General features: G+C 71.1%; 53 protein-coding genes (1 of these 53 only partly in view). 25 read left to right on the top strand and 28 right to left on the bottom strand.

Annotated elements, in window-relative coordinates; translation table 11 throughout:
- Positions 1-1,254, bottom strand: the 5' end (the start) of a protein-coding gene (locus JOE59_RS18045) for an efflux RND transporter permease subunit (protein WP_204463023.1). The gene continues 2,187 nt to the left of window position 1, outside the view; the window shows 1,254 of its 3,441 coding nt (coding positions 1-1,254); its start codon is at positions 1,252-1,254; the stop codon falls past the left edge of the window.
- Positions 1,255-1,426: 172 nt separating this feature from the next.
- Here JOE59_RS18045 and JOE59_RS18040 point away from each other — a divergent pair, with 172 nt between their 5' ends.
- Positions 1,427-2,506, top strand: a complete 1,080-nt coding sequence (locus tag JOE59_RS18040) for a hypothetical protein (protein ID WP_204463020.1) — start codon at positions 1,427-1,429, stop codon at positions 2,504-2,506.
- 92 nt (positions 2,507-2,598) lie between these two features.
- Positions 2,599-3,966: a hypothetical protein gene (locus tag JOE59_RS18035; RefSeq protein ID WP_204463018.1), complete on the top strand. Its 1,368-nt coding sequence runs from the start codon at positions 2,599-2,601 to the stop codon at positions 3,964-3,966.
- A gap of 214 nt (positions 3,967-4,180) precedes the next feature.
- Here JOE59_RS18035 and yczR read toward each other — a convergent pair whose 3' ends face one another.
- The gene (gene yczR / locus JOE59_RS18030; RefSeq protein WP_204463016.1) at positions 4,181-5,623 is read right to left on the bottom strand and encodes a MocR-like transcription factor YczR; all 1,443 of its coding nucleotides are present in this window, start codon (positions 5,621-5,623) and stop codon (positions 4,181-4,183) included.
- Positions 5,624-5,685: 62 nt separating this feature from the next.
- Here yczR and yczE point away from each other — a divergent pair, with 62 nt between their 5' ends.
- On the top strand, positions 5,686-6,405 hold the full coding sequence (yczE, locus tag JOE59_RS18025; protein ID WP_204463014.1) for a membrane protein YczE: 720 nt from the start codon (positions 5,686-5,688) through the stop codon (positions 6,403-6,405).
- Positions 6,406-6,484: 79 nt separating this feature from the next.
- Here yczE and JOE59_RS18020 read toward each other — a convergent pair whose 3' ends face one another.
- The gene (locus JOE59_RS18020; protein WP_204463012.1) at positions 6,485-7,243 is read right to left on the bottom strand and encodes a MerR family transcriptional regulator; all 759 of its coding nucleotides are present in this window, start codon (positions 7,241-7,243) and stop codon (positions 6,485-6,487) included.
- 354 nt (positions 7,244-7,597) lie between these two features.
- On the opposite strand from JOE59_RS18020, the gene JOE59_RS18015 reads away from it, so the two are divergent.
- The 3 genes from JOE59_RS18015 (at position 7,598) to JOE59_RS18005 (ending at position 9,785) form a co-directional block, all read left to right on the top strand.
- On the top strand, positions 7,598-8,488 hold the full coding sequence (locus JOE59_RS18015) for a DUF4097 family beta strand repeat-containing protein (protein ID WP_239560373.1): 891 nt from the start codon (positions 7,598-7,600) through the stop codon (positions 8,486-8,488).
- Positions 8,485-9,141, top strand: a complete 657-nt coding sequence (locus tag JOE59_RS18010) for a PadR family transcriptional regulator (protein WP_204463011.1) — start codon at positions 8,485-8,487, stop codon at positions 9,139-9,141. The genes JOE59_RS18015 and JOE59_RS18010 overlap by 4 nt, the downstream gene beginning before the upstream one ends.
- Positions 9,142-9,254: 113 nt before the next feature.
- Complete coding sequence (locus JOE59_RS18005; RefSeq protein ID WP_204463008.1) at positions 9,255-9,785, top strand: GNAT family N-acetyltransferase; 531 nt, start codon at positions 9,255-9,257, stop codon at positions 9,783-9,785.
- Positions 9,786-9,788: 3 nt separating this feature from the next.
- On the opposite strand, the gene JOE59_RS18000 is transcribed toward JOE59_RS18005, so the two are convergent.
- From JOE59_RS18000 to JOE59_RS17985, 4 genes are all read right to left on the bottom strand, one after another.
- Positions 9,789-11,048, bottom strand: a complete 1,260-nt coding sequence (locus JOE59_RS18000) for a Dyp-type peroxidase (protein ID WP_204463006.1) — start codon at positions 11,046-11,048, stop codon at positions 9,789-9,791.
- Positions 11,048-11,572: a copper chaperone PCu(A)C gene (locus tag JOE59_RS17995; protein WP_204463004.1), complete on the bottom strand. Its 525-nt coding sequence runs from the start codon at positions 11,570-11,572 to the stop codon at positions 11,048-11,050. The genes JOE59_RS18000 and JOE59_RS17995 overlap by 1 nt, the downstream gene beginning before the upstream one ends.
- A gap of 19 nt (positions 11,573-11,591) precedes the next feature.
- A complete protein-coding gene (locus JOE59_RS17990) occupies positions 11,592-12,299 on the bottom strand; it encodes a copper resistance CopC family protein (protein WP_204463002.1) in 708 nt (235 codons plus the stop codon).
- 102 nt (positions 12,300-12,401) lie between these two features.
- On the bottom strand, positions 12,402-13,031 hold the full coding sequence (locus tag JOE59_RS17985; RefSeq protein ID WP_204462999.1) for a hypothetical protein: 630 nt from the start codon (positions 13,029-13,031) through the stop codon (positions 12,402-12,404).
- Positions 13,032-13,135: 104 nt separating this feature from the next.
- Here JOE59_RS17985 and JOE59_RS17980 point away from each other — a divergent pair, with 104 nt between their 5' ends.
- A complete protein-coding gene (locus tag JOE59_RS17980) occupies positions 13,136-15,244 on the top strand; it encodes an APC family permease (protein WP_307837115.1) in 2,109 nt (702 codons plus the stop codon).
- 23 nt (positions 15,245-15,267) lie between these two features.
- On the top strand, positions 15,268-15,702 hold the full coding sequence (locus tag JOE59_RS17975) for a DUF1801 domain-containing protein (RefSeq protein ID WP_204462997.1): 435 nt from the start codon (positions 15,268-15,270) through the stop codon (positions 15,700-15,702).
- Between the two features lie 69 nt (positions 15,703-15,771).
- Here JOE59_RS17975 and JOE59_RS17970 read toward each other — a convergent pair whose 3' ends face one another.
- From JOE59_RS17970 to JOE59_RS17950, 5 genes are read right to left on the bottom strand one after another with little or no spacing between them, the layout of a single operon-like run.
- On the bottom strand, positions 15,772-16,752 hold the full coding sequence (locus JOE59_RS17970; RefSeq protein WP_204462995.1) for a BadF/BadG/BcrA/BcrD ATPase family protein: 981 nt from the start codon (positions 16,750-16,752) through the stop codon (positions 15,772-15,774).
- Entirely contained in the window at positions 16,749-17,669 is a 921-nt protein-coding gene (locus JOE59_RS17965; protein WP_084183781.1) for a carbohydrate ABC transporter permease, read from the bottom strand. Before JOE59_RS17965 ends, JOE59_RS17970 begins: the two co-directional genes overlap by 4 nt.
- Positions 17,669-18,622: a carbohydrate ABC transporter permease gene (locus JOE59_RS17960; RefSeq protein ID WP_204462993.1), complete on the bottom strand. Its 954-nt coding sequence runs from the start codon at positions 18,620-18,622 to the stop codon at positions 17,669-17,671. Before JOE59_RS17960 ends, JOE59_RS17965 begins: the two co-directional genes overlap by 1 nt.
- A gap of 42 nt (positions 18,623-18,664) precedes the next feature.
- A complete protein-coding gene (locus tag JOE59_RS17955; RefSeq protein WP_074259723.1) occupies positions 18,665-19,954 on the bottom strand; it encodes an ABC transporter substrate-binding protein in 1,290 nt (429 codons plus the stop codon).
- A 53-nt stretch (positions 19,955-20,007) separates the two neighbouring features.
- Complete coding sequence (locus JOE59_RS17950; RefSeq protein ID WP_204462991.1) at positions 20,008-20,940, bottom strand: N-acetylmuramic acid 6-phosphate etherase; 933 nt, start codon at positions 20,938-20,940, stop codon at positions 20,008-20,010.
- A gap of 94 nt (positions 20,941-21,034) precedes the next feature.
- On the opposite strand from JOE59_RS17950, the gene JOE59_RS17945 reads away from it, so the two are divergent.
- Both JOE59_RS17945 and JOE59_RS17940 read left to right on the top strand, forming a co-directional pair.
- A complete protein-coding gene (locus JOE59_RS17945; RefSeq protein ID WP_204462988.1) occupies positions 21,035-22,096 on the top strand; it encodes a serine hydrolase domain-containing protein in 1,062 nt (353 codons plus the stop codon).
- Positions 22,097-22,267: 171 nt separating this feature from the next.
- The gene (locus JOE59_RS17940) at positions 22,268-23,134 is read left to right on the top strand and encodes a MurR/RpiR family transcriptional regulator (RefSeq protein ID WP_204462986.1); all 867 of its coding nucleotides are present in this window, start codon (positions 22,268-22,270) and stop codon (positions 23,132-23,134) included.
- 24 nt (positions 23,135-23,158) lie between these two features.
- Here JOE59_RS17940 and JOE59_RS17935 read toward each other — a convergent pair whose 3' ends face one another.
- Positions 23,159-24,334, bottom strand: coding sequence for an NAD(P)-binding domain-containing protein (locus tag JOE59_RS17935; RefSeq protein WP_204462984.1), 1,176 nt, complete (start codon positions 24,332-24,334; stop codon positions 23,159-23,161).
- 202 nt (positions 24,335-24,536) lie between these two features.
- Between JOE59_RS17935 and JOE59_RS17930 the strand changes: the two genes are divergently transcribed.
- Entirely contained in the window at positions 24,537-24,743 is a 207-nt protein-coding gene (locus tag JOE59_RS17930) for a DUF3073 domain-containing protein (RefSeq protein WP_056011954.1), read from the top strand.
- A 130-nt stretch (positions 24,744-24,873) separates the two neighbouring features.
- Here JOE59_RS17930 and JOE59_RS17925 read toward each other — a convergent pair whose 3' ends face one another.
- Positions 24,874-25,635 (bottom strand): LLM class flavin-dependent oxidoreductase, encoded by a 762-nt coding sequence (locus JOE59_RS17925; protein ID WP_204462982.1) that lies wholly within the window; start codon positions 25,633-25,635, stop codon positions 24,874-24,876.
- 10 nt (positions 25,636-25,645) lie between these two features.
- On the bottom strand, positions 25,646-26,749 hold the full coding sequence (purM, locus tag JOE59_RS17920) for a phosphoribosylformylglycinamidine cyclo-ligase (RefSeq protein ID WP_307837114.1): 1,104 nt from the start codon (positions 26,747-26,749) through the stop codon (positions 25,646-25,648).
- An 80-nt stretch (positions 26,750-26,829) separates the two neighbouring features.
- Between purM and JOE59_RS17915 the strand changes: the two genes are divergently transcribed.
- From JOE59_RS17915 to purF, 3 genes are all read left to right on the top strand, one after another.
- On the top strand, positions 26,830-27,441 hold the full coding sequence (locus tag JOE59_RS17915) for a zinc-binding alcohol dehydrogenase (protein ID WP_204462977.1): 612 nt from the start codon (positions 26,830-26,832) through the stop codon (positions 27,439-27,441).
- Between the two features lie 31 nt (positions 27,442-27,472).
- Positions 27,473-27,904, top strand: a complete 432-nt coding sequence (locus JOE59_RS17910; protein WP_204462974.1) for a hotdog fold thioesterase — start codon at positions 27,473-27,475, stop codon at positions 27,902-27,904.
- Positions 27,905-28,028: 124 nt separating this feature from the next.
- Positions 28,029-29,486, top strand: coding sequence for an amidophosphoribosyltransferase (gene purF / locus JOE59_RS17905; protein WP_204462966.1), 1,458 nt, complete (start codon positions 28,029-28,031; stop codon positions 29,484-29,486).
- Between the two features lie 143 nt (positions 29,487-29,629).
- Here purF and JOE59_RS17900 read toward each other — a convergent pair whose 3' ends face one another.
- The 3 genes from JOE59_RS17900 to JOE59_RS17890 form a co-directional block, all read right to left on the bottom strand.
- Positions 29,630-29,989 (bottom strand): hypothetical protein, encoded by a 360-nt coding sequence (locus JOE59_RS17900; RefSeq protein WP_239560372.1) that lies wholly within the window; start codon positions 29,987-29,989, stop codon positions 29,630-29,632.
- Positions 29,990-30,068: 79 nt separating this feature from the next.
- A complete protein-coding gene (locus JOE59_RS17895; protein WP_204462957.1) occupies positions 30,069-30,452 on the bottom strand; it encodes a sterol carrier family protein in 384 nt (127 codons plus the stop codon).
- A 59-nt stretch (positions 30,453-30,511) separates the two neighbouring features.
- Complete coding sequence (locus tag JOE59_RS17890) at positions 30,512-31,081, bottom strand: signal peptidase II (RefSeq protein WP_307837113.1); 570 nt, start codon at positions 31,079-31,081, stop codon at positions 30,512-30,514.
- A gap of 103 nt (positions 31,082-31,184) precedes the next feature.
- Between JOE59_RS17890 and purD the strand changes: the two genes are divergently transcribed.
- Together purD and JOE59_RS17880 are read left to right on the top strand one after the other, a co-directional pair.
- Positions 31,185-32,522 (top strand): phosphoribosylamine--glycine ligase, encoded by a 1,338-nt coding sequence (gene purD, locus JOE59_RS17885; protein ID WP_204462952.1) that lies wholly within the window; start codon positions 31,185-31,187, stop codon positions 32,520-32,522.
- A gap of 8 nt (positions 32,523-32,530) precedes the next feature.
- Positions 32,531-33,478: a phosphoribosylaminoimidazolesuccinocarboxamide synthase gene (locus JOE59_RS17880; protein WP_204462949.1), complete on the top strand. Its 948-nt coding sequence runs from the start codon at positions 32,531-32,533 to the stop codon at positions 33,476-33,478.
- Positions 33,479-33,586: 108 nt separating this feature from the next.
- Here JOE59_RS17880 and JOE59_RS17875 read toward each other — a convergent pair whose 3' ends face one another.
- A complete protein-coding gene (locus JOE59_RS17875; RefSeq protein ID WP_239560371.1) occupies positions 33,587-34,108 on the bottom strand; it encodes a DUF1269 domain-containing protein in 522 nt (173 codons plus the stop codon).
- Positions 34,109-34,358: 250 nt separating this feature from the next.
- Between JOE59_RS17875 and JOE59_RS17870 the strand changes: the two genes are divergently transcribed.
- Positions 34,359-35,201 (top strand): VOC family protein, encoded by an 843-nt coding sequence (locus JOE59_RS17870; protein ID WP_204463477.1) that lies wholly within the window; start codon positions 34,359-34,361, stop codon positions 35,199-35,201.
- A 76-nt stretch (positions 35,202-35,277) separates the two neighbouring features.
- Here the strand turns inward: JOE59_RS17870 and JOE59_RS17865 are convergent, their stop codons facing one another.
- A complete protein-coding gene (locus tag JOE59_RS17865) occupies positions 35,278-35,928 on the bottom strand; it encodes a TetR/AcrR family transcriptional regulator (protein WP_204462945.1) in 651 nt (216 codons plus the stop codon).
- Between the two features lie 215 nt (positions 35,929-36,143).
- Here JOE59_RS17865 and kynA point away from each other — a divergent pair, with 215 nt between their 5' ends.
- Genes kynA through JOE59_RS17850 form a run of 3 tightly spaced genes read left to right on the top strand, consistent with a single transcriptional unit; the run spans position 36,144 to position 39,289 of the window.
- A complete protein-coding gene (gene kynA, locus JOE59_RS17860; RefSeq protein WP_204463476.1) occupies positions 36,144-37,001 on the top strand; it encodes a tryptophan 2,3-dioxygenase in 858 nt (285 codons plus the stop codon).
- Positions 37,002-37,003: 2 nt separating this feature from the next.
- Complete coding sequence (locus JOE59_RS17855; RefSeq protein WP_204462943.1) at positions 37,004-38,014, top strand: amidohydrolase family protein; 1,011 nt, start codon at positions 37,004-37,006, stop codon at positions 38,012-38,014.
- Between the two features lie 51 nt (positions 38,015-38,065).
- Positions 38,066-39,289: a kynureninase gene (locus JOE59_RS17850; RefSeq protein ID WP_204463475.1), complete on the top strand. Its 1,224-nt coding sequence runs from the start codon at positions 38,066-38,068 to the stop codon at positions 39,287-39,289.
- A gap of 31 nt (positions 39,290-39,320) precedes the next feature.
- Here the strand turns inward: JOE59_RS17850 and JOE59_RS17845 are convergent, their stop codons facing one another.
- The 3 genes from JOE59_RS17845 to JOE59_RS17835 form a co-directional block, all read right to left on the bottom strand.
- On the bottom strand, positions 39,321-39,737 hold the full coding sequence (locus tag JOE59_RS17845; protein ID WP_204462941.1) for a DUF1304 family protein: 417 nt from the start codon (positions 39,735-39,737) through the stop codon (positions 39,321-39,323).
- 86 nt (positions 39,738-39,823) lie between these two features.
- Complete coding sequence (locus tag JOE59_RS17840; protein WP_204462939.1) at positions 39,824-41,350, bottom strand: DHA2 family efflux MFS transporter permease subunit; 1,527 nt, start codon at positions 41,348-41,350, stop codon at positions 39,824-39,826.
- Between the two features lie 18 nt (positions 41,351-41,368).
- Entirely contained in the window at positions 41,369-41,956 is a 588-nt protein-coding gene (locus JOE59_RS17835; protein ID WP_204462929.1) for a PadR family transcriptional regulator, read from the bottom strand.
- 212 nt (positions 41,957-42,168) lie between these two features.
- Between JOE59_RS17835 and JOE59_RS17830 the strand changes: the two genes are divergently transcribed.
- The 3 genes from JOE59_RS17830 (at position 42,169) to purQ (ending at position 43,728) form a co-directional block, all read left to right on the top strand.
- Entirely contained in the window at positions 42,169-42,597 is a 429-nt protein-coding gene (locus tag JOE59_RS17830) for a hypothetical protein (RefSeq protein ID WP_204462927.1), read from the top strand.
- A gap of 88 nt (positions 42,598-42,685) precedes the next feature.
- Positions 42,686-43,018: a phosphoribosylformylglycinamidine synthase subunit PurS gene (purS, locus tag JOE59_RS17825; RefSeq protein ID WP_179551333.1), complete on the top strand. Its 333-nt coding sequence runs from the start codon at positions 42,686-42,688 to the stop codon at positions 43,016-43,018.
- A gap of 11 nt (positions 43,019-43,029) precedes the next feature.
- Positions 43,030-43,728: a phosphoribosylformylglycinamidine synthase subunit PurQ gene (gene purQ / locus JOE59_RS17820; protein WP_179551334.1), complete on the top strand. Its 699-nt coding sequence runs from the start codon at positions 43,030-43,032 to the stop codon at positions 43,726-43,728.
- A gap of 80 nt (positions 43,729-43,808) precedes the next feature.
- Here purQ and JOE59_RS17815 read toward each other — a convergent pair whose 3' ends face one another.
- From JOE59_RS17815 to JOE59_RS17800, 4 genes are read right to left on the bottom strand one after another with little or no spacing between them, the layout of a single operon-like run.
- The gene (locus tag JOE59_RS17815) at positions 43,809-44,528 is read right to left on the bottom strand and encodes a flavodoxin family protein (RefSeq protein ID WP_204462925.1); all 720 of its coding nucleotides are present in this window, start codon (positions 44,526-44,528) and stop codon (positions 43,809-43,811) included.
- 50 nt (positions 44,529-44,578) lie between these two features.
- Positions 44,579-46,225, bottom strand: a complete 1,647-nt coding sequence (locus JOE59_RS17810; RefSeq protein ID WP_204462923.1) for a GMC oxidoreductase — start codon at positions 46,223-46,225, stop codon at positions 44,579-44,581.
- Positions 46,222-47,199 (bottom strand): diacylglycerol kinase, encoded by a 978-nt coding sequence (locus tag JOE59_RS17805; RefSeq protein ID WP_204462921.1) that lies wholly within the window; start codon positions 47,197-47,199, stop codon positions 46,222-46,224. Before JOE59_RS17805 ends, JOE59_RS17810 begins: the two co-directional genes overlap by 4 nt.
- A gap of 1 nt (position 47,200) precedes the next feature.
- A complete protein-coding gene (locus JOE59_RS17800; protein WP_239560370.1) occupies positions 47,201-48,847 on the bottom strand; it encodes an FAD-binding oxidoreductase in 1,647 nt (548 codons plus the stop codon).
- A gap of 20 nt (positions 48,848-48,867) precedes the next feature.
- On the opposite strand from JOE59_RS17800, the gene JOE59_RS17795 reads away from it, so the two are divergent.
- Positions 48,868-49,464: a TetR/AcrR family transcriptional regulator gene (locus JOE59_RS17795; RefSeq protein ID WP_204462912.1), complete on the top strand. Its 597-nt coding sequence runs from the start codon at positions 48,868-48,870 to the stop codon at positions 49,462-49,464.
- Positions 49,431-51,071 carry a glycerol-3-phosphate dehydrogenase/oxidase gene (locus JOE59_RS17790; RefSeq protein WP_239560369.1) on the top strand — a complete coding sequence of 547 codons (1,641 nt, stop codon included), beginning with the start codon at positions 49,431-49,433 and terminating at the stop codon, positions 51,069-51,071. Before JOE59_RS17795 ends, JOE59_RS17790 begins: the two co-directional genes overlap by 34 nt.
- A 117-nt stretch (positions 51,072-51,188) precedes the next feature.
- Here the strand turns inward: JOE59_RS17790 and JOE59_RS17785 are convergent, their stop codons facing one another.
- Entirely contained in the window at positions 51,189-56,378 is a 5,190-nt protein-coding gene (locus JOE59_RS17785) for a family 78 glycoside hydrolase catalytic domain (protein ID WP_204462910.1), read from the bottom strand.
- Positions 56,379-56,403: the final 25 nt, after the last annotated feature.

Below are 56,403 nucleotides of genomic sequence, written 5' to 3'. Positions count from 1 at the left end.
CCCGATGAAGGTGATCAGCACCGACGTCGGGATCGAGATCGCGGTGACGAGGGTCGCGCGCACCGACATCAGGAACACGAGGATCACGATGACCGCGAACAGGAGGCCCAGCAGGCCCTCGGTGGCGAGCGACTCGATCGACTGCTCAATGTAGGGCGCCTGGTCGAAGACGACCGTGAACGTCGCGCCGGGGTTCGTCGTGTCGAGCGAGGACTCGAGGCCCGGCAGCAGCGCCGTGACGGCGTTCGACACCTCGACCGTGTTTGCGGCGGGCAGCTTCGTGACCGAGATGGTCAGGGCGGGCTCGCCGTTCACGCGCGAGATGCTCGAGACGGGGTTGTCGGTCAGTTCGACGGATGCCACGTCGGCGATCGTGATCGCCGCGGGCACGCTCGTCGTGGCGGCGGCGGCGGCACCCTCGGGCAGCTCGGCTCCGTCGGGCAGGGTCACTCCGTCGGGCAGCTCGGCTCCGTCGGTCGGAGTCTCCTCGGAGACATCCGGAACCTGTTCGGTGGCGCCGAGCACCGGAAGCTCGGCGATCTCGTCGACGCTCTGGATGCGCGTGCCCGTCTGCACGGCGAACGTCGAGTCGCCCTCGGTGATCGTGCCCGCGGGCACCAGCAGGCCGTTCTGCTGCAGCGCGTCGCGGATGGCCTGCTGGGTGATGCCGTACGCCGCGAGCTTGGCGGGGTCGGGCGTGATGGTGACGCGCTGGCCGATCTCGCCGACGAGGCTCGCCTCGCGCACGCCGTCGACGTCGGTGATCTCGGGCAGGGTCGTGCGCTCGATCTCGTCGGAGAGCGCGCTGATGTCGTCGGCGCCGGTCACGGCGATCTGCAGCACCGGGAAGTCGTCGAGGCTGAGGGCGATGACCTGCGGGTCGACGTCCTCGGGCAGCTGGCCGGCGATGCGGTTCACGGCCGAGAGCATCTTCTGCTCGGCGAAGGCGAGGTCGGTGCCGTAGGTGAAGCTCGCGGTGACGCGCGAGAGGCCCGTCGAGCTCGTCGTCGAGGTCGACTCGAGACCCGTGATGCCCTGGATCGCGGTCTCGATCGGGGTCGACACGTCGGTGTTGACGATGTCGGGCGACGCACCGGGGTAGCTCGTCACGATCGACAGCTGCGGGAACTCGATCGACGGCGCCAGCTCCTGCTTCAGGCTCGTCAGCGAGATGCCGCCGAAGATCGCGACGACGACGGTGATGAGCGCGATGAGGGCACGGTTCTTCATGCTGAGCGCAGCGAGCAGGTGCATTGCTCGATTCTCGCAGGCGCGATCGCCGGGGATATCACATGCCGGTGAAATTCACGCGACATCCGTGCCCGCCATGTCGGCGAAGTGGTCCCGATTGGCCCCCGTCCGGGGGGTATCGTCGCGAGAAGAACCCCCCATAGGGTGGCCAACAGGGGAACGAAGAGGGGTGGCGATGAGCTCCGCGGATGCTGCACGGCAGGTGCCGTGGCTCCGCTACGCCCTCCTCGCGGCCTCCCTCACCGCCGTGTGGCTCGTCATCTCGCTGTTCTCGAGCGCCCCGAGCGCCTCGGCCGATGAACGCGACTCGGGCAGCGGTCTGCTCGGCACCGTCGGCTCGCTGCTCGGTGGCGTGACCGAGGTCACGGGAGCCGTCGGCGGCGTCGTGGACGACGTCGTCGAGACGGTCGTCACGCCGGTCGACCGGGTCGTCGAACCCGTCGTCGAGGTGCTGCCCGAACCCGTCGCCGAACCCGTCGAAGCGGTCGTGCCCGAAGCGGTCGACACCGTCACCGAGACCGTCAACACCGTGATCGGCGGCGGCAACGCGGCCGTCGGCACCATCGTCAACGGCGTCACCGGCACCGTCTCGGACATCGCCGGAGGCGACACCGTCAGCGGCATCACGACCCCGGTCGCCGGACTGGTCGACGGCATCGTCGATGAGCTCCCGATCGTCGGAGCACTGCTCCCGAACGGAACGGTCGGCGGTGTGCTCGGCCCCGTGGCGGGCCTCGTCGACGACACGCTCGGCACCGTCGTCGGCACCTCGCCGCCGCTGCCCACCGACGGCAGCGGCGTGCTCCCCCAGCTCCCGTCGATCCCGCTGCTCCCGGGCGGAACCGACGGCACCGACCCTGGCGGCCAGGTACCCGGTGAACCCGCACCGCCCGGCCGCACCGGCGCTCCGCCCGGCACCGCCGCAGGCGGGCAGAACGCCGTGCTCTCGAGCACCTCCGGAAGCTCGGGTACCACGAACCTCGCACCGGCCATCGACTCCGAGATCGGCGGCATCACGTCGTCCGACGGCGGCTCGCCGGGTGGCGACGGCTCGCCCGCGCTCGGGGCACCGGCGCTCGGCGTCGGCGGTTCGGGCACCGGCGCTGCGGGCAGCGGCGGCGGTGCGGCATCCGGAACTTCAGACGCGGCGTACGCCGCCCTCGAACTCGACGCGCTCGCGTCGCGCGCACTCCACTCGGTCGACGACGCGCTGCCGTCGTCGCCGGTCTACGACACCGACTCCACCCCTGACTGACGGGGGCCGTTCCGCCTGCTCTTGAGGCGGAAGACGGTCATCGCTCCCTGCCCTGGGAGCGACCTCACCCATCAGTTCAGGAGGACTGGATCATGAAGAAACTGCTCTTGAGGGCGCTCTATGCGACCCTTTTCGCCGGGGGCCTCTCGCTCCTCGGCGCCGGAGTCGCCCACGCGTCGGAGACGACGGGCGACGACGGCATCCTGTCGGGCACCCAAGCCGGCATCTCGATCGACCTGCCGATCACGCTCGGCGGCAACGCGATCTCGCTCATCGGGGACTCGTCGTCGCAGGACGCGGGCACCGAGGTCACCGGCGGGGAGACGGCCGAACCGGTCGCCGTCACGTCGGGTGACGACGGGATCGGCTCCGGCAGCCAGGCGCTCATCGACGTGTCGGTGCCGGTGACGATCGGCGGCAACGCGATCTCCGTCGTCGGCGACTCGTCGACGGAGGACGCGACCACCGAGGTCGCTCCGGCACCCGCGCCCACTGCGGGCGAGGGCGCAACGGCGCCGGCAGCGGCCGAGACGAGCGGGGACGACTCCCTGCTCGGCGGCACGCAGGCACTCGTCGACGTGTCGATTCCCATCACCCTCGGCGGCAACGCCATCTCGCTCATCGGCGACAGCAGCAGCGCCGATGCCGGGACGGCGGTCGAGTCGGGAACCGGCACGGAGTCCGGCTCGGGCACGGACGCCGCAACCAGCGGCGACGACGGGGTCCTGGGCGGCACGCAGGCGATCATCGGCGCAGCGGTGCCGATCACGGTCGGCGGCAACGCCATCTCGCTCATCGGCGACTCGACGAGCGAGGGCGCGGCCACGAGCGTCGGTTCGGGCTCCGGCTCGAACGGCGGATCAGCCGAGACCAGCGGCGACGGCTCGATCCTCGGCGGCACGCAGCTGCTGCCGTCGATCGGCCTGCCGGTGACGGTCGGAGGCAACGCGATCTCGGGAGTGGGCGACAGCACGTCGACCGGTGCCGAGACGGTCGTGACGCCAGGAACCGGGGGCGGTTCGGCGACGACGGATGGGAACGGCGGGCTGCTCGGGGGAACACAGCTGCTGCCGAACCTGTCCCTGCCCGTGACGGCCGGCGGCAATGCCATCTCGGTGATCGGCGACAGCGAGACCGACGGGGCGACGACGATCGTCGACCCGGTGGACCCGGTGGACCCGGTGGACCCGGTGGACCCGGTGGACCCCGTCGATCCCGTCGATCCGGTGGATCCCACCGACCCGACGGATCCGACCGACCCCACGACGCCCACCACTCCGGGTGACGGCGGCGGCTCGACGGTCGCCTCGGGAAGCGGTTCGGGCGGAACCGGCGACGGCGCGGACGCGTCGACGCTCGCATCCACGGGCACCGACGCGTCGGGCCTCGGCCTCGCGGCACTCGCGATGCTCGCGGGTCTCGTGCTCGTCGGGTTCCGGCGGTTCGCGCTGAAGCGCTAGCGAACGGGATGGGCCCGGCGCCGCCCTACCGGCGCCGGGCTCGCACCCCCGGGCAGATCACTGCCCCACAGACTCCGTGCCGCAGACCCGTGCGGCACGGCAGGCCCGGTGTGCCCGCACCGCGGCCGGTCGGGGCGGCCCGACGAGCGCAGTCGTCGAGCCGCCCCGCACTCCGTTCCGCGCGGCCGGCCTCGCTGCTCAGGCGCTCGACGGCTCAGATCACCGAGGCGAGCAGGCTCTGGTCGGGCACGGGCGCCGCCCCAGACAGCGAGCGCCAGGCGCGAGAGAGCGCCTGCACCGCGGCATCCATCGTCTCGGCCGGATAGCAGATGGGCAGCCGCAGGAATCGCTCGAAGGCGCCGTCGATGCCGAACCTCGGCCCGGCGGCGATGATGAGTCCCTGCGAGCGCGCGGCGAGTGCGAGCTGGGAGCTCACCGCGGCCCCGAGACCGACCCACGTCACGATGCCGCCGTCGACGTGCGGCACCTGCCACTCGGGGAACGCGTGCGCGAGCAGCCCCTCGAGCCGGTCGCGCCCCGCGCGGAGCTGTTCGCGGCGGAGGTCGAGGATGTCGTCCATGTGCGGCAGGGCGCGAGTGACGAGCAGCTGCTCGATGATCGGCGTGCCGAGGTCGCCGGGCGACCGCACGGCGAGCAGACGACGGATGAGGGGTCGGTCGGCGCGGATCCAGCCCACGCGCACGCCGCCCCAGACGGTCTTGCCGACCGAGCCCACCATGATCGCCGGGCCGTAGGCGGCCATCGGCAGCAACGACTCCGCGCGGTCGATGTCGAGTTCGCCGGTCGTCTCGTCGGCGACGATGACGGTGCCCTGGCGGGCAGCCGCGTCGAGCACGCGCTCGCGCGCCTCGGCGCTCAAGGAGCGCCCCGTGGGGTTCTGGAAGTCGGGCATCAGGTAGGCGGCGACGGGGTTGGAGTGCCCGATCGCGCGCACGAGCGCTTCGGATTCGGCCCGGCCGGCCGGATCGGCGGGGTCGCGAGGCGAGACCCCGACCGGCACGAGCCGGGCACCGGCGGCCCGGAGCGCCTCGTAGGCGTGCGGATACGTCGGCGCCTCGATGATCGCCCGGTCGCCGCGACCGACGAGCGCCCGCGAGAGCAGGGCGATCGCGTGCTGCGCGCCGATCGTGACCATGATCTGCTCGGGCGTCGTCGGGAGCCCGCGCGCCGTATAGCGATCGGCGATGGCAGCGCGCAGCGCCGGCGTGCCGATCGGGTCGAATCCCGCGTCGCCGAGATGCTCGGGCAGGTCTTCGACGGCCTGCCGGGCGAGATCTGGCAGCCAGGGCAGAGCGGGCGGAGCCGCCTTCGAGAAGTCGATGTAGTCGGCGGCCGGAGCCGGGGGCAGGATGGACGGCGCACCGGGCAATCGCGCGACACTGCCCGAGCCGCGCACGCTCAGCACGAGGCCCTGCCCGCGCAGATGCCCGTACGCGGCGGTCACGGTCGTGCGGCTGAGCCCGAGGCGCTCGGCGAGATCGCGTTCGGCCGGCAGCCGGGTGTCGACGGGAATGCGCCCGTCGAGCACGAGCAGCCGGATGCGCTCGGCGAGCGCGTGATACGCGCTGCCGGCGCCCGTGCGCCAGTCGCCGAGCAGGTTCTCGAGTGCCCGTGCCGTCAGTGTGGACTCCGCCATGCGAGCCACTTTAGACGAATTGGCTCTTTGCGAACAGGCCAATCATGCAATTGGATTGCAGCATGCCCCGCTCCATCCGCTTCGCCTCCCCCGATCCGACGCCCGTGCTCGTGCGCCGATTCGTCCAGCTCTTCGTGGGCCTGCTCTTCTACGGCATCGGCATCGCCCTCATCGTGCGCGGGGAGCTCGGCGTCGCCCCGTGGGACGTGCTGACCCAGGGCATCGCGAAGCAGACGAACCTCGGTTTCGGGCTCATCACCGTGATCCTGAGCGGCATCGTGCTGCTGCTCTGGATCCCGCTGCGGCAACGACTCGGCTTCGGCACCGTCATGAACGCGCTGCTCGTCGGCCCCGCGGCCGACCTCGGCCTCTGGCTCATCCCGCCGGGCCTCGACCTCTGGGTGCGCGTGCTGCTGCTGCCCGCCGGCATCGTCGTGCTCGCCATCGCCACCGGCCTCTACATCGGCGCGCACTTCGGCCCCGGCCCGCGCGACGGCCTCATGACGGGCCTGCACCGCGTCACCGGCTGGAAGATCTGGATCGTGCGCACCGGCATCGAACTCGTCGTGCTCGCGGTCGGCTGGGCGCTCGGCGGCAACGTCGGCATCGGCACCGTCGCCTTCGCGCTGCTCGTCGGCCCGCTGTGCGGGATCACGATCCCGATGTTCGCGATCAAGCGCCCTGCGGTCACGACGCCGACCGAGCCGAACGTCGAGCCGGCGGATGCCGCGGCGCCCGCGCCATCCGTCGCCTCCGTGCCATCCGCCGAGCCCGCGGCCTGACCGCGCTGAGACGGCAGTCGCCCCCGAGGTCGGGACACCTCGGGGGCGACTGCACCTCCGCGTCGGAGGCGACGAAGCGCTAGAGCTCGCGCTCCGCGTACGCGGTCATCGCGTCCCGCACGAACTCGGCACCCGCCTGGCCGCCGTAGTTCGCGCCGAAGCGCTCATCGGCCACGTACATCTCGGCGAGACCGAGGAAGTACTCCTTGCTCGGGCCCGCACCGCCGCCGCCGGGCGTGCCCGGAATGCCGCGCAGCCAGTCGAACTGCCGCTGCGCGAGCGCCTGCGCCTCGTCGCCCGCGGGGTCGATACCCCGCTCGAACGCCGCGATCCAGTCACGGCCCAGCTGCGACATCCGCTGCTGCCATGCCGCCTTCTCGTCGGCGCTCATCGAGCGCCACCAGGCGTCGCTCTTCGCATACGCGTCCGTGCCCCAACGCTCCTCGACCTCCTCCTTGTACTGGGTGTGGTCGAAGCCGTCGAACATGTTCTCCGCCATGAGTCGTTCACCTCCTTCCAATGCATCGATGGTGTGCTCGACCGACGCGACCTGCCGCGCCAGCCGTTGCTGCTCGCCGCGCAGCCACTCGAGGTGACTGCGCAGCGCGTGGGGGGCGCTCGCCTCGCGGTCGAGCACGTCGCCGATCGCGGGGAGGCCGAGCCCGAGCTCCCTCAGCAGCAGGATGCGCTGCAGGCGCACGAGCGCGGCGTCGTCGTAGTGGCGATAGCCGTTCGAGCCGATGCGCGTCGGGGCGAGCAGCCCGATGTCGTCGTAGTGACGCAGCGTGCGGCTCGTCGTGCCGGCGAGCTTCGCGATCTCCTGGATCGACCAGTCCACGGCGTGCTCCTCTCTCGTGTCTCTCGTGATCGGGGCGTTCGCGCCCCGCATCTGCCACGGTAGAGGTTGACGCTGCGTCAATGTCAAGCACCGGGGCATCCGGCCCCCGGCCGCTCCCCCCAACCTCGGCGAGTCATTCCCGCGGATATACGATCCGCCACCCCGCGCCGATCGAGCCGCACTCGGCGCGCCGGATCGTATCTCCGCTGGAACCGGCGACTTGCATTGCGCGCAAACGCGATATATCGTGTTCTCATCAGATACGCGATATATCGCGTCACAGGTTTCGAGGGCAGCGGATGCCGCGGCATCCGCACCCCGCACAGAACGCAACCGCGACAGAAGGAGCACCGCATGTCCATCGAGAAGTGGGTCATCAACCCCGGAGAGACCCGGGTCATCGACCTCGAACTGGTTCGCAAGCTCAAGGTCAGCCTCATCGGCGGCAAGGTCGACGTGATCGCCCACGACGAGCCCGGCGCCCGCATCGAGGTCTCCAACGTCACCGGCAAAGACCTGAAGATCGAGATCGACGGCGACTCCCTCGAGATCGACCACCCGCAACTGCGGTGGGACAACTTCATCGACGTCTTCAAGGGCTGGGCCGGCAATGCGAAGGCAGAGGTGTCCATCCTCGCCCCGCGCCATGTCGTCATGAAGCTCGGCATGGTCTCGGGCGACGCACTCGTCTCGGGCTTCACGACCGACGCCAAGCTCTCGACCGTCTCGGGCGACCTCGTGCTCGACAACCACGAGGGCGACGTCGAACTCTCGACCGTCTCGGGCGAGGTCTCGGCCGGCAACCACACGGGCCGCATCACCGCGCACTCCGTGTCGGGCGACGTCGTCGCCACCGGAGACATCCGCTCGTTCAACGCCGACACGGTCTCGGGCAACATGATCCTCGACGCATTCAGCACCCCCGACCGCATCGACACGAACACCGTCGCGGGCGACCTCACGGTGCGCTTCGCCCCCGGGTCCGGCGCCCGCTACCGCATCAACACCGTCGGCGGCACGGTGCTCATCGACGACACGACCATCAAGGGCATGCTGGGCAAAGGCTTCGAGCGCGTCACCGGCGAACTCTCGGGCACCTGGCTCGACCTCGGCGCGAACAGCGTCTCGGGATCGATCTCGGTCATGCGCCGCGAGAAGGCGAGCACGACAGCGGATGCCTCGGGCGCGAGCCGCGGCGACGCGGCGACCGGTTCGGGCGCGAGCGACGACGAGGCATCCGCATGACTCCGCCCGTCTTCGCCCACGGCAGCCTGCGGCTCTACCTGCTCGCCCTGCTCGACGAGCAGCCACGACACGGCTACGAGCTGATCCAGGCGCTCTCCGACCGCTTCGGCGGCACCTACAGCCCGAGCGCCGGCACGATCTACCCGCGGCTCTCGAAGCTCGAGGAGGAGGGCCTCGTCTCGAAGTCCGCCGACGGTCGCAAGACCGTCTACGAGATCACGGATGCCGGTCGCGCCGAGCTCGAGGCACGGCGCGACGAACTCGACGGCATCGAGAACGAGGTCACCGACTCGGTGCGCCGGCTCGCCGACGGCGTGCGGGCCGAGGTCAACGACGCGATGCGGTCGCTCCGCGCCGAGCTCGCGAGCGCCGCCCGAGAGGCCAAGCGCGCGTCGACGAAGACCTCCGCGTCATCCGCGGGCACTGCCAGTGGCGCCGGTGCCTCGACGTCATGGGGCGGCGACGCCCGCGCTGAGACGAGTCGCGCAGTGCACGAGGCCGACCTCGTGCTGAGCGAGTTCCGCCAGCAGCTGCGCACCGACCTGCGCACGCGGGCGAGCCGCGGTCGGGTCACCCCCGAGACGGTCACCCTGCTGCGGGCACGCCTCGCGCAGGTGCGCGCCGACGTGCTCGCCACCCTCGGCGATCACTAGCCGGCCCCGAACCCCGGCGGGCCCAGACCCCGACGGGCCCTGAACCGGGCGGCGCCTCCCCCGGGGCGCCGCCCTCCTGCATTCGTGTCGGCGGGCAGTGGTGTGATGAGGGCATGCCCGACATCGAGCTGCACCCCTGGTCCGACGACGACCTCGCGCTGCTGCACCGCGCGAACACGCACGAACTCATGGACCAGCTCGGCGGCCCCGAGAACGACGAGCAGGTGCTCGCCCGGCACGAGCGGTACCTTCGCCTGCAGCGCGAGGGCACGGCCCACCAGTTCCGCATCGCGATCCCGGGGCACCCCGAGGGCGTCGGCGTCGTCGGCTACTGGCAGCACGACTGGCACGGCGAGCCCGCCCTCGAGGCCGGCTGGTCGGTCGAGGCCGAGTACCGCGGCAAGGGCATCGCCCCGGCCGCGGTCATCGCGATGCTCGACGCCGCGCGCGCCGCTGGCGAGGTGCTGCCCGTGCACGCGTACCCTCGGGTCGACAATCCGCCGTCGAACGCCGTCTGCCGCAAGGCGGGCTTCCGCCTGCTCGGCGAGGAGGCGTTCGAGGTGAAGCCCGGTCTCGTGCTGCACACGAACGACTGGGTCGTCGACCTCGCACCGCCTCCTCGCTCCGAGCCCGACGAGCGATGAGGCTCACACGAGCGTGTCCCCGATGTAGCCTCCCTCGGCGCAGCCCGGCGGAATCGCGAACACCGCCGACCCCACGGGCGTCGTCCACTCGTTGAGCAGGTCGAGCTCGTCGAGTCGCCGCTGGATCGGCACGTACTGCCGGTCGACGTCGGCCTGGAACGAGGCGAAGAGCAGCCCCGCATCCGACACGGATGCCCCGGCCGGCGCCTCGTCGTAGTTGTACCCGCGGCGGTGGATGCGCTCCCCCGGCACGTCGCTCCGCGATCGCCGCAGGTGCGAGAAGTCGGGGATCACCGGGAAGCCCACCGGGCCGAGCGCCTCGAAGTCGGGCTCGTCGTGCTCGCGCTCGCCCGTGAGCGGGGCGCCCGAGGCGAGCGTGCGGCCGACGGATGCCTCGCGCCCGGGCCGATCGACCCGGTCCCACCCGTCGAGGTCCATGGCGATGCGACGCAGCACCATCGAGGTGCCGCCGGTCATCCAGGCGGGTTCCCCCGTCGACCAGACGAGCTCGTCGAAGTCCGCCGTGCCGGGCTTCGGGTTGACGGTGCCGTCGAGCTGGCCGAAGAGGTTGCGCATCGTGCGGCCCTCGGGCTCCGATCCCGCCGCACGGCGGAACCCGCGTTGGGTCCAGCGCACCGCCGCGAAGCTGCGCGCATCCTTCAGCAGCATGCGCGCCGCGTGCGAGACCGTGACCGCGTCGTCGGCGCCGATCTGCAGCAGCAGGTCGCCGTCGTTCCAGCGGGGGTCGAGGCGGTCGATGCCGAACGGTGGCAGGGGCCGCAGCCAGCTCGGGGCCTCGGCACCGGCACGGGCGACGAGCCCCGGGCCGAAGCCGAACGTGACGGTGAGCCGCGCGGGCACCTCGGCGAGCTCGGGTTCGGTGTCGGCGAGGGGCGCGCGCCCCTGCGTCACACGCGCGGCGTCGTCACTCAGCACCCGCAGCATGCGGCGGAGCGCCGCCGCGTCGACCTCTGGCAGCAGGTCGAGCGCGATGAAGACCGCGTGCGACTGCGGCGGCGTCTCGATGCCGGCCTGGTGCACGCCGTGGAAGGGCACGATCGCCTCGCCGACGGCGGTTTCCGAGACGGTACCACCGGCGCCGTCGGCACCCGCGCCCGCACCCGCGGCACCCGCGGCATCGTTCCCCGCCCGAATCGCGGCCGACGCGCCGAGCGCGACCGCAGCACCGGCTCCGGCCGCGGCGGCGCCTCCGAACAGGAGATGCCGCCGCGAGAACCCGGAGCCGCCGGGTTCGCCGGTCATCAGTGCGCCTCGTGGCCTTCGTCGTACTGTTCGTTCGCGCCCTGGTAATCCTTGACGGGCGCGACCACGTCGAGCGTCGAGCCGTCGGAGAACGAGAGCGTGACGGTGACCTCGTCACCGGCCTGCAGCGGGCCGGTCAGGCCCATGAGCATGACGTGGTTCGCGCCGGGCTCGAGCATGAGGTGGCCGCCGGCGGCGATCTCGAAGCCGCCCTTCTTCTCGCGCATGGTCATGGCGCCGTCGGACTCGACGGTCTCGTGCAGCTCGGCCGTCTCGGCGGCGTCGGTCTCGGCGCCCGAGAGCGTGATCGAGGTCGCGCCGCCGTTGTCGACCATGCCGAAGAGCGCGGTCATGCCGTCGTCGCCGGCCTTGACCCAGGCATCGGTGACGGTCACGGATGCCGCAGCCTCGGCCTGAACCGATGCGGCGGGGGTCTCGGCGGGCTGGCCGCCGGCGCACCCGGCGAGGGCGAGCACGGCCGCGAGCGCGGCGCCGAGGGCAGGGGTCATCGCAGTGGAACGCATGTGTTCTGCTCCCCCGGGCTCAGGCGTCGTCGCCGGACGTGCCGGACGTGCCGGACGTGCCGTTGCCGCTGCCCGAACCGTCGCCCGAACCCGCGCCGGGGCCCGCGCTCTTGCGCTTCGCGTTCAGGATGACGGCGGCGATGAGCGCGAGGATGCCGAGTCCTCCGACGACGAAGCCGGCCACGGCCCATCCGTCGGGGCCGCTCTGCGCGGTCTCATCGGCTTCGTGGTCGCCGCCGTCGGCGTGCTCCGTTTCGGTCGCCGCGTCGTCATGGGCCGACTCCTCGGCCCAGACGCCGGTGGCGTCGGCGCCGACTCCGAAGTCGATCGTGCCCTCGATCGGGTGCCCGTCGCTCGAGACGGCGCGCCAGCGCACCTGGTACTCGCCCTCGAGGTTGGCGGGCAGTGCGGCCGTGACGTGCGCGCCCGCGATCACGGGGTCGCCCACTTCGACGTCGCCGCCGTGGTGGTCGACCACGACGATCGCCGTGCCGACCTCGATGATGTCGTTCGAGAAGTCGAGGGCGGCCTCGGTCGGGGCGGTGTCGAAGACCTGGCCGGGCTCGGGGCTCGAGCCCACGAGCTCGTCGTGCGCGAAGGCGGGCGAGGCGCCGGCCAGGGTGATGCCTGCGGCGACGGTGAGTGCTGCGGCGGCGAGCACCATGGCGCGCAGGCGCGTCGTGCGGTCGGTGGTCGTGGCGGCGACTGCGGTCGTCTGGGTGTTCATTGCGATGGGAGTCTCTCTCCTCGGGTCCGGGATCCGGCGGCGCTCACGAGTGGGCGGGCCGCAGGGGCATCCGGAATGCTCTGGTTCCGCCGGTCGGCGGGATTACGCGGAGGCGAGGACGAGCGGCGGTCCGCGCGAGCCCAGCGCGGTGAAGCGGAGACGGGATCGGAGCTGCGGCACGCGCGTCGCGAGGACGCGACGAACGACGGGAACGAGCAGTGCGAGCGACGGCACCGGCTCGGTGAGCCGCAGCACGAAGCGGCGCGCCGCCGCGGTGAGGGTTCGCCACGCGGCCTGCTCGACGGCGAGCAGGTAGACGATGGTCGCGACCGCGGCGAGCGCGTGGCCGACGAGCATGGCGGTGTCGGCGTGCACATGACCGGCCGGCGCAGCACCCGCAGCACCCGCGGCGCCGTCGACGAAGGCCACCGCCTGATGGTGGCCGGCGGTGCCGCTGACGACGAACGATCCGCTCGAAGCGCCCGCGCCGGCGCCCACGCCGAACAGCAGGTGGAACGCCCCCTGGCTGACGATCACCGCGAGGGTGGTGCGCAGCGGGGTCGAACGGCGGCCGACGAACGCGACGGATGCCGCGAGCGCCACGATGCCCGCGAGCACGAGCCCGACCGCGCCGGGAGCCTCGCCGGCGGCGATGCCGTGCGAGAAGGCCGCGAGGAACAGGGCGACGACAGCGGTAGCCGAGCCACGCGCGAGCTGCGCCGCACGGTTCACAAGTGCCCCCGGAAGTCGAGTGTTCGAAGAGTCGCCACAACTCTACAAGGCACCGCTGTGCGCCGTGCTTGACACCCCCTGAGGCGGGTGTAGTCTCAACCGCCGTGACGAATGAGGCGGACACACCACCGGCCGAGCTGAAGTCGCCGAAGCACTGGATCATCGGCGACCCACTCCCTACCGAGCATCTCGAGGGCCAGCTCCTTCCGAAGCGTTTCGCTCTGCCGATCTTCGCGAGCGACCCGCTCTCGTCGGTGGCGTACGCACCGCAGGAGCTCCTGATGATCCTCATGGTCGGCGGGCTCGCCTTCCTGAGCTTCGCGCCGTGGGTCGCACTCGCGGTCGTGGTGCTGCTCGTGACGGTCGTCGCGAGCTACCGCCAGCTCATCCGCGCCTACCCCTCGGGCGGCGGCGACTACGAGGTCGCCCACCGCAACCTCGGCGAGAAGGCGGGCCTCGTCGTCGCGTCGGCCCTGCTCGTCGACTACGTCATGACCGTCGTCGTGTCGGTCGCGTCCGGCGTCGACAACATCATCTCCGCGATCCCCGAGCTGAACCCGTTCCGGGTCGAGCTCGCCATCGTGTTCGTCATCATCCTCGCGGCCATCAACCTGCGCGGCGTCTCGGAGTCGTCGAAGGCGTTCGCCGTGCCGACGTATCTCTTCATCGGCAGCGTCTTCGTGATGGTCGTCGTCGGCCTGACCCGCACGTTCATGGGCGATCCGCCGGTCGCCGAGTCGGCGACCTTCGGCGTCGAGGCGGAGTCGCTCACGCAGGCGGGCATCATCCTGCTGCTGCTGCGCTCCTTCGCGAGCGGATGCTCCGCCCTCACGGGTGTCGAGGCGATCTCGAACGGCGTGCCGGCCTTCCGCCGCCCCAAGGTGAAGAACGCGCAGCGCACGCTCGTGCTCATGGGCGGCATCGCGATCGTGCTCTTCGCCGGCCTCACCGCGGTCGCGCTCATCTCGCAGGTGCACTACGCCGAGGATCCATGCCACCTGATCGGCTGGACCGAGTGCGCGACCGAGCCGCAGCGCAGCCTCATCGCGCAGGTCGCCGCCGCCACCTTCGGCGACGCGACCATCGCCTTCTACGTGATCCAGGCCACCACCGCCCTCGTGCTGCTGCTCGCGGCGAACACCGCGTTCAACGGCTTCCCGTTGCTCGGCTCGGTGCTCGCCCGCGACGGCTACGCGCCGAAGTCGCTGTCGACCCGCGGCGACCGCCTGATCTACTCGAACGGCGTCGTGATCCTCGCGCTCGCGGCATCCCTGATCCTGCTGATCTTCCAGGCGAACCTGACGGTCCTGATCCAGCTCTACATCATCGGCGTCTTCGTCTCGTTCACGCTCGGACAGACGGGCATGGTGCGGCACTGGCTGCGCGAGCTCTCGCGGCTGCGGCATCCGGCCAAGGGGGCGTCGAAGCGCGCCCCACGCGACGCCGATGCCGACAACGCACCCCCGCTCACTCGCGGCGCGATCCTGCGCGCACTCGTGATCAACGCGATCGGCGCCGCGATGACCGCGGTCGTGCTCATCGTGGTCACGGTCACGAAGTTCACGCACGGCGCGTGGATCGTGTTCCTGCTGATGCCGATCCTGTTCTTCCTGATGATGGGCGTGAACCGCTACTACCGCGACGTCGAGAAGGAGATCGAGGTCGACCCGACCACGACCTTCGGCGCATCGGGCGACCACGCGATCGTGCTCGTCGGCCGCATGCAGAAGCCGACCCTCAAGGCGCTCGACTACGCGATCGCGGCCCGCCACGACTCGCTCGAGGCGATTCACGTCTCCCTCGACGAGGAGCAGACGAAGCAGCTCAAGAAGGACTGGGTCAAGCAGAACATCCACGTGAAGCTGCGCATCCTGAACTCGCCCTACCGCGACCTCAGCTACCCGCTCATCACGTACATCAAGTCCCGGCGCGAGGAGCACGGCGCCGAGGTCGTGACCGTGTACATGCCGCAGTACATCGTGGGCCACTGGTGGGAGAACATCCTGCACAACCACAAGGCACGGCGCATCCGCCAGAAGCTGCTGCTCGTGCACGGCGTGACGGTGTCGCTCGTGCCGTGGCTGCTCGACTCCTCCGACCTGCTCTACGGCCGCCGCTCGCGCCCGCTGCCGGGTCAGGACCGTCGCGGGGAGCCCGTGCGCCCCGTGCCGCGCCGTCCGGTCGTCGAGTCGAACCAGAAGCGCCGGCGTTAGGCCGTCGGGGTTAGGCTGCCGACATGGCCACTGAGTTCACGGATGCCTCGGTGCACGAGTTCATCGACCAGGTCGGGCACCCCGTGCGGCGCCGTGACGCCCAGACGCTGCTGGAGCTGTTCTCGCGCATCACGGGTGAGCAGCCGCGCATGTGGGGCCCGACGATCGTCGGGTTCGGCGAGTACCACTACGTCTACGACAGCGGCCGCGAGGGCGACGCTCCGGCGGCGGCGTTCTCACCCCGCAAGGGTGCCACGACGGTCTACCTCAACCCGGGCCTCACCGAGAACCCCGAGCTGCTCCAGCGGCTCGGCCCGTACTCGAACGGGCTGACCTGCCTCTACCTGAAGGACCTCGCCGACGTCGACCTCGACGTGCTCGCCGAACTGGTGCGCGAGTCGTACACGTCGGTCACCGAGGGGCCCGAGCAGCCCGACGCCGGCGAGGTCGGTGCGTGAGCAGGATGCGCCCCTCCTGAGCATGATGCAGGGCTCCGGCCGCCCGCGGGCGCGCAGCCTGAGCCCCGGTCAGCGGAGTGTCCCGCCGTCAGCCCAGACGTAGGGCGCGCGCGAGGCGACGCCTCCGACTGCAGCGCGGCCGGCGAGACGCAGGGCACCGTCGAGCGGATCGCCGAGCGGCGCCACCGTCTCGACGTCGGGACGAAGCACGGCGACGGTCTCGGCGAATGTGCTCACGAGCAGCCCACCGGCGCTCACGACGCCGCCGGTCAGAGCGAGCCTCGGCTCGAGCCCGGGTGCGAGCGCGGCGAGGCCGCTTCGAGCCGCCTCCGCGCCGGCTGCCGCGACGATCGTCGTCGCAGCTGCGTCGCCGTCGCTCGCGAGCGCGAACACGTCAGGGGCGAACCCGGCGAGCACTCCCGCGCGATCATCACGGGTGTACAACTGCGCCGGCCAGCCGAGCGGATCGCCGAAGCGGGCACGAGCGGCGGCGAGCAGCGCCGAGCCCGACGCGTCCACACCGTCGTGCGCACGGATCGCGGCCCGGAGCCCACGGTTGCCGATCCACGCGCCGCTGCCGCGATCCCCCAGCAGGTGACCCCAGCCGTCGACGCGGCGCCAGATCTCGTGCCCGTCGGTGCCGAGCGCGACCGCGCCGGTGCCGAGGGCGACGATCGCACCCGATCCGCCGCCGAGCGCACCGAGGTGGGCCGTGACGGCGTCGATCGCGACCGCCGTGGGCGGGCGTCGATCGGACGGCGCCCTGCCGACCGCGAGTTCGGTCCCCATCGCCTGGAGGAGCGCCTCGGGCCGGGCGACGAGCGTGGCGAGCCCCGTCGCGCCGAGTGCCACGCCGTCGACCCCGGCGAACTCCTCGGGCCAGAGGTCGCGCGCCCGGCGCAGCAGGGCGATCGCCGTCTGGGGAACCGAGCTCCCGGCCGCGGTCACCCCGATGCGCTCGCCGGCGAGTTCACGCCGCGGACCGGCCCCGGCGCGGATCGCGACCCGGCTGCCGGAACCGCCGATGTCGATGCCGAGCAGCAGGCTCACTTGCTCATGCCGGCCGTGAGTCCCGAGACGATCTGCTTCGTCGCGAGCAGGAAGAGCACGACGAGCGGGATCGTCGCGAGGGTGAGTCCGGCGAAGAGCGTCGCCCAGTCGGTCTGGTACTCGCCGAAGAACCGGGTGATCCCGACCGGCAGCGTGTAGGAGTCCTGATCGCGGATGAGGATGAGCGGGTAGAAGAAGTCGTTCCAGACCGGCACGAAGCGGAACACCACGACCGTCGCGATCGCGGGCTTCACGAGCGGCAGGTGCACCCGCCAGAAGGTCTGGAACGGGCCGGCGCCGTCGAGCCGTGCCGCTTCGTCGAGTTCGATCGGCAGCTGGCGGAAGAAGCTCGACAGCACGAAGGTCGAGAACGGGATGCCGAGTGCACCGTAGACGAGGATCAGGCCCCAGAGGTTCGAGATCATGCCGGCCGCGTCGAGCAGGAAGAACAGCGGCAGGATGGCGAGGTAGACCGGCAGCATGAGCCCCGAGAGGAAGAGTCCCTCGAGCGCCGTGAACAGCTTCGACTTCGTCCGGGCGAAGGCGTAGGCCGCGAGCAGCGACACCACGGTCGACAACAGCACCGAGGCGACGGTGACGAAGATCGAGTTGAAGAAGTAGGTGTCGAACGAGGCCGTGATCCAGGCCTTCTGGTAGCTCGTGAAGTCGGGCGGCAGCGGCAGGCCGAGGGGCTTCGTCGCCATGTCCTGCGTGGTGCGCAACGAGTTCGAGACCATGAGCAGCAGCGGTGCGATCGAGATCGCGGCGTACAGCCAGAGGAAGACGCTCGAGGCCATGCCGCCGGCGGTCACCTTCGGGCGGCGGCGCGGTGCTCCGCCGTTCGGGCGACCGGTCTTGCGTCCGTCGCGGCCGTCGGACTGCGCGTCGGCGGTGCTGGGGGTGATCGTCGCGGTCATCAGAAGAGCTTCCGTTCGGCCCGGCGCAGGAGCATGGTGATCAGCATCGAGATTCCGAAGATGAAGATGAACAGCAGGGTGGCGATCGCCGAGCTCGTGCCGATCGCGTTCGAGGAGCCCGACTCGAAGGCGGTGCGGTAGAAGAGGAGGCTCAGCACGTCGGTGGCGCCGGCCGGATTGCCCTGGGAGCCGCCCAGCGCGTACGGGATCGGGAACGCCTCCATCGCGCCGATGAACGTGAGCACGCTCACCGTGCCGATCGCCGGCACGAGCATCGGCAGGGTGATCGAGCGGAAGCGCTGCCACGCACTCGCGCCGTCGAGCGAAGCGGCCTCGTCGATCTCCTCGGGGATGCCGCCGAGGGCGGCGCCGTAGAGCAGCACCGGGAAGCCGATCCACTGCCAGGCCGTGACGAGCACGACGACCCAGATGGCCGTCTGCGGGTTGCCGAGCCAGGGCTGGGCGAGCTCGCCCAGCCCGATGCCGCGCAGGACGGCGTTCACCGGGCCGAAGAGCGGCGAGAGCATCAGGGACCACAGGTAGCCGATGACGAGCGGGGAGACGAGGTAGGGCAGCGTGTACATCGTCTGGAAGAAGCGCTTGAAGCGGGTAAGGCGGTGCAGCAGGCTCGCGAGCCCGAGTCCGACCGTGTTCTGGAACACCATCGCGCCGAAGAACAGCAGGATGTTGTGCACGAACGCGTTCGGGATGTCCTCGCTGTACGGCAGTTTCGTGAGCAGGGTGACGTAGTTCTCGATGCCGACGAAGTCGCCGCGCAGGATGCCGGTCCAGCCGAAGAACGAGTAGCTGAGTGCGGTGAACAGCGGATAGGCGATGAAGACGGCGAAGAGGATCAGCGCGGGGAGGACGAAGACCATGCCCGCCCGTCGGGACAGGGCGATGCCCGTGTTCCCGCGCCGGCGGGGCGCTGCGAGTGCAGGGGTGGCGGACATGGTCTTCGTTTCCTCGCTATGGGGTGGGGGTGGGCGTGCGGACTACTCGCCGGGGACGAACCACTGCGAGATGCCGGTCTGCAGCGCGGCCGCGGCTCCCGCGGCATCCGTCTCGCCCAGGAACATTTTCTGCACCTGCTGGCCGAGCACTGCGGTGCCGAGCGGCTCGCCGTAGCGGAAGTCGACGAGCAGCAGGTACGGAGCCTGGCCGTCCTCGTAGTTGGACCACGCCTCCTGCATGGCGGCGTCCTCGTACTCGACCCCGGGGATCGCCGAGAACTGGTTCAGCTCGTCGGCGACGAGCTGGCCGAACTCGGGGGTGGCGAGCCAGTTGAGCAGCTCGACGGCCTCGTCCTGGTGGGTCGACTTCGAGTTGATGGCGAAGTTGCCGTCGGCGTAGGCCGGTGAGACCGGCGCGTCGAGCACGGCGTCGTCGGGCACGGGCACCTGGTAGGAACCGAACTCGAGGTCGGGCGCCTGGTTGCGGAAGGTCGCGATCTCGAACGAGCCGCCCGGGAACTGCGCCGCCTGGCCCGAGGAGAACTGGATCTGGCTGTCGGTGTAGCTCACGCCGACGACGTCGGAGGTGAGGTACTTCTCCATCTCGGTGATGATGCCGAGCGAAGCGACGTAGTCCGGGTCGTTGAAGTCGGTCTCGCCCGAGAGCACCTGCTCCTCGAACTCCGAACCGCCGTAGCGGGCGCTGCCCACGATGTCGGCGAAGATCGGCAGGATCCAGTCGTCCTTGGCACCGAGCGCCATCGGCGTGATGCCGGCGGCGAGCAGCTTCTCCTGGACGTCGATGAACTCGTCCCACGTGGTCGGGACCTCGAGGCCCTGGTCCTCGAAGATCTGCTTGTTGTAGAACATCTGCAGGGTCTGGGTGGCCAGCGGCACGGCGTACGTCTTGCCGTCGGCCTTCCCCTTCGCACCGGCGATGACGCTGGGCGCGATGCCGTCAAGCCCCTCGACCTTGCCGTCGATCGGCTCGAGCTGACCGGCCTCGATGTTCGGCTGGAGCTGGCCGTAGGCGCGCACCATGGGCACGTCGGGGCCGTCGCTGCCCGCGAGGCCGGTGGTGAGGATCTGGTTGTACTCGGTGTTCTGGAACGCCTCGAACTCGACGGTGATGTTCGGGTGCTCCTCCTCGAAGACGTCGAAGATCTTGTTGTAGGCCTCGACGTCTTCGGTGCGCCACGACCAGACCTTCAAGGTGACCGCGTCACCGCTCGCCTGCTCGTCGCCACTGGAAGCGCTCGGCGCACAGGCGCTGAGCAGCAGGGCCGAGCCGGTCAGCAGCGCTGCGGCGGTGAGGATACGTCGCCTCATCATGTTTCTCTCCTTCATTGTGTGATGCAGAACGGGGACGGGGTCGAGCAGCCGGGCTAGGCGGATGCCGCGGCGAGCGCGCCGCGCACCGAGCCGTGATGACGGGAGAGGAGCGATCGGGCGTCGACGACGTCGATCGCGGCGATCGCGGCGACGATCGAGGTCTTCAGTTCGCCGTCGGCGGATGCGAGCAGCCCGACGGCGGCCGCGGCCTCGAGGCCGGTCGCCTCCTGCAGGATGCGGACGGTGCGCAGTCGCAGCTTGTCGTTGGTCGCGACCACCGAGACCATCAGGTTCGACCAGGTTCGGCCGACGGCCACCATGAGGGCCGTGGAGAAGCCGTTGAGCACGAGCTTCTCGGCGGTGGCCGCTTTGAGCCGGGTCGAGCCGGTGAGCACCTCGGCACCGGTCGCGAGCACGAGATCGATGTCGGCCAGTGGCGCGAGCGCAGCATCCGGGTTGCTCGAGACGAGGGCGGTGGTGGCGCCCGCCGCGCGCGCGGCGGCGAGGGCGCCGCCGACGTAGGGGGTGTTGCCGCTCGCGGCGAGGCCGATCGCGATGTCATCCGGTCCGATGCCGGCGGCGGCGGCGCGACCCTCGGCCTCGGAGTCCTCGGCGTCCTCGACGGCGTTCACGAGTGCCGCGGGCCCGCCGGCGATGTGGGCGACGACGCGACCCGGCTCGAGATTGAAGGTGGGGAGCAGCTCGGCGGCGTCGAGCACGCCGAGGCGGCCCGAAGTGCCCGCCCCGAAGTAGTGCACCGCTCCGCCGCGACGGAAACGCTCGGCGGCGAGATCGACGAGATCAGCGAGCTGCGGCAGGACCGCAGCGACGGCCTCCACCGCGACCCGGTCCTCAGCGTTCAGCAGTCGCAGCACCTCGAGGCTCGACTTCGAGTCGAGTTCCGCCGAGGCGTCGAGCCGGAGCTCGGTGGGCGGGAGGGGCTGCGCGCCGTCCTGGTGATCGAGCAGGAGGTCTTGGGTGCTCATCAGCGAGAGGTGATCCTTCACGTCAGTGGGCTGGGTCGGACCCAGTATGTACAAAAATGTCGCGTATGTGAAGCATCAGGGCTATTTTTTTCACATGCGTTCCGAGGGTGCTCCCATCGAAGAGATCGTCGACCGGGCGATCGGCTCCGCGCTCGGCTCCGCCGCCACGGTGCTCGTCGCCGTCGACGGCGAGGTCGTGCTCGAGCATCACGCCGGCACGACCCGGCTGTGGGATGCCCCGGGAGCCCCCGCGACCGTCGACGCCGCGCCGGCCACGGCGGCGACGCGCTTCGACCTCGCTTCGATCACCAAGCCGATCGTCGCCGCCGCGCTCCTCGGCGAACTCCACGCGCAGGCTCTCGACGCGACGCTGCCCGCGGCTGAGCTGCTGCCCGAGTTCGGCGACCGCCGCGGGCGGACCACGACCCTGGCGCACCTGCTGGGACACACCGCCGGCCTCCCCGCCGAGTGGTTCGACCGCGATCCGGACCCGGATGCCCGGCGCTTCCGCGAGGGCGCACGGCCCGACACGGCCGCCGGGATCTCGCATCGCTACTCGTGCGTCGGCTACATCTGGGCGGGGCTCGCCACCGAGTCACTCGCGGGCGCGCCGCTGGACGACGTGGTGCACCGACAGGTGCTCGAGCCGCTCGGCATGCATTCGACGGGATTCCGTCCCGCCCCGGAACTGCGCGCCTCCATCGCCGCGACCGAGTTCCAACCCGGTCGCGGCCTCGTGCACGGCGAGGTGCACGACGAGACCGCCGCGGCACTCGGCGGGGTCAGCGGCAACGCAGGCCTCTTCGCGACCGGACGCGACCTGCTGCGCTTCGCCGAGGCGCTGCGCACCGGCGGCGAGATCGACGGCGTCAGAGTGCTTCCGGCCAATGTCGCCGCCGCGCTCGCGACCCCCCTCCAGCTCCCTGACGACCCAGGCTACGGACAGGCGCTCGGGCCGCGGCTCGACGAGGACTGGATGCGGGGACTCGGCCCACAGGTCGCGGGGCACACGGGTTTCACCGGCACCGCCTTCGCCGCCGAGCCGGGCGGTCGACGCTCGGTCGTGCTGCTCGCGAACCGCGTGCATCCCGCACGATCGTCGAACGAGGTGCGCGAGGTGCGGGCTCGCGTCGTCTCCGCGGCATCGAGACGGTGAGCCGATCATGTCCGTCGACGTACGTTCTCCCGCCGTCGCTGCGACCGGGGCGCTCCGACCGCGCCCGATAGTATTCGACTCCAACCGGGTGCCTCCGCAACGAGCCTCGAATGAACTCCGTCCGATACGACGTCGGCCCGCCGACATCGCGGCCGCACTGGGAGGCCCCCGATGACCGACGTATTCGTCGCCCTCCGACAGCGGATGCCATCGCTCTCGAAGTCCGAGTTCCACATCGCGGAACTCGTGCTGGACCGGCCCGCCGTCGTGGTGGAGTCGACCATCACCCGGCTCGCCGAGCTCGCCGGGACATCCCCCGCTTCAGTCGCCCGCTTCTGCCGAGCAGTGGGATATGCGGGCTACAAGGAGTTCCGCATCGCGATCGCGGGCGCGAACAGCCGTGAACAGGCGGCGCGCGAGCTGTTCCGTGTCGACGACGCGGAGATCGATGCGAACGACTCCGCGCTCGACGTGGTCACGAAAGTGGCCTACCAGGAGGCGCGCGCGATCGAGGAGACCGCGCGCAGCCTCGATCTCGAGGCGCTCGACGCCGTGGTCGCAGGGATCCGAACGGCGCCCCGCATCGACGTCTTCGGCGCGGGCTCGAGCGGACTCACCGCCCAAGACCTGCAACTGAAGCTGCACCGCATCGGCGTGCCGAGCTTCTGCTGGACGGACGCGCACCTCGCCCTGACCTCGTTCGCGCTGACCGGGCCCGGCAGCATCGCGATCGGGATCTCGCATTCGGGCCAGACCCTCGAGACGCACCAGATGCTCACCCTCGCTCACGGCCGCGGTGCCACGACGGTGGCGATCACGAACTACCCCGATTCCCCGCTCGCCGGGGTCGCCGATCAGCTGCTCGTGACGAGCGCGCGCGAGTCCCGGTACCGCACAGGTGCCATGTCGAGCCGCCTGGCGCAGATGGCGATCGTCGACTTCGTCGTCGTGCGCCTGCTGCAGGGCGAGATCGATCGAGCGGGCGAGCTGTTGCGGCTCACCTACGACGCGGTGCAGGCCCACAGACTCGACGGCTGACCTCGCCGATGCCGTCGACGGCCGCTAGAGCATCGCCATGATCTGGCGCGCGATCATGCGGCCGGCTCGGCTCGCCCCGATCGTCGAGGCCTGGGGTCCGTAGCCCGCGAGGAAGATGCGCGGGTCGCTCCACGCCGCGCCCTGCCCCACCGTGATGCCGCCGGCCTTCTCGCGCAGCTTCAACGGGGCGAGGTGGCGCAGGTCGGGGCGGAACCCGGTGGCCCAGATGATGACGTCGGCCCTGGCCATGCCCGAGTTCTCGCCGTCCCAGACGACGCGATCGGCCTCGATGCGATCGAACATCGGGCGCGCCACGAGCAGCCCGCGCTCGATGCCCGCGGCCATGCGGCGGCTCTTCGGCACTCCGGTGCCGCTGACGATCGAGGGCAGTGCCCGACCCGAGCGGGCCGCTTCGTCTTGCATGGCGACGGCGGCGGATGCCCCTTCGAGGTCGAGCTCCTGCCGGTCGAGCCAGTCGATCGGGCGACGCGAGACCCACGTGAGCCCGGCCGCGACCTCTTCGAGTTCGAGCATGAAGCCGATCGCCGAGGTGCCCCCGCCGACCACGACGACGTGCTTGTCGCGGAAGTCCTCGGCGTCGGTGAAGTCGGAGGTGTGCACGTGGCGCCCGGCGAACTCGGTCATGCCCGGGTAATACGGCACGAACGGGGAGCCCCAGGTGCCGGTCGCGTTCACGAGGAACTGGGTGCTGATCTCGTGCTGCGGCGCCGTCGGCTCCGCGGGCTCCTCGAAGGTCTTGCGGCGGCGCCCGAAGAGGCCGCGGGCGGCCTTCTGCTCCTCGAGCGGCTGCGGGGTCAGGTCTTCGTAGCGCACCTGCAGGTCGACCCCGGCGTTCACGACCTGTCGCACGTTCATCGGACGCCGTACGCGCAGGTCGAAGTGCTGTTCGAACTTGTCGTAGTAGTCGGCGACGACGTCCTTCGCGGGCAGGTTCCGGTCGGCGGTGTCGAAGCTCAGGCCGAGCTCGGCCATGCCGGGCAGGTCATTGACCTTGTGCGCGGTGCCGAGTCGGAGCGACGACCAGCGATGCTGCCACGCCCCGCCGGGACCGGGTGCGCGGTCGAGCAAGACGAAGTCCTGGTCGGCGACCAGCTCGAACCGACGCAGGTAGAAGGCGACCGACAGGCCGGCCTGTCCGGCGCCGATCACCACGACCTTCACGCGTTCGGGGCTCGTCATCACCTGACAATCTCAGCATGGCTTGCTGTGTGCTCGCAGCACGCGAGCCGAATGCCCACCATACGACCTCGGGCATGCCCGTGCAGGACGCCGAACCGTGTCTGCGGCGGTGCTAAACTGGCGGTTGGACGAATTCATTTATCAGATGAGCGCCGGGTGAAGACCAAATCCCACCCGGCCAGATGCCGTAAGGGGGTCACGCATGGGGCGCGGCCGTCAGAAAGCCAAGCACACCAAAGTCGCTCGGGAGTTGAAGTACTTCAGCCCGAACACCGACTACAACGCGCTTGAGCGCGAGCTCACCACGAGCTCGCCGCATGACGAGTACAGCGAAGAGGCGTCGAAGTGGGCGGAGTATTCCGCTGACGATGACGACACCTACGTCGCGGAAGACGAACAGCGCGCATAGGCGCGTGTTCCTCTCCCAGCTCGCAACGACCTCGCATCACCGCGAGACCTCCGACCCTCGAGGCCCGGCGCAGCGGTGACCGATCGGCGGATGCTGCGGCATCCGCTGTTCGATGCGGCGAGGTGAAGCGCTACGCGCTGCGCTCGACCCATGCGGCGGTCGTCTCGACGAACCGTTCGAGTTCGGCGAGCGACCCGCTCGGCGTGATCGCGCGCAGGACGATCTCGTCGACCGCGGAGTCGTATCCGGCGAGATCTCGCGCGCCGTCGATCGTCGCGTCGATCGCGCGGATGCCGAGGCGGGCGAAGTTCGCGGCGTACGCCGGCACGTGCTCGTACCGCTCGGCCTCGGCCTCGAGCTCCGCGCGGGCATCGGCCTCGGCGATGGTGCGCACGTAAAGCACCGACCGCACGCGGCGCGCGCCGCCCGCCTCGTGCAGTTCGGCGGTCGTGGCCGCCGCAGCGTGCGGGGTCAGCCAGTTGAGCAGCGCGCCATCGGCCTGCTCGGCGGCGAGTCGGCGCATGCGGGGCCCGAGGGCGCCGACCACGATCTCGGCGTCGCTGCGTTCGCGGAGGCGCGCGACCCCCTGCTCGACGAGCGCCAACGGGTGCGCGGCGCGACCGGAGCCGACGCCGAGGCTCGTGCGCCGCTCGGGAAGCCCGGCGAGGTCGAGCGATTCGACCGGGCGGCGGTCGAGCGGGATCACGCCGGTCGCGAGCCCGAGGCGCTCGGTCGACGCTGCGGCGACGCGAAGGCCCGCGAGCGAGTCGCCGCCGGGCACGTCGTTGAGCCACAGCGCGTGGAACCCGAGCCGCTCGATGCGCGGCGCGAGCGCCGCAACGGTCGATGCATCGGTGGTGCCGATGAGTCCGATCGAGATCGGCGTGCGCACGGGCGGCCGATCAGCTCGCGTAGGAGCCGACGAGTCGCACCGCGCCGCCGTCGACGCCCTTGGCGCCCTGCTCGAAGCCCGTGAAATCGCGGTCGCCGATCGTCACGGTGCCCGCCTGCCACGACGGCAGGCCGAGGGTGCCGAGCGCCGAGATGACGGATGCCGCGGCATCCGCTCGCACGACGGCGAAGAAGCCGATGCCGAGGTTCCAGGTGCCTTCGGTGGACTCGAGCGTGGTGCCGGCGAGGTCGTTCAGCACGCGGAAGACGGGAGCGGGCGACCAGGTCGTGCGGTCGAGCTCGACCCACGAGCCGAGCGGCAGCACGCGGGCGAGGTTCGCGGCGATGCCGCCGCCGGTGACGTGCGAGAGCGAGTGCACGGCGTCGCCGTGCGGGCCGGCGAGCAGCTCGACGAGCGGGCCCGTGTAGAGGCGCGTGGGTTCGAGCAGGGCCTCGCCCCAGGTCGTGCCCAGTTCCGCCGAGGCATCCGTGTACCCGATGCCGGCGCTCGTCAGCACGTGGCGTACGAGCGAGAAGCCGTTGGAGTGCAGGCCGCTCGAGGCGATCGCGATGACGGCGTCGCCCGACTCGACCCGCTCGGCGCCGAGCAGCCGGTCGGCCTCGACGATGCCCGTCGCGGCGCCCGCGACGTCATAGTCGTCGGCGCCCATGAGGCCCGGGTGCTCTGCGGTCTCGCCACCGACGAGGGCGGTGCCGGTCTCGGCGCAGGCCTTGGCGATGCCCGTGACGATCGAGGCGATGCGCTCGGGCACGACCTTGCCGCAGGCGATGTAGTCGGTCATGAAGAGCGGCCTCGCGCCCACCACGACGATGTCGTCGACGACCATGCCCACGAGGTCCTGGCCGATCGTGTCGTGCTTGTCGAGCGCCTGCGCGATGGCGATCTTCGTGCCGACACCGTCGGTCGAGGTCGCGAGCAGCGGACGCGTGTAGTCCTTGGCGAACGAGAGGTCGAAGAGCCCGGCGAATCCGCCGACCCCGCCGAGCACGTTCGGCCCGTGCGTGGCGGAGACCGACGCCTTCATGAGTTCGACGGCGAGGTCACCCGCCTGCGTGTCGACTCCGGCAGCGGCATAGGACGAGTTCGAGGTCACCCGTCCAGCGTACCCGCGCCGCACGTGCGCCCCGCGTGCCGATCCGTGCCGCAGGGCGAAACGCGGACTAAAATACAGCCATGCAGCCGGGGGGCACGCCATCGTGGGTGATCCGTGAGAACGCGAGTCGCCCGGTACTCCTCGCCCTCTATCTGCGCGAGGCGCTGGCCATCGCCTCCCCCGTCGAACTCCCGCGGCTGCGCGATGTCGGCGCCGTCGGCGATCGTCTCGAGATCGATCAGCACGACCAGCTCGAGCAGCAGTGGCGGGCCTGGTGGGCGATGACCGTCGAACCCGAGACGCATCCGTCCGCCGTGCCGCTCGAACTCGTCGACGCGTACGAGACCGAGGTCGCGCTGCCCGCCTCGGGCGCCGAGGTGCTCGCCGCCGCGATCGTGCCGCACGCCGAGGCCGCGCGCGCATGGGCCGAATGGGCGCACGACGGCTACCGCAACGCCTCCGCCGCCCGTCGCGGCGACTCCTATCGCGCCTACGCCGGCACGATCGCCGAACACGAACGCGAGGTCGGCCGCCGGGCCCACTCGTTCGAGCTCAACGTCGAGGTCGTGCCGCTCGCCGAGCCGGGCGTCTGGTGGATCGGCGACATGACCGTCGCCGTCACGGACTCGCTGCGGTCGGATGCCTCGGCGTTCGACGACGCCATGCATCCGATCATCGCCGAGCTCGCGTGAGCCCCGCGGCGGCCGTGCCAGACTCGACGGCATGAGCATCTGGTTCGGCGAGCCCTCACTGGAGTGGGCGAACGCCCGCGACGACACCATGATCCGCGCCATCGGCATCGAGATCACCGAGGCAACCGAGCACTCGCTCAAGGGGCGCATGCCGGTCGACCACCGCACGCGCCAGCCCGGCGGGGTGCTGCACGGCGGAGCATCCGTCGCCCTCGCCGAGACGCTCGCGAGCTGGGGCGCGACGCTCACGGTCGACGCGTCGAAGTTCTACTGCGTGGGCATGGAGATCAACGCGAACCACGTGCGACCGGTCGCCGAGGGCTGGGTCTACGGCGAGGCGACGCCGCTCACCCGCGGCCGCACGACGCAGGTCTGGGACATCAGGATCACGGATGCCGCGGGCAAGCTCGTGTGCATCTCGCGCTGCACGATGGCCGTGCTCGCCAAGCCCTCGGAATACTGAATCTGCGCTCGCATCTGCTCAGCTGAGCAGCAGCGTTCGCTCAGCCGGCTCACACGCGCGCGTATGCGAGGATTGAGTCGTCCTGCTCGGACACTTCCCCCACCTTCGAGGAGCCATCGCTCGCATGTGCGGCATCGTCGGAATCGTCTCCACTGAACCGGCCAACCAGCAGATCTACGACAGCCTGCTGCTGCTGCAGCACCGCGGCCAGGACTCCACCGGCATCGCGACGGCCGACGGCCCCATCTTCCACATGACGAAGGCGCGCGGGCAGGTGCGCGAGGCGTTCCGCACCCGCGACATGCGCTCGCTCATCGGCAACATGGGCCTGGGTCACGTGCGGTACGCGACGAAGGGCGCCGCCGAGCGCGAAGAGGAGGCCCAGCCGTTCTACGTGAACGCGCCGTACGGCATCACCCTCGTGCACAACGGCAACCTCACGAACACGCGCGAGCTGTCGGAAGACCTCTTCCGCATCGACCGCCGTCACGTGAACTCGACGAGCGACACCGAGATGCTGCTGAACGTCCTCGCCACCGAGCTGCAGGGCCAGATCACCGGACTCGACCTCGACCCCGACCAGGTCTTCACCGCGGTCGAGCAGGTGCACGAGCGCGTCGAGGGCTCCTACGCCGTCATCGCGCTGATCGCCGGCTACGGCCTCCTCGCGTTCCGCGACCCCTTCGGCATCCGCCCGCTCATCCTCGGCCGGCGCACGGCCGAGAACGGCCGCGACGAGTGGATCGTGGCATCCGAGTCGCTCGTGCTCGAATCGGGCGGTTACGAGATCGTGCGCGACGTGCACCCCGGCGAGGCCATCTTCATCGGCCTCGACGGCCAGATGATCTCGCGCCAGTGCGCGAAGAACCCGGTGCTCGTGCCGTGCTCGTTCGAGTACGTCTACCTCGCCCGCCCCGACTCGATCATGAACGGCATCTCGGTCTACGAGGCGCGCCTGCGCATGGGCGACCGGCTCGCGACGACCATCGAGACCCACATGGACAAGGGCGACATCGACGTCGTCATGCCCATCCCCGACTCGTCGCGCCCCGCCGCGATGCAGGTCGCGCAGAAGCTCGGCATCGAGTACCGCGAGGGCTTCTACAAGAACCGCTACGTCGGCCGCACGTTCATCATGCCCGGCCAGGCGGAGCGCAAGCGCTCGGTGCGGCAGAAGCTCAACGCCATGGGCACGGAGTTCAAGGGCAAGAACATCCTCATCGTCGACGACTCGATCGTGCGCGGCACGACCTCGAAGGAGATCGTCGAGATGGCACGGGCCGCAGGTGCCAACAAGGTGACGTTCACCTCGGCAGCCCCGCCGGTGCGATTCCCGCACGTGTACGGCATCAACATGCCGAGCCGGCAGGAGCTCATCGCCTACGGCCGCAAGATCCCCGAGATCGCGTCCGAGCTGAGCGCCGACCACATGATCTACCAGGAGGTCGCCGACCTCCAGGCCGCGATCACCGAGGGCACCTCGATCGAGCAGCTCGACCTGTCGTGCTTCACCGGCGAGTACGTCACCGGCACCGTCACCGAGGAGTACCTCGGCTGGGTGGAGCGCACGCAGCTCAGCTAGCGCGCACGCCCGTTCGATCTGCGTCCAGGGCGCTCGCTCGACCCTCATGCATGTCGTTCCGACGACGGTTCGCGGCGCAGAGGACGGCGCGCAGCAGGCCTCCGCGACGCAAACCGTCGTCGGAAGCCGCGGCCCGGCGCGGTCTACTCGTCGACGGGGTGGATCGTCTCGTGCACGGCGGTGACCGCCTTGGCGCGACGCGCGGTGGCGCGATCGATGATGAGCGCCACGAGCGCGCCCAGCGCGAGACCGATCGCCGCGCACGCGAGCAGCAGGAACCCGAACACCTGGCCCAGGTCGAACTCGTCGTTGGCGGGGAAGCTCACGGTGAGGATGAGCGCCACCACGGCGCCGACGAGGGCGCCCAGGGTCATGAACCGCGAGTAGCGCGGGGCACGGCGCACGGTCACCGTGTCGCGCTCGACCTCGGTCTCGAGCGGCACGGATGCTTCGGCGCCCTGCGGGGTGCTCTCGGGTTCGGGGGTGTTCACGGGGTCGGTCACCCCTCCATTGTCCCGCATTTCGCTGCGACGACGCCGACTGCTCGACGAAGGCTCTCGCCCGCCTCGGACCCGGCGTGCGTCAGCGGATGATCGGCAGCACGTCGCCGAGGTCGGCGCGCTGACCCGAGGCGTGCACCCGCCCCGCGGCGCGCGCGTCGGCCCACGAGAGGCTGCCGGTCGCGAGGGCGAGCCACGTCGTGACATCCGTCTCGACGACGTTCGGCGGGGTGCCGCGCGTGTGCTTCGGGCCCTCGATGCACTGCACCGCACCGAACGGGGGCACGCGCACCTCGACGGTGCCGCCGGGCGCCTCTTCGGCGAGCACCTGCAGCGAGTAGCGCACCGCGAGCGCGAGGGTCGAACGGTCGACGGATGTCGCGGCATCCGCGCCCTTGGCCGTCACCGCCTGCACGACGGACACGGCCGCCCGCCCGATGTCGTCGCCGATCCTCACGCGTGCCATGTCGGCCATTCTGCCACCGGCGGTCCGCCGCCGTCAGTGCGCGCCGTCAGCGGCCGCGGTCAGTCGTCGTCGCGCACGCGCCCGCCCTTGGGCGCGATGCCCATGAAGGTCAGCACGAGGATCATCACGGCACCCGCGAAGATCGCGATGTCGGCGACGTTGCCGATGAACCAGTTGCCGTAGCCGATGAAGTCGACGACGTGGCCGCGGCCGAAGCCGGGATCGCGGAACAGGCGATCGCCGAGGTGCGTCACGGCGCCGCCGAGGATGAGGCCGAGGGCGATGGTCCAGCCGACCGACCCCACGCGCCAGGCGAACCACACGACCGCGATCGCGCCGACGCCCGCGAGGATCGCGAAGATCCACGTGTACTCGGTGCCGATCGAGAACGCGGCGCCCGGGTTGTAGACGAGCACGAAGCGGATGAGGTCGCCGATCACCGGGATGGTGCTGCCGTCGCCGAGCTCGGCCTCGGCCCACCACTTGCTGGCCTGGTCGATCAGCACGATGAACGCGGCGATGCCGAGCACCCACCAGAAGAGACGGTGGCCCGAGGCGCCGGGTTCGGGCCCCTCGTCGAGGCCGGCCGGGGTCTGCGCGTCATCGGCGCCGGTCGTGTCTGAGCTCACCCGCACCATTCTCGCAGCACCGTGCCGCGAGCGCGCCCGTCGCCCCATCCGCACACGAGGTCACGAGGCGGGGCCGCGCGGCGCGACGCGGTAGCCTGAACCGGTGAGAATCCTCGTCCTCGGCTCGGGCGCGCGCGAGCACGCCATCATCCTCGCGCTCCTCGATGAGGAGGCCGGCCACGAGATCATCGCGGCGCCGGGCAACGCGGGCATCGCGGCATCCCCCACCTCTTCGGCTCGCGGCAGCGTCACGACCATCGCACTCGACCCGACCGACCCGGTGCTCGTCACCGACTACACGCTCGACAACGACATCGAGTTCGTCGTCATCGGCCCCGAGGCACCGCTCGTCGCGGGTGTCGCCGACGCCCTGCGCACCCGCGGCATCGCCGTGTTCGGCCCGGGCAAGGCGGCCGCGGCGCTCGAGGGATCGAAGACCTTCGCCAAGCGCATCATGCAGGACGCGGGCGTGCCGACCGGGCGCGCGAACCTCGCCGAGACCCTCGAAGAGGTCGCCGGCACGCTCGACGAGTTCGGCGCCCCCTACGTCGTGAAGGCCGACGGGCTCGCCGCGGGCAAGGGTGTGCTGGTCACCGAAGACCGCGACGCAGCGGTCGCCCACGCCGCGCACTACCTGCAGCAGGGCCCCGTGCTCATCGAGGAGTTCCTCGACGGCCAGGAGGTCTCGCTCTTCCTCCTCTCCGACGGCACGAACGTGCTGCCGCTCTCGCCCGCGCAGGACTACAAGCGCCTCCTCGACGGCGACGCCGGCCCCAACACGGGCGGCATGGGCGCCTACTCGCCCCTCCCCTGGCTCGCCGACGCCGCCGACGGCCGCGGCGGCCGCTTCGGCAGCGAGGCGGCCTTCGTCGACGAGGTCATCGAGACGATCGCACTGCCGACCGTGCACAAGCTCGCCGAGGAGCAGACGCCGTTCATCGGCCTCCTCTACGCGGGCCTCATCCTCACCTCGCGCGGCATCCGCGTGATCGAGTTCAACGCCCGCTTCGGCGACCCCGAGACGCAGGTCGTGCTCCCCCGCCTCGAGACCCCGCTCTCCGGCCTGCTGCTCGCGGCAGCGACCGGCGGGCTCGGCTCCCTGCCGCGCCCGGTCTTCCGAGCGGATGCCGCGGTCACGGTCGTGCTCGCGAGCGAGGGCTACCCCGAGGCGCCCCAGACCGGGCGTGCGATCGAGGGCATCGAGGCCGCGGCATCCGTGCCCGGAGTGCACCTCGCCCACGCTGCGACCGCGATCGGCGCGGCGACCGGCGACGGCGCCGAGTCGCTGCCGCTCCTCGCGACCGGGGGCCGCGTGCTCAACGTCGTCGCGGTCGGCGACGGGTTCGCCGAGGCCCGCCGCCGTGCGTACGAGGCGCTCGGGCACCTGCGACTCGAGGGCGGCCAGTACCGCACCGACATCGCGGCCCGCGTCACCGAATAGGGGAAACCATGAGCGAAACGCAGGAGCACGCCGGCTGGACCCACGTCTACTCGGGCAAGGTGCGCGATCTGTACGTGCCGACCAAGCTGCTCGTCGACGACGACTCCTGGACCGGCGACCCGCTGACCTTCTCGCCGATCCTGCTCGTCGTCGCGACCGACCGGGTGAGCGCCTACGACCAGGTGCTCTCGCCCGCGATCCCTGGCAAGGGCGCGATGCTCACGAGCCTCACCCGCTGGTGGTTCGACCAGCTGCCCCAGGTGCCGAACCACCTGGCCCACCCGCTCGACGACCGCCTCGAGGCGCTCGGGCTGCCCGAGGTGCCGGCCGAGCTCGCCGAGCGCGGCACCCTCTGCCGCACGCTCGACATGTTCCCCGTCGAGTGCGTCGTGCGCGGCTACCTCACCGGTTCGGGCTTCAAGGAGTACCAGGCTACGGGCGCCATCGGCGGCCTCCCGCTGCCCCCGGGGCTCTCGAACGGCGACCGCCTGCCCGAACCGATCTACACGCCGGCGTGGAAGGCCCCGCTCGGCGAGCACGACGTCAACGTCTCCTTCGAGCGCACGGTCGAACTCGTCGGCGAGGTCGTGGCCGAGCAGCTGCGCTCCCTGTCGCTCGAGATCTTCGCCCGCGCGTCCGAGATCGCCGAGGCTCGCGGCGTCATCCTCGCCGACACCAAGTTCGAGTTCGGCGCCGACCGCTCGACCGGCATCGTGACGCTCGCCGACGAGGTGCTGACGAGCGACTCGAGCCGCTACTGGGACGCCGAGGCGTACGCCACCGCGGCGACCCCCGAGCTGCGCATGGCGAGCTTCGACAAGCAGATCGTGCGCGACTGGCTCACGGTCAACTGGGACCAGGACGTCTCGGAGGAGCCGCCGACCCTCCCCCACGAGATCGTGGAGCAGACCGCGGCTCGCTACCGGGAGCTGCTCAACCGGCTGACCGGCGCCTGAGTCTCGGCACGTCGGTCGAGTAGGCCCACCAGGGCCGTATCGAGACCATGCGGCACGGCAGGTCTCGATACGCTCGCTTCGCTCGCTACTCGACCGACGATGGCTCGTCTACGAGGCGATCGCCTTGGCGATCTTGTCGCCGCCCTCGCTGATCGCCTTCTCGAGGGCTTCGTAGTCCTCCCGGTCGATCGCCTTGTCGACCTTCTTGGCGTACTTCGTCAGCACTGCGTCGATGCGGTCGAGGTACTTGTCGTCGAGCACCGCCACGATGGCCGACGACCCCTTCGGCAGGTACTCCTCGAGCTCGATGCCCACCTTCTTCTCGTCGTGCTTCTTCGCGATCGCGCCCGAGATGGCACCGACTCCCGCACCGATCGCCGTCGCGGCGAGCAGCGGGGGTGCGAAGAGCCCGACGACGAGTCCGGCGGCACCGCCGATCCACGTGCCTGCGGCGACCTGGCCGGTGCCGTGCTCGTCGACGGCGACCCTGCCGTCGTCACCGCGCCGCATCACGACCGAGGACACGACCTCGAGATCGGATGCCGCCTCGGCGTCTTTGAGCGAGCGGTACTGGTCGGTGGCGGTGGCACCGTCGTCGTAGGTCGCCACGTACAGCACCAGGTTGTCCATGCCCATGTCTTCGTCCCCTCGAGAGGGCTCCCCGTCGGTTCCCCGGGAGCCGGTGCCTCCAACGGTAGGCACCCCGGCACGCGAGCGCCAGACCCGATTCCGGCGATGTCGGTTCGTCGGGGCGCGGACGGGATGCCGGAAGCGCCACGTCGACTCGGGAATGCCCGGCGCGATCGCCGGGTTATCATTAGTTGTGATTACAACCAATGGGGCGCCGGAGGGCGCGGGACTCCTCGCCGCCGACACCGGCATGGGCGCCGTGACGCTGCGCGTCGGCGACCTCGACGAGATGATCCGCTTCTACCGCGACGCCGTCACCCTCGAACTCCTGAGCCACGAGGGTCCCGTCGCCGTGCTCGGCCGCGGCACCACGCCGATCGTGATCCTCGAGCACGCGCCCGAGCTGCGCCACGCCTCGCCGCGCGACGCCGGGCTCTTCCACACCGCGATCCTCTTCGACACCCGTGAGGCGCTCGCGACCGCGATCTACTCGATCGCCTCGAAGCATCCCGGCACCTTCACCGGCAGCGCCGACCACCTCGTGAGCGAGGCCTTCTACTTCACCGACCCCGAGGGCAACGGCATCGAGCTCTACTTCGACCGCGACCGCTCGAAGTGGAGCTGGGCGCACGGCACGATCGAGATGGCGACGCTGTATCTCGACCCCAACGAGTACCTGCGCGAGCACCTCACCGAGGGCGGGGCGGATGCCGCGGCATCCGGAACCGGCCTGGGCGACGCCGTCGTCGGCCACGTGCACCTCTCGGTCGGCGACGTCGCGAGCGCTCGCGAGTTCTACGTCGAACGGCTCGGCTTCGAGACCACGGCCGAGATGGGCGACCAGGCGCTCTTCGTCTCGGCGGGCGGCTACCACCACCACATGGCGATGAACACCTGGAACAGCCGAGGCGCAGGCCGGCGCGCCCTCGCGCTCGGACTCGGCACGGTCGAGATCGTGGTGCCGAGCGCCGACGACCTCGGCGAACTCGGCGAGCGCATGGGGCACTACCGCGTCGCGACCCGCGACGACGGCCTCACCCTCGCGTTCGACGACCCGTGGGCGAATCTCGTCGTGGTGCGCGCCGCAGGCTGAGCTTGCATGGGTCGAGCCTGTCGAAACCAGCGCACGCGCGGATCTCGACCGGCTCGATCGGCAGAGCGGCACGAGGTCAGCCGCTCGGAGGCGTCGGCCCCTTCGCGTGCGACATGTCGTGGAACGCCTCGAACGCCTGCCCCTCGCCGGGCAGCGGCGAGAGGTCGGGCCGGGCGCGCAGCCCGTCGAGCATGACGGCGAGCTGGCGGCGCCAGTAGGGCAGGTAGGCGGTGCCGTACTGGCCGAGCGAGCCGAGCATGTCGACCATCACGCTGAGATCGACCGCGGTGACGTCTCGGCGCAGCGACCCCTCGGCCTGGGCGCGCGCGACCACGGCGTCCATCATCGGCACGAACTCGTTGGCCGGGCGGTGGTTCGGATCGAGTTCGGCGACGCGGCGCATCACCGCCGGCAGGTGGGGCGCGGCGGCGAGCCATCCGCTGACCTGTTCGAGCCAGAGCTCGATCGCCTGCCACCCCGTCTCCGCGCCGAGGAACCGCGGTGCGAACTCGTGCAGGTCGGCGACCGCGGCGTCGTAGAGCTCGCGCACGAGCGCGTCGCGGTTGGGGAAGTGACGGTACACGGTGCCGGCTCCGACGCCGGCGCGCGCCGCGAGCTCGTCGAGCGGCGCGTCGATGCCGCGCTCGGCGAACAGCTGCTTCGCCTCGACGAGCAGCCGCTCATGGTTGCGCCGCGCATCGCGGCGGGGCGACTGGGATGAGCTCACGCTTTCACTGTACGCGCGTCGATCGGTTATGATTCGGAGGGTCACCTCCGTTTACCCGAATGAACGGGGTGAAGACCGCTCTGGGGGGAGGGGTTGCGATGCGGCGGGCGCCTGCCGGTGCTTCCGGCAAGGGGGATGCCCGCCGCGTCGGCTCCCACGCGCGTGGTTAGGCTGGTGCCGTGACTCCTGAGCCAACCCGACCCGGCGACGACGCGATCGACGGCGTCGAAGCCAACACCCGCACGATCGAGGCATCGGTCGTCACCGACTTCAGCGATCGCATGAGCTACGGCGGCTACCTCGACCTGCCGACGCTGCTCTCGGCCCAACGGCCGATCTCCCGGCCCGAACACCACGACGAGCTGCTGTTCATCATCCAGCACCAGACCACCGAGCTCTGGCTGAAGCTCGTGCTGCACGAGCTCGAGACCGCGCGCGACCTGCTGCGGGCCGACGAACTCGCCCCCGCGCTGAAGTGCATCGCACGCGTCAAGCACATCCAGAAGACGCTCACCGAGCAGTGGTCGGTGCTCGCGACCCTCACGCCCACTGAATACGCGCAGTTCCGGGGCGTGCTCGGCAACGCGAGCGGGTTCCAGTCCTACCAGTACCGCGCGGTCGAGTTCGTGCTCGGCAACAAGAACGCGAAGATGATGCAGGTCTTCGAGTCGGATGCCGCGGCGACCGCGATCCTCCGCCACGCCCTCGACTCCCCGAGCCTCTACGACGAGTTCCTGCGCCTGCTCGCCCGCGCCGGCTACCCGATCCCCGCCGAGATCCTCGAGCGCGACGTCACCCAGGCGTGGACCTACTCACCCGAGCTCGTGCCGGTGTTCGCCTCGATCTACGCGGACACCTCCGAGCACTGGGCCGCCTACGAGACCTGCGAGGAGCTCGTCGACCTGGAGGACAACTTCCAGCTCTGGCGCTTCCGCCACCTGAAGACCGTCGAGCGCATCATCGGCAACAAGACCGGCACCGGCGGGTCGAGCGGCGCGAGCTTCCTGCGGCGAGCGCTCGACCTCACGTTCTTCCCCGAGCTGTACGCCGTCCGCACCGAGATCCCGGGCTGACCATGGCCGGCTCCCTCGGTCATGCACCGCTCGACCTCGGGCCCGGTGCGCTGCGGGTGCGCCGCTCGATGAGCGCCGAGCGCCCCGGCGAGACGGGCACGATGCTGCCGCCGCTCATCGACCACCACGTGCACCTCATGCTGGTCGGGCCCGATGCCCTGCGCGACACCGCGCTCGCGGGCGTCGTCGACCTCGGCGGGCCGCTCGACACGATCGCGGCGTACGCCCGTCGCGACGGCGTGCCTCGGGTCGCCTTCGCGGGCAGCTTCCTCACCGCCCCCGGCGGCTACCCGGTCGACCGGCCGTGGGCAGCGCCCGGCAGCGCCCGCGAGATCGTCGTCGAGGCGGGCGACGACCGCGCCGCCCTGCCGACCGCTGCCGAGACGGCGGTCGCGGAGCAGCTGGCGTTCGGGGCATCCGTCATCAAGGTCGCGCTGAACCGCACGGCGGGCCCCGTGCTCGACGCGGCGACGCTCGCAGCGGTCGTCGCGAGCGCGCATGCCGCCGGCGTGCCGGTGGTCGCGCACGTCGAGGGCGACGGGATGTCGCTGCTCGCCATCGACGCCGGCGTCGACGCCTTCGCGCACACCCCGTTCACCGAGCGCCTCGACGACGCGCTCATCGCCCGGGCGGTCGCCGCCGGGCAGTGCTGGATCTCGACGCTCTTCGTCGCCGGCTACGGCGAGCCGACCCCCGAGGCCGCGATCGCGCTCGACAACCTCGGCCGCTTCCACGCCGCCGGCGGTCGGGTGCTCTACGGCACCGACCTCGGCAACGGCGAGCAGCCGCTCGGCGTGAACCCCGCCGAACTCGCACTGCTCGTGCGCGCCGGTCTCGGGGCATCCGCGGTGATCGACTCGCTCACCGATCCGTGGCCCGTCGGACTCGACGAGGTCGGCGACGGCGCCGTCGCGACCTTCGTGCCCGGCGAGCCCCCGGCCAGCCTCGACGCGTTTCCCGACTGGCTGGCCGCCGCCTGCCTGTCGCCCGCCGAAGACCTGCAGCAGTACTGACGATTTGGAGCACCGGTGACCCACGACCCGCACCTCGCCTTCGCCCGCCGCATGGACCGCGCCGACGGTCTCGCGCACTACCGCAAGCGCTTCGCGGGCGCCGAGACCGACCTCGTCTACTTCGACGGCAACTCGCTCGGACGCCCGCCCGTGTCGGCGATCGAGCGCGTCGAACGGTTCCTGCGCGAGGACTGGGGCGGCCGGCTCATCCGCGGCTGGGACGAGGCGTGGCTGCAGCTGCCCACCGAGATCGGCGACCGCATCGGCCGCTCCGTGATCGAGGCGAAGGCCGGCCAGACGATCATCGGCGACTCGACCACGGTGCTCCTCTACAAACTCGCCCGAGCCGCCGTCGACGCCCAGATCGCCCGCGACCCCGCCCGGCGCGAGATCGTCGTCGACACCGACAACTTCCCGACCGACCGCTACGTGCTCGACGGCATCGCCCGCGAGCGGGGCATGCGCCTGCGCTGGATCGAGGTGGACACCTCTGCGGGCGTGACGCCGGAACAGCTCGCCGCGGTGGCCGGCCCCGAGACGGCGCTCGTCGTCATCTCCCACGTCGCCTACCGGTCGGCCTATCTGGCGGATGCCCCCGAGCTCACCCGCATCGCGCACGACGCGGGCGCCCTCATCCTCTGGGACCTCTGCCACTCGGCGGGTTCCGTGCCCGTGAAGGCCGACCTCTGGGGCTTCGACCTCGCTGTCGGCTGCACCTACAAGTACCTGAACGGCGGGCCCGGCTCCCCCGCGTTCGCGTACGTGCGCGAGGACCTGCAGGCGGCGATCGCCCAGCCGATCCAGGGCTGGTGGGGCACGACCGACATGTTCGCGATGGGGCCCGAGTACGAGCCGGTGCCCGACATCCGCCGCTTCCTCTCGGGCACCGCGCCGATCGTCGGCATGCTCGCGATGGAGGAGACGCTCGCGATGATCGAGGAGGCCGGCATGCCGGCGCTCCGCGAGAAGTCGATCGCGCTCACCGAGTTCGCGATCACCCTCGCCGACGACTGGCTCGCGCCGCTCGGCGTGACCCTCGCCTCCCCCGCCGACCCCGAGGAGCGCGGCGGACACGTCACCCTGCAGCACCCCGCGATGCGGGAGGTCACCGCCCGGCTGTGGCAGCAGGACGTGATCCCCGACTACCGCGATCCGGGCGGGCTGCGCATCGGCCTCTCGCCGCTGTCGACGAGCTTCGAGGAGGTGCACCGCGGGATCGCGGCCACCCGCGACACCTTGAAGACGGTGCTGCAGGAGCGCGCGGGGCTCGCCTAGCGTTTGCGGGTCTCGGCCGACCGGCCGCGAGTCACCCGGCGGCGGGAGCGGCATCGCGCCGCGACATCCGATCGCCGATCACGATCGCGAGGATGACGGCGAGCGCGAGTCCCGCCTCGCCGAGCGCGTTCGTCCAGAGCAGCGGCTCGGTGATCAGGAGGGTGATGCCGAGCAGCACGTGCAGCACCGAGACGAAGAGCACGATCGCGCGGCCGGCCTGCACGCGCCCGGTCGAGGCCAGGATGACGCCGACGATGACGCCGAGCCCCATGAAGATGTTGTACCAGCCGACGTTCACCACCCAGAGCTGCACGGCGTCGTACTCGTCGGGCTCGATGAGGAAGATCGAGTGGAAGGCGGGGTTGCGGTAGAAGGAGGATTCGAGCACGCCGACGGCGATCAGCGTAAGGCCCTCGAGCACCGCGAGGATCTTGGCGACGATGTTCATGGCTCAAAGGATCCTCTCAAGGTGAGGGCTTGTCGAGTTCGATGCTGCAGGAGCGCGCCGTGCTCGCCTGACCTTCGGCCTCGGCCCTAGTCGACCGTGGTGAGCGAGCCCGTCGCGGGGCCCGCGACCTCCGTCGACGCAGCGCCCTGCTGCTCCCAGTCGACCGTCACCTTGGGCTTGGAGAAGAACAGCACCAGCACGGCGCCGATCGCGAACCCGATGACGGGCAGCCACAACGACTGCGACATCGCGTCGGTGAATCCGCCGGCGATCTGCGGCGGCAACGCCTGGCCCGCCGTGGTCGACTGCTCGCCGCCGGCCTCGACGAACCCGGGGAGGTTCGCCTCGAGCCGACCGTTCATGAGCGCGGTGATCGCCGCGGCACCGAAGACCGAGCCGAACTGCCGGGTCATGTTGTAGACGCCCGAGCCGGCGCCGGCCTGCTGCGGGGGCAGGTTGCGCGTCGCCGTCGATGCGAGCGGCGCCCAGATGCCCGACATGCCGAGGCCGAGGAAGGCGGCCGGGATGAGCAGCACCCAGAGCTGCACGTCGGGCGTGATGAGCAGCGACATCGCAGCGAGGCCGGCGGCGGTGATGGTGAAGCCGGCGAACGCGATCCACTTCGGGTCGACGCGGTCGGTCAAGCGGCCGATGAATGGCGCCATCACGCCCGACACGACCGCCATGGGCACGAGCATGAGCGCGGCCTGCGTGGGCTCGAGGCCGCGAGCGACCTGGTAGTAGAACGCGAGCGGCAGCGGCATGGCGACGATGGCGAACCCGACGAAGGTGATCGCGGCGTTCGACAGCGCGAAGTTGCGATCCGCGAAGAGGTCGAGGGGCAGCAGCGGCTCCTTGCGGTTGAAGCGCTGCCAGACCACGAAGGCGACGAGCACCACGAGGCCCGAGATGATCAGGCCCCAGACGGTGATCGGTCCGGTGATGGTGCCCCAGTCGTAGGTCGCGCCCTCCTGGATGCCGAAGATCACGAGGAACATGCCGACGGCGCTCAGCACCACGCCGAGCCAGTCGAAGGAGTGCTGGTGCGTCTCGAGCCTCGGCACGAGCCGCACCGCGAGGATGAACGCGACGACGCCGACGGGCACGTTGACGATGAAGATCCACTCCCAGCCGAGCGAGTCGACCAGGAGCCCGCCGAGGATCGGGCCGACGAGCGTCGCGACACCGGCGACGGCTCCCCAGAGGCCCATCGCCGCGCCACGCTGCTGCGGCGGGAAGATGCGGGTGATGACCGCCATCGTCTGCGGAGTCATCAGCGCGGCGCCGAGCCCCTGCACGACGCGCGCGACGATCAGCATGGTGATGTCATCGGAGAGACCGCACCAGAGCGAGGAGAGCGTGAACACGGCGAGGCCGACGAGGTAGACGTTCTTCGGGCCGAAGCGATCGCCGAGGCGACCCGTGATGAGCAGCGGCACGGCGTACGCCAGCAGGTAGGCGGAGGTCACCCACAGCACCGCGGTGAGGTCGGTGCCGAGGTCGCGCATGATGGCGGGGTTGGCGATCGAGACGATGGTCGAGTCGACCAGGATCATGAAGAAGCCGATGACGAGCGCCCAGAGGGCGGGCCATGGCTTGCGTTCGGTCTGCATGTGTTCCTCCGGAACGGGTCAGGTCTGGGGCGAGGCGCTCGGGTCGCCGGCCGGCCACTCGAGTTCGCCGGAGCGGAGCTCGTCGATGGTCGCCGCGAGCCATTCGGCCTCGGCGGCGAGCATCGCCCTGCTGTAGTAGACGTTCAGCACGACGTGCTTCGGCTTGCCCTTCTCGGCGATGCGCACGGCCGCAGCGTCGTACCAGGCGATGTCGTCGCGGATGGAGTCGAGCCGGTCTCCGAGCAGCTCGACGACCCGCTCCGCCGCCAGGTTGTGGGCCTCGCCGATGGCGAGCGGGAACTCGGGGAACTCGTTGACGCTGCGGCCGAGCATCTCCTCGAGGCTCTCGTCGAACGCGGCCCGCCCGGCATCCGTCACGGTGTAGACGGTGCGCTCGGGCCGATTGCCCATGCGCTCGGTCGCGCTCTCGACGATCAGCCCGTCGCGGGCGAGCCGTTCGACCGCCCGGTAGAGCGACCCAGCGCTCACCTTGACGACGCGGTCCTCCCGACGCGCCAGCATCAGCTGGTACATCTCGTACGGATGCATGGGGGCGTCGATCAGCATGCCGAGCGCCGAGAAGGCGAGCGGGTTGAGGTGCGGCATCCGTGTTCCCTTCGCGTTCGCGTGCAATTATTCCGCTCGGAATAATACGCATGGAATGCGTCCCATGCAACTTCCCCTCGACGACCCCGCTAGCACCCCGACGGGGCCGTGGCAAGCCCGACGGCCGATCCGGGCCCTTCCCGGTTCGCGAGCGTACGATGACTCGATCATCCGATGAGGTGACCCGATCACCCCGGCGAAGGGAGCCACTGATGACCGACACGGATCGCACTCAGCATGACGTCACGGCCGCTGCGAAGGACGCGGCGGACCGAGTGACCGAGACCGCGCGCGACCACGCGGATCACGTCGCCGACGCAGTGGGCGACGCCGCGGCAGACGCGGCGCGAGCCGTGAAGTCGGGCGCCGATCGGCTCGGGGACGCCACGGCCCGAGCGGCCGGGCAGGCATCCGACACCGTCGGCGACGTGCTGAACGATGCCCGCGACGCCGCAGCCGACACCGTCGACGCCGTCGCCGCGCAGGCGAGCGCCGCCGTCGCAGGCGCGAGGGAGGTCGCCGACGACGGCGTCCGCTACGTGAAGGCGCGGTACCGGGAGAACCCCGCCCTCGTCATCGCCGCCGGCGCTGCCGTGATCGTCGGCATCGGTCTCGTGATCAGGGCCGTCAGCCGGCGCTGACGCACGAGCAGGGGGCGGATGCTTCGATGCCTCGGCACCCCGGTAGAATCGACGCATCCACATTTTCGACACCGGACGGAGAACCGCGGTGCCCACCATCGTCGTCGACGTGATGCCCAAAGCCGAACTGCTCGACCCCCAGGGGAAGGCCGTCGCCGGCGCCCTCGCCCGCACCGGACGCACCGGGTTCAGCGGCGTGCGCATCGGCAAGCGATTCGAACTGACCGTCGACGGACCCGTCGACGACGCGCTGCGCGCACAGGTGCAGGAGATCGCCGAGGAGATCCTCTCCAACGGCGTGATCGAAGACGTCGTCGGAATCCACTACGAGGTGACGAACGCCGAGCTCGCCGAAGAGGCGTCCGGCGCGGCATCCGTGACCGACGACGGCTTCGGCGCCCCCGCCGGCGAAACGCACTGAGCGGGCTCGCCATGCGCATCGGTGTCATCACCTTCCCCGGCTCGCTCGACGATCGCGACGCCCAGCGTGCGGTGCGCCTCGCGGGGGCCGAGCCCGTCGCCCTCTGGCACGGCTCGCACGACCTCGAGGGCGTCGACGCGCTGATCCTGCCCGGCGGCTTCAGTTACGGCGACTACCTGCGCTGCGGCGCGATCGCCTCGCTCAGCCCGATCATGACCGAGGTCGTCTCCGCTGCGAACTCCGGCATGCCCGTGCTCGGCATCTGCAACGGCTTCCAGATGCTCACCGAGGCGGGCCTCCTCGAGGGCGGGCTCATCCGCAACGACCACGGCTCGTTCATCTGCCGCGACCAGGTGCTCACGGTCGAGAACGCGTCGACCGACTGGACCGGCGACTTCGAGGCCGGCCAGCAGATCACGATCCCGCTGAAGAACGGCGAGGGCGGCTTCATCGCCTCCGATGAGACGCTCGACCGGCTCGAGGGCGAGGGCCGCGTGGTCTTCCGCTACGTCGACGTGAACCCCAACGGCTCGCTCCGCGACATCGCGGGCATCTCGAACGCCCGCGGCAACGTGGTCGGCCTCATGCCGCACCCCGAGCACGCGGTCGAGCCCGGCTTCGGCCCCGACACCGCCGCCGCGATGCGCTCCGGCGTCGACGGCCTCGGCTTCTTCACGAGCATCGTGAAGCGCGCGCTCGTCGACGCGTAGTTCCACACCTCTGCAGCGGGCGGCCCGGTCGGACCGCCCGTTGCCGTTTCCGGCACCGCTGCGGCGAACGGCCTGCGCGGTCAGCGGTACTCGGGATTCGCCTCGAAGCCGGAGTGGTCGCCACCGTCCCACTCGGCGCGCAGGTTGCCGCCGACCGGAAAGCCGCCCGCGTCCTTCAGCAGCCGCGCGAGGTGCAGCAGGTTGTACGTCATGAACGTCGTGTTGCGATTGGTGAAGTCGTTCTCGGGCCCGCCGGAACCGGGGTCGAGGTAGCTCGGGCCGGGACCCGCCTCGCCGATCCACCCCGCGTCGGCGCCCGGCGGGATCGAGTAGCCGATGTGCTGCAGGCTGTAGAGCAGGTTCATCGCGCAGTGCTTGATGCCGTCTTCGTTGCCCGTGATGATCGCGCCGCCGACCTTGCCGTAATAGACGTACTGGCCCCGCTCGTTGAACTCTCCGCTCATCGAGTAGAGCCGCTCGACGAGCCGCTTCGTGATCGAGGAGTTGTCGCCGAGCCAGATCGGACCGCCGACGACGAGGATGTCGGCGGCCTCGACGAGCGGCCACACCTCATCGGGCCAGGCATCGGTCGCCCAGCCGTGCTCGCGCATGTCGGGGTAGACGCCGGTCGCGACATCGAGGTCGACGAACCGCAGTTCGTCGACGTGCACGTCGCGCTCGCGCATGAGGGCGACGCTCGCGTCCATGAGGCCCTGGGTGTGGCTCGGTTCGGGGCTTCGCTTCAGCGTGCAGTTGATGTAGAGCGCTCGCAGGTCTGAGAAATCCGGCAGCTCGGCCATGGCGCAGATGCTACTCGCGGGTCGGATCGACCGACAGGGCTGCGAGCGCCTCAGCCGCGTCGGTCGAGCAGTTCCTCCTGCGTGGGCCGCTGATCCGCGGCGCTCCGGCGTGGCCAGTACGACAGGGCGCGCTCGGCCATGGCGGTGATCGTGAGCGACGGATTCACGCCCGGGTTCGCCGGCATCGCGGCACCGTCGACGACGTGCAGCCCCGGGTGGCCCCACACGCGGTGGTACGGGTCGACGACGCCCCGCTCGGGAGTCCCTGAGACGACGGCGCCGCCGAGGAAGTGCGCGGTCAGGGGGATGCCGAACACCTCGGGCCACGAGCCGCGCGCCTCGACGGGCACACCCCCCGCCGCCTGCATGCGAGCGGCGATCGCCTGGGCCGCGAGGTGCGCACCAGGCAGGTGGCTCGGGTTCGGCTCGCCCTCGCCCTGGGCGCTCGTGAGCACCGTTCGCCCGAAGCGGCGTCGGAGCGAGAGGGTGAGCGAGTTGTCGGCCGTCTGCATGACGAGCGCGATGATGCCGCGTTCGCTCCAGCGCCGCAGCGAGGTCAGACGCAGGGTCGTGATCGGATGCCGCAGCGCCCCGCCGATCAACGCGCCGAGCCGCCCGAGGAGGGGGCGACCGCCGGGCACGAGGCCCGTCGCAAGCGCACCCATGAGATTCGACCCCGGGCCGTACCGCACGTTCTCGACGTGCGTGCGCTCGTCGACGTGGAACGAGGTGGTGATCGCGACGCCGCTCGCGAGACCGAGCCCGTCGGGCACCGACACCGCGACCGCGCCGTCGAGGGCTTCCGAATTCGTGCGCGTGAGGCGCCCGAGCGCATCGGACAACCCGGGCAGCGCACCCGAGTGCTTCATGCGGTGCAGGAGCTGCTGGGTGCCCCACGTGCCGGCGCCGAGCACGACCTGCTCGGCGGTCACCGTGCGGCGGTCGCGGCCGAACCACGCACCACTCCGCACCGTGGTGACCGCGAAGCCGCCGCCCGGGCGCTCGCGCACCTCGACGACGGTGCGGAGCGGCTCGATCGTCGCGCCGAGCCGCTCGGCGAGCGCGAGGTAGTTCTTCGCGAGCGTGTTCTTCGCACCGACCCGGCAACCGACCATGCAGTTGCCGCAGAGCGTGCATCCGGTGCGGTCGGGGCCTTCGCCGCCGAAGAACGGATCGGGCACGGTCTCGCCGGGGCGGCCGAAGTACACCCCGACGGGGGCCCGACGGAACGTGTCGCCGACACCGAGGTCGTTCGCGGCATCCGCCATGATCTGCTCGACCGGGCCCGAGTGCGGATACTCGGGCACGACGCCGAGCATGCGCTTCGCCGTCGCGTAGTGCGGGGCGAGCTCGGCATGCCAGTCGGCGAGCGCGCCCCACTGCCGGTCCTCGAAGAACGACGGTCCGGGTTCGTACAGCGTGTTCGCGTAGTTCAGCGATCCCCCGCCGACGCCCGCGCCGGCCAGCACCATGACGTGCGGCAGCTTGTGGATGCGCTGCACCCCGAAGCATCCGATCGCTGGCGCCCAGAGGTAGCGCCGCACATCCCACGAGGTCTTCGCGAAGTCGGCGTCGGCGAACCGGCGGCCCGCCTCGAAGACGTGCACTCGGTAGCCCTTCGATGCGAGGCGCAGCGCCGCGACCGACCCGCCGAAGCCCGAGCCGACGATGACGACGTCGTGGTCGAAGCCGGTCATGCCGCCAGCTCTCCGCCCCGGTCCGGTCCGGCGTCGAGGCCGGCCCCGTCAGGCTGATCGGTCGCGCCGACCGCAGCGGGCACGAGCATCGTGAGCGCACCGGGCACCACCCGGATGCGCGCCCGCCCGGCGCCGACCCGCTCGCCGTCGGCGTAGACCACGAGACCCGGCGCGTCGACCTCGACGTGCGTCGCCCGCACCGTCGTCACCTCGGGCCGTTCGCCATGCGTGCCGCGCAGCAGCAGCGGGAAGAGGCGCACGAGCTTCGCACGCCCGAGCGGTGCGACATGCGTGACGTCGAGCAGGCCGTCGGCGGGGTCGGCGTCGGGGCACACCGGCATGCCGCCGCCGTAGCTGCGCGTGGAGCCCACGGCGATGAGGGTGCCCGGCATGGGGCGCATCGGCCCGCCGTCGAACGCGACGGCGAACGGCATCGGGCGGAGCCGCGCGACCTCGATGAGGATCGCGAGGTAGTAGCGGACTCGCCCGCGCGGCCACTTCAGCCGGTTGGTGCGCTCGCTGACGTGCGCGTCGAAGCCGAGCGCTGCGACGGTCAGGAAGCGGGCGATGCCCGCCGCCGACTCCACCTCGCCGACGTCGATCGCACGGGGCGTGCCGTTCAGGGCGAGTTCGGCGGCCGCCGAAGCGGCGTCGGATGCCTCGAACGGCAGGCCGAGGGCACGCGCGAGGTCGTTGCCCGTGCCCGCGGGCACGAGTGCGATCGGCACGCCGGAACCCACGACGGCGTCGAGCACCGACGAGAGGGTGCCGTCGCCGCCGACCACCACGAGCGCGCTCGGAGCGCCCGCGACGGCCTCACGTGCGAGCCGCCGTGTGTCGTCGACCGAGTCGCCCGCGAACACGCGCACCTCATCGGTCAGCGCCTCGAGGCGCTCGACGGCTCGGGCTGCAGCAGCGGCGCCGCGACCGCGACCCGAGCTGGGGTTCACGAGCACGGCGATGTGCCCGGTCATGTCAGTTGCTCCCGGGCTCGAGGAGTGCGCCGGGGTTCATCACGCCGGCGGGGTCGAGCTCCGCCTTCACGGCGCGGAGGATCCGCAGGCCGACCGGCCCGATCTCGCGCTCGAGCCACGGGGCGTGGTCGCGCCCGACCCCGTGGTGGTGGCTGATGGTGCCGCCGCCCGACATGAGCACGTCGTTCACCGACGCCTTCACGGGCTCCCAGGCGGCCAGCTGGTCGCCCTTCACCCCCGCGAGGATCGTGAAGTAGAGCGCGGCGCCGGTCGGGTAGATGTGCGACACATGGCAGAGCACGAGCGACTTGGCGCGCTGCTCGGCGAAGCCGTCGGTGATCGCGGCGGTGACCTCGCGCTTCAGCCGTTCGAGGTTCGCCCAGGTGGTCGCGGTCTCGAGGGTCTCGCAGAAGACGCCGTGGTCGAGCAGGGCGTCGCGGAGGTACGGCGCGTTGAACCGGCCGTGCACCCACTCCTCGGCGGGCGCGGTGCCGGCCGAGACACCGCCCGACTCGCGCAGCACCTGCGCCGTGCGGGCCTGCCGCTCGGCCGCGAGCTCGGTGTCGCCCTCGAAGATCGTGACCGCGCTCGCACCCTTCGCGAGCGCCTTGCCGATGCGCCCGACCTGGGCGAGGGAGACACCGGTCTCCGCCTCGTCGGAGAGGCGGATGACGGTGGGGCCGGTGCCGAGCTGCGCGACCCGGCGCAGGGCATCGGCGCCCGCCGCGAAGTCGGGGAAGGTCCAGGCCTCGGCGAGCCGCACCTCGGGCGCACGGTGCACGCGCACCTGCACCTCGGTGATGACGCCGAACGCCCCCTCGGAGCCGAGGAAGAGCCGCAGGAGGTCGGGGCCCGCGGCCGATCCGGGCGCACGGCCGAGGTCGAGTTCGCCGGTCGGGGTCGCGACGCGCAGGCCCGTGACCATCGCGTCGAAGCGGCCGTTGCCGGCGGAGTTCTGACCGGAGGAGCGTGCAGCGGCGAAGCCGCCGATGGTCGCGTAGCGGAAGCTCTGGGGGAAGTGCCCGAGCTCGAACCCGTGCTCGCCGAGCAGCCGCTCGGCCTCGGGTCCGGTGGTGCCGGCGCGCAGCACGGCTTCGCCGCTCGTCTCGTCGAGGGAGACGAGCCCGGTCAGCCGGCGCAGTTCGAGGGCGATCACCGCGCGGTGCGTGCCGCGCTCGGGGTCGAGTCCACCCACGACGCTCGTGCCGCCGCCGAACGGCACGACGGCGATGCCGCGCGAACCGGCGAGCCGCAGCACCTCGACGATCTGGGCATGGTCGGCCGGCGAGACGACCGCGTCGGGGGCATCCTGTCGACGCGCGCGACGCCGGAGCAGGTCGGGCGTCGAGCGCCCGCCGGAGTGACGGATGCGCGCCTCGTCGTCGCTTGCGACGTGCGCGTCGCTGACGATCGCGGCGAGCGCGGCCCGGTCCGCGTCGTCGAGTGCCGACGGCTCGAGCTCGACCACGTCGAGGTCGACTGCCGCTTCGGGCTTCGGAACCCGCCCGAGCATGACCGGCAGCAGTGCCCGCACCGCGAGCGGCAGCTCCTTCGCCTTCGCCGGGTCGCCCCAGCCGTTCCACCGCATCGGGGTGGATGTCTCGTCGCCGACGCTTGCGGCGGTAGGGGAGGTGTCTCCGTCGACCATGCGTTACAGTGTGACACATCATGGAAGATCGTCAAGCAAACCTGCTCGACCGGCCCGTCTGGGACGAGGCCGAGATGCGCATGCTCGACGCGGCCGTGGAACTCATCGCCGCGCGCGGCGTCGGCGGGGTCACGGTCGCAGAGGTCGCCCGCAACGCCGGGGTCAGTCGCCCCACCGTGTATCGCCGCTGGACGAGCGCCGACGAGATCGTGCGCACGGCACTGCTGCGCGCCACCGTGTCGCTCATCGAGCAGTTCCCCGAACCCGCGCATTCGCGGGGCGACATCGTGCGCGACGTGATGCGGTTCTCCGAGCTGTTCCGCACCGACCCGCTCTACGGCCGCCTGCTCGAGCGCGAACCCGAGGTCTTCACCCGGTACACGCTGCAGCGCATCGGCCAGAGCCAGCGCGTCATCCTGCAGTGGCTGGCCACCGCGATCGAGCTCGCCCAGCAGGGCGGTTCGGTGCGCGCGGGCGCACCGAGCGATCTCGCGGTCATGCTCCTGCTCATCGCCCAGTCGGCGATCCTCTCGCACAACACCGTCTCCGACCTCATCGACGAGCCGCATTGGAGCAGCGAACTTTGGCACGCACTCGACGGACACCTCCGCCCCTGAACCCCGCCGACTCCCCCAGCGCTGCGCACTCCGCCGCGCTGAACGGCACCCGACGGGCTCGCGACCTCGACGCGCTCGCCGCGCGCCGCGAGCCGGTCGACCTGCTCGTGATCGGCGGCGGCGTCACGGGCGCCGGCGTGGCGCTCGACGCCGCCAGTCGCGGACTCTCGGTCGTGCTCGCCGAGGCGCACGACCTCGCATTCGGCACCAGTCGCTGGAGCTCGAAGCTCGTGCACGGCGGGCTGCGCTACCTCGCCACCGGTGACATCGCCGTCGCGCGCGAGAGCGCCGTGGAGCGCCACATCCTCATGACGCGCGTGGCACCGCACCTCGTGCGGAGCCTCCCCCAGCTGCTGCCGTTCGTGCCCTCCGTCTCGGCGAAGCAGCGCGTGTTCGGCGGCGTCGGCCTGGGCATGGGCGACGGACTGCGCATGCTCGCCCGCACGCCGGGTGACGTGTTGGCGCACCCGCGCCGCATCGGTCGCGACGAAGCGTTGCGGCTCGCCCCCGCCCTGCGCCGCGATGGCCTGCGCGGCGGGGTGCTCTCGCACGACGGCCAGCTCGTCGACGACGCCAGGCTCGTCGTGGCCCTCGCCCGCACGGCCGCCGCCTACGGCGCCACGGTGCTCACTCGGGTGCGCGTGTCGGGGGCCGATGCCGACGGTGCGACGCTCGTCGACACGGTCGGCGGCGGCTCGCTTCGGGTGCGCGCCCGGGTCGTCGTGAACGCCGCCGGAGTCTGGGCGGGCGAGCTCGACCCCGGCATCCGCATGCGGCCGAGCCGCGGCACGCACCTGGTGCTCGACGCCGCAGCGCTCGGGCATCCGTCCGCCGCCATCACCGTGCCGCATCCGGGCTCGATCAGCCGCTTCGTCTTCGCGCTGCCGCAACAGCTCGGACGGGTCGTCGTCGGCCTCACCGACGAGGACGCCCCCGGGCCGGTGCCCGACGTGCCGCAGCCGCAGGACGCGGAGATCGACTTCCTGCTCCGCACCGTGTCGTCGGCCCTCGAACGGCCGCTCGGCCGAGACGACGTGCTCGGCGCCTTCGCCGGGCTCCGCCCGCTCATCGACACGGGCGGCGACGGCTCGACCGCCGACATCTCCCGGCGCCATCACGTCGCGGTCTCGGAGGCGGGCCTGCTCAACGTGCTCGGCGGCAAGCTCACGACGTATCGGGCGATGGCCCGCGACGCGGTCGACCTCGCGTGCCGGCACGCCGGCCTCGCCGACCCCGGCTGCCGCACCGCGACGCTCGCCCTGGTGGGAGCACCCGACTCGGCGGTTCCGCTGGCAACCGGTGCGACCACGCCGGTGCACGCGCCCGCTCGCCCCGAGCTGCCCGCGTCGCTCGTGGCGCGCTTCGGCGCCGAGGCATCCGCCGTGCTCGACCTCGCCCGTTGCGCCGACCCCGCCGAGCGCATCGCGCCCGGCATCGACGTCACGCGCGCCGAGATCGAGTTCGCGGTGCTCGCCGAGGGGGCGCTCGACGTCGACGACGTGCTCGACCGGCGCACCCGCATCGGGCTCGTCGCCGCCGACCGCGCGCGGGCGCACACGGTGGTGGCCGAGATCGTCGAGGAGGCGTTGGCCCAGCCGCCGAGATGACGCAACTTGCCGGTACCCGCCCGCACCTACCGACAAGTTGCGTCATCTCGACGCCCATGAAACCCCGAACGCGCAGAACGGGCGGCCCGATCGGGCCGCCCGTTCCACACCACTCGACTACGGCAGGTCGAACGCCTGCACCTCGGCGAGCTGCAGTCGGTAGAACCCGATGCGCCCCTCCTCCGCGGTCGGACGGCCGAGCTCGGTGACGAGCACCCGCAGGTGCTGCGCCTGCACGGCGTCGAACCCGTACGTCTGCGGCCTCGGGCCCGGGTCGGCCTGCCCGGTCACCTCGTGCACCGTCGTCCACGTGGTGCCGTCATCGCTGACCTGCACGGCGAACGACTTCGGGAAGTGCGCCCCGTCGGTGCCGTCGGCCGCCTTGTCGTCGGCGGTGGCGGTCCTCGGATAGAGCACGACCGTGTCGAACGCCTTCGGCGCCCCGAGGTCGAAGGCCAGCCACTGGTCGACGCCGGTCTGCGACCGGTCGGGACCGTTGGAGGTGTACCCCTTCGCGCCGCCCGCGAGGCTCTCGCGCTTGCCGTCGACGAGGTTCGCCGTGCCCCAGCCCGGTGCGGCCTGCAGGCTCGTGCGCGCCGTGACGGCCGACCCGGCGACCACGTTCTCGGCCGCGTCGAGGCCGCCGGCGACCGGGAGGATCCACACGTCGGCGATCGACGGGTCGTACGCGCCGTCCACGTCCTGGAACCGCAGTCGCACCGTGCCGTCGGCCGTGGCCTCCGAGTCGTCGACGACGAACTGGTAGCTCATCGTGCCGGCGCCGCCCTCGGTTCGGGTGTAGCGCTGCTCGAGGACCGTCTCGCCGTCGGCCGAGATGTCGTAGGTCTTCTGCCGCGCCGCGTCGAACGTCTCGACCGCGCGAACCACGAACGGCTCGCCGGCCGGAACCGCGACGTCGAACTCGAACCAGCCGCCCGGGTAGGAGGTGTGGGTGTACCGGCGGGTGAGCCCGGCCTCCGGGGACGTGCCCGAGTGCTCGGACGCGGTCAGCCCGTGCGCCTGCTCGGATGCCGCGAGGCCGAGGTCGACATGGTCGACGACGACGGCCGGCGTGCTCGAGAGCTCCACCGCGAGCGAGGCCGTGCCGCGCTCGTCGGCCGACGAGCCGACGGCCGCGGTGAGCACCGCTGCTCCCCCGGTCACCGTGTAGGGAACGGAGACCTCGACGGTCGAACGAGCGGATGCCTCGGCGCCCACCTCGAACGGAACCTCGACCTCGCCCCAGCCCTCCGGCCCGGTCACCGTGACCGAACCGGAACGCTCGTCGGACGTGCGGTTCACGAGGTCGACGGAGACCGCCACGACGTCACCGGGGTGAGCAGCCGCGGGCTCGACCGTGACGGCCCCCACCGTCACGGGCGCCGCGACCGTGAGCTGCGCCGCCAAGGGCAGCGTCACCTCGGTGCCGTCGTAGCGGTAGCTGAGGGTGCCGTCGAGGCCGTAGCCTCCCGGTGTCGCGTCGGCGGGGATCGCCACGTCGAACGCGAACGTCGTCGACGAGCCCGGCGTGTACTTCCGGGTGCCGTCGGCGGGCACCGCGGTGACCTTCCACCCCTCGGCCGAAGTCAGTTCGGCCTCGACGTCGCTCAGCTTCTTCTTGCCGCTGACGTCGACGACGATCTCGGCACGTGCCGCGTCGCCCGGGAAGCTCCCTTCGGCCGGCACGGTCAGCGAGACCGATGCGCCGGCGAGCGTCGCGCACGCGGCGGCCAGCTTCTCGGCTGCCGGAGCGAGGATCGCCCGGAGCGAGTCGGCGGTCTCGACCGTGAGCGTTCCGCGTGCGACCTCCCGATCGAGGTAGGCGGTGATCGCCTGCATCGAGCTCAGGGTCTTGTGCGCGGCGACCGCGGTGCGCACGTCGCGCTCCCGGCCCTGCTTCCCGTCGACGAAGGCGTCCCAGGCCTTGTCGGCCCGGTCGTCGAACATGTCGGCCAGGTCGTCGAGGGTCTTCGCCTGCGACTTCGTCAGCGCGCCGTCCTTGCGGAGCGCCGCCACCTGGTCGTCGGTCGCCGATGCCGCGTCACGGGTGTCGCCCAGCCGGCCGAGCGTCACGTTCTGCGCGAACTCGTACTCGCCGGAGCCCACCGCGAACACGGCGTCGCCGTCGGCGTAGCGCACGAACTCGATGCCCTTCACGGATGCCGCGGGCTTGCCGCCCTCGGTGATCGCCCAGCGGCTCGCCGTCGGGATGCGGATCTCGGCGGTCGTGTTGGCGGGAACGGTGACGTCGAGCTGCATCGAGCCCGAGGCATCCGTTCGCCATGACGTCGCGACCTCGCCGTAGGGCGTGTCGACCGAGGAGGCGACGTGGTCGATGCCGGCACCCGTCTCGGGTGCGATGAGCACCTTGCGGTAGCCGGGCTCGAGCGCGGAGATGCCGGCCATCGTGCGGTACATCCATTCGCCGACCGCGCCGTAGGCGTAGTGGTTGAACGAGTTCATCTCGACGGGGCCGAAGGTGCCGTCGGGCATGATCGAGTTCCAGCGCTCCCAGATCGTGGTCGCGCCCTTGCCGATCTCGTAGCCCCACGAGGGGTAGTCGGTGTTCTGCAGCAGCTTGTAGGCGATGTCGGTGCGCCCGATCTCCGTGAGCGCCGGCAGCAGCCCGTCGACGCCGAGGAAGCCGGTCGACAGGTGGTTGTTCCGCCGCTCGAGCGTCTCGACGAACTGCGCCGCGACCTGGTCCTCGAGCCCTGCCGGGATCAGGTCGTTCGTGATCGTCAGGATGTAGGCCGTCTGCGAGTCGCCCCGCACCGTGCCGTCCGCGCTGACGAATGCCGCGCCGTATGCCGCCTTGATCGCCTCGTAGCGCTCCATGTAGAGCTGCGCGTCGTCGTCGCGACCGAGCGCCGCCGCCATCTCGGCGAACTCGCGGGTGCCCTTCGCGACGAATGCGGTGTCGATGACCGTCGCCGGGGTGTCGTCGTCGAGGTTCAGCCAGTCGTTGTACCCGCCGACGTTGCGGATGTGGTCGGTCGAGGTGGCGTCGAGGTAGTCGACATACCGCTTCATCGAGTCGTAGCTGTCGACGAGGATCTGCGTGTCGCCGTAGGCCTTCCACAGCGAGTACGGCACATGCACGCCGGCGTCGGCCCATCCGGCACGACCGTAGCCGCCGTCGAACCTGCCGGGCACGACCGGGGCGACGCCGGGGAAGGCGCCGTCGGCGCTCTGGGTGTCGCGCAGGTCCTGCAGCCACTTGGTCAGGAAGAGCTGCGAGTCCATGTTGTAGTTCGCGGTGTTGGCGAACACGTTGATGTCACCCGTCCAACCCATGCGCTCGTCCCGAGCCGGAGTGTCCGTCGGGATCGACAGGAAGTTGCCGCGCTGACCCCACACGATGTTGCTCTGCAGCTGGTTGACGAGCGGCGAGGAGGTCTCGAGCGTGCCGGTCGAGATGTTGTCGGTGCCGACCACGACGCCGGTGATGTCATCGGCCGAGGGGGCATCGTCGACCCCCGTGATCTCGACGTAGCGGAATCCGTGGAACGTGAAGTTCGGCTCCCACGTCTCGGCGCCGTCTCCCGCGAAGGTGTAGTAATCGGTCGCCTTCGCTCCGCGGAAGTTGGCGGTGTAGAGGGTGCCGTCGGAGTTCAGCACCTCGGCGACGCGGATGCGGGCGGTCTGCCCGGCCTCGCCGTTCAGCGTCACCCGTGCGTGGCCGACCATGTTCTGGCCGAGGTCGTAGACGTGCACGCCGTCGGCCGGGCTCGGCAGTTCGGTGGCCTGCAGCTCCTGCGTGACGCGCACCGGCGGGTCGATCTGCGGTTGGAGCTTCGCGGTGGCGGAGGGACGCACCACGACCTTCGACCATTCGCCGTCGTCGTAGCCGGCCTCCGACCAGGCTCCCAGCGCGGCGGCTCGGCGGGCGTCGTAGGTCTCGCCGTCGAGCAGGTCGGCCGAGGTCGTCGCGCCGTTCGTCGTGCGCCAGCCGTCGTCGGTGGCGATGAGCTCTTCGGAGCCGTCGGTGTACCGGATGCGCAGCTGCGCGATGACGGAGGTGTCGCTGCCGTAGACGGAGTCGCCGAACATCGCGACGTTGCCGGCGTACCAGCCGTTGGCCACCTCGGCGCCGAAGGCGTTGTCGCCGGCCTCGAGCTGTTCGGTCACGTCGTAGCTCTGGTACAGGATGCGGGTGTTGTAGTCGGTCCACCCGGGGGCGAGCTGCTGGTCTCCGACGGGCTCGCCGTTGAGCTGCAGCTCGTAGACGCCGCGCGCCGCGGCGTAGATGCGCGCCGACTCGACCTGCTTCTCGACGTCGAACTCCGTGCGGAGCAACGGCACATCGGCGCCGAAGGCGAACCACGGCTCGGTGTTGCCTGCGACGAGGAGCTTGCCGCCCTGCACCGTGCCCGAGGTGAAGGTGCGGTCGCCGGCGGGGAACGTCGTGTCGACCAGCACCTCGCCGGATTCGGAGGTGACCTTCACCTCGGAGACGAGGCCGGTCTCCGCGCCGTTCGTGCGGAACCCGACGAGCCCGGGGCCGGCGTTCGCCGTGACGGTGCGCGTGTCGAGCACCGCGCCGTCGACCTTCGTCACGACGGTCGTGCCGTCGACGGTGATGGAGTACTCGTGCTCGGCGGCGAAGTCGAAGCCGGCGGGGAACGGTGTCGCCGGAAGCACCGCGAAGCCGCCGTTGGTCTTCACGTGCGGGCGAAGCGATCCCTCGCTCTGGCTCAGCTGCCACATGTCGGCGTTGCCGCTGTCGCTGCCGCGGAAGTACACGCCGAGCGCGCCGGAGATCTTCGACGCCGTGAAGGTCATCGTGTAGTCGGTCCACTCCGCCGGGATCGACGAGTCGGCACCGATCCACTCGGCGCCCGCCCAGTCATCGGTCGAGGCGAGCGCGGTCTCGAAGGTCGCGGCATCGCTCCACTCCGAGGCCTGCCCGCGTGCATCCCACACGCGCACCTGCCAGGCGTACTCGGTCGCCCCCGCGAGGTCGGGGCCGCCGAACGGCACGTCGACCGAGGCATCCGATGCGACCTTGCCGCTGTCCCAGACGTCGGGACGCTCGAGCTTGCGCTCGCTCGTCGCGACACGCACCTGGTACGCGGACTGCATCGCGCCGCGACTCGTCGAGGTGAGCTGCCAGCTCAGTCTCGGGGCGGCGAGCGGGATGCCGATCGGGTTCTCGGCCGAATTGGCCTCGAGCGCCCCGACGGCGACTCGATCGGTGTGGCGTGACGCCGCGACGGCCGGAGCCGGTGGTGCGGTGAGCACTGAAGCGAAGACCGTACCGGCGATGAGCACACCGGCCGCGGCACTGCGGAAGTAGGGTCGCACGCGTTTCTCCTCTTTGATGAAACGA

The organism is Agromyces cerinus (assembly GCF_016907835.1).
Lineage (GTDB): Bacteria > Actinomycetota > Actinomycetes > Actinomycetales > Microbacteriaceae > Agromyces > Agromyces nitratus.
Note: the sequence above shows the minus strand (reverse complement) of the source record. Positions and strands in the feature narration are given on the sequence as shown.

Excerpts from the sequence above, each read along its gene's own strand:
- JOE59_RS18040 (WP_204463020.1), top strand. The coding sequence starts at position 1,427 with ATGAGCTCCGCGGATGCTGCACGGCAGGTGCCGTGGCTCCGCTACGCC.
- JOE59_RS18035 (WP_204463018.1), top strand. The coding sequence starts at position 2,599 with ATGAAGAAACTGCTCTTGAGGGCGCTCTATGCGACCCTTTTCGCCGGG.
- yczR (WP_204463016.1), bottom strand. The coding sequence starts at position 5,623 with ATGGCGGAGTCCACACTGACGGCACGGGCACTCGAGAACCTGCTCGGC.
- yczE (WP_204463014.1), top strand. The coding sequence starts at position 5,686 with ATGCCCCGCTCCATCCGCTTCGCCTCCCCCGATCCGACGCCCGTGCTC.
- JOE59_RS18015 (WP_239560373.1), top strand. The coding sequence starts at position 7,598 with ATGTCCATCGAGAAGTGGGTCATCAACCCCGGAGAGACCCGGGTCATC.
- JOE59_RS18010 (WP_204463011.1), top strand. The coding sequence starts at position 8,485 with ATGACTCCGCCCGTCTTCGCCCACGGCAGCCTGCGGCTCTACCTGCTC.
- JOE59_RS18005 (WP_204463008.1), top strand. The coding sequence starts at position 9,255 with ATGCCCGACATCGAGCTGCACCCCTGGTCCGACGACGACCTCGCGCTG.
- JOE59_RS18000 (WP_204463006.1), bottom strand. The coding sequence starts at position 11,048 with ATGACCGGCGAACCCGGCGGCTCCGGGTTCTCGCGGCGGCATCTCCTG.
- JOE59_RS17995 (WP_204463004.1), bottom strand. The coding sequence starts at position 11,572 with ATGCGTTCCACTGCGATGACCCCTGCCCTCGGCGCCGCGCTCGCGGCC.
- JOE59_RS17990 (WP_204463002.1), bottom strand. The coding sequence starts at position 12,299 with ATGAACACCCAGACGACCGCAGTCGCCGCCACGACCACCGACCGCACG.
- JOE59_RS17975 (WP_204462997.1), top strand. The coding sequence starts at position 15,268 with ATGGCCACTGAGTTCACGGATGCCTCGGTGCACGAGTTCATCGACCAG.
- JOE59_RS17965 (WP_084183781.1), bottom strand. The coding sequence starts at position 17,669 with ATGACCGCGACGATCACCCCCAGCACCGCCGACGCGCAGTCCGACGGC.
- JOE59_RS17960 (WP_204462993.1), bottom strand. The coding sequence starts at position 18,622 with ATGTCCGCCACCCCTGCACTCGCAGCGCCCCGCCGGCGCGGGAACACG.
- JOE59_RS17955 (WP_074259723.1), bottom strand. The coding sequence starts at position 19,954 with ATGATGAGGCGACGTATCCTCACCGCCGCAGCGCTGCTGACCGGCTCG.
- JOE59_RS17950 (WP_204462991.1), bottom strand. The coding sequence starts at position 20,940 with ATGAGCACCCAAGACCTCCTGCTCGATCACCAGGACGGCGCGCAGCCC.
- JOE59_RS17945 (WP_204462988.1), top strand. The coding sequence starts at position 21,035 with ATGCGTTCCGAGGGTGCTCCCATCGAAGAGATCGTCGACCGGGCGATC.
- JOE59_RS17940 (WP_204462986.1), top strand. The coding sequence starts at position 22,268 with ATGACCGACGTATTCGTCGCCCTCCGACAGCGGATGCCATCGCTCTCG.
- JOE59_RS17935 (WP_204462984.1), bottom strand. The coding sequence starts at position 24,334 with ATGACGAGCCCCGAACGCGTGAAGGTCGTGGTGATCGGCGCCGGACAG.
- JOE59_RS17930 (WP_056011954.1), top strand. The coding sequence starts at position 24,537 with ATGGGGCGCGGCCGTCAGAAAGCCAAGCACACCAAAGTCGCTCGGGAG.
- JOE59_RS17915 (WP_204462977.1), top strand. The coding sequence starts at position 26,830 with ATGCAGCCGGGGGGCACGCCATCGTGGGTGATCCGTGAGAACGCGAGT.
- JOE59_RS17910 (WP_204462974.1), top strand. The coding sequence starts at position 27,473 with ATGAGCATCTGGTTCGGCGAGCCCTCACTGGAGTGGGCGAACGCCCGC.
- purF (WP_204462966.1), top strand. The coding sequence starts at position 28,029 with ATGTGCGGCATCGTCGGAATCGTCTCCACTGAACCGGCCAACCAGCAG.
- JOE59_RS17895 (WP_204462957.1), bottom strand. The coding sequence starts at position 30,452 with ATGGCACGCGTGAGGATCGGCGACGACATCGGGCGGGCGGCCGTGTCC.
- JOE59_RS17880 (WP_204462949.1), top strand. The coding sequence starts at position 32,531 with ATGAGCGAAACGCAGGAGCACGCCGGCTGGACCCACGTCTACTCGGGC.
- JOE59_RS17875 (WP_239560371.1), bottom strand. The coding sequence starts at position 34,108 with ATGGACAACCTGGTGCTGTACGTGGCGACCTACGACGACGGTGCCACC.
- JOE59_RS17870 (WP_204463477.1), top strand. The coding sequence starts at position 34,359 with ATGGGCGCCGTGACGCTGCGCGTCGGCGACCTCGACGAGATGATCCGC.
- JOE59_RS17855 (WP_204462943.1), top strand. The coding sequence starts at position 37,004 with ATGGCCGGCTCCCTCGGTCATGCACCGCTCGACCTCGGGCCCGGTGCG.
- JOE59_RS17850 (WP_204463475.1), top strand. The coding sequence starts at position 38,066 with ATGGACCGCGCCGACGGTCTCGCGCACTACCGCAAGCGCTTCGCGGGC.
- JOE59_RS17845 (WP_204462941.1), bottom strand. The coding sequence starts at position 39,737 with ATGAACATCGTCGCCAAGATCCTCGCGGTGCTCGAGGGCCTTACGCTG.
- JOE59_RS17840 (WP_204462939.1), bottom strand. The coding sequence starts at position 41,350 with ATGCAGACCGAACGCAAGCCATGGCCCGCCCTCTGGGCGCTCGTCATC.
- JOE59_RS17835 (WP_204462929.1), bottom strand. The coding sequence starts at position 41,956 with ATGCCGCACCTCAACCCGCTCGCCTTCTCGGCGCTCGGCATGCTGATC.
- JOE59_RS17830 (WP_204462927.1), top strand. The coding sequence starts at position 42,169 with ATGACCGACACGGATCGCACTCAGCATGACGTCACGGCCGCTGCGAAG.
- purQ (WP_179551334.1), top strand. The coding sequence starts at position 43,030 with ATGCGCATCGGTGTCATCACCTTCCCCGGCTCGCTCGACGATCGCGAC.
- JOE59_RS17815 (WP_204462925.1), bottom strand. The coding sequence starts at position 44,528 with ATGGCCGAGCTGCCGGATTTCTCAGACCTGCGAGCGCTCTACATCAAC.
- JOE59_RS17810 (WP_204462923.1), bottom strand. The coding sequence starts at position 46,225 with ATGACCGGCTTCGACCACGACGTCGTCATCGTCGGCTCGGGCTTCGGC.
- JOE59_RS17805 (WP_204462921.1), bottom strand. The coding sequence starts at position 47,199 with ATGACCGGGCACATCGCCGTGCTCGTGAACCCCAGCTCGGGTCGCGGT.
- JOE59_RS17800 (WP_239560370.1), bottom strand. The coding sequence starts at position 48,847 with ATGGTCGACGGAGACACCTCCCCTACCGCCGCAAGCGTCGGCGACGAG.
- JOE59_RS17795 (WP_204462912.1), top strand. The coding sequence starts at position 48,868 with ATGGAAGATCGTCAAGCAAACCTGCTCGACCGGCCCGTCTGGGACGAG.